This window comes from Streptomyces sp. NBC_01465 (genome assembly GCF_036227325.1).
Lineage (GTDB): Bacteria > Actinomycetota > Actinomycetes > Streptomycetales > Streptomycetaceae > Streptomyces.
In genome coordinates this window covers 4,920,612-4,977,736 of record NZ_CP109467.1, presented here as the reverse complement: position 1 = coordinate 4,977,736, position 57,125 = coordinate 4,920,612, and the positions used below count along the sequence as shown (strand labels likewise).

General features: G+C 70.2%; 49 protein-coding genes (2 of these 49 cut by a window edge). 21 read left to right on the top strand and 28 right to left on the bottom strand.

Annotated features, from left to right (window positions below; genetic code table 11):
* The 3 genes from moaC to galU form a co-directional block, all read right to left on the bottom strand.
* On the bottom strand, positions 1-105 hold the beginning of the coding sequence (gene moaC, locus OG707_RS23575) for a cyclic pyranopterin monophosphate synthase MoaC (protein ID WP_329121457.1). 378 nt of this gene lie to the left of the window's left edge; only the first 105 of its 483 coding nucleotides appear in the window; its start codon is at positions 103-105; its stop codon lies beyond the left edge, outside the window.
* Positions 106-167: 62 nt separating this feature from the next.
* Entirely contained in the window at positions 168-1,451 is a 1,284-nt protein-coding gene (gene glp / locus OG707_RS23570) for a molybdotransferase-like divisome protein Glp (protein WP_329121455.1), read from the bottom strand.
* A gap of 5 nt (positions 1,452-1,456) precedes the next feature.
* Positions 1,457-2,359 (bottom strand): UTP--glucose-1-phosphate uridylyltransferase GalU, encoded by a 903-nt coding sequence (galU, locus tag OG707_RS23565; protein ID WP_329121453.1) that lies wholly within the window; start codon positions 2,357-2,359, stop codon positions 1,457-1,459.
* A 57-nt stretch (positions 2,360-2,416) separates the two neighbouring features.
* Here galU and OG707_RS23560 point away from each other — a divergent pair, with 57 nt between their 5' ends.
* The gene (locus OG707_RS23560; protein WP_329121451.1) at positions 2,417-3,010 is read left to right on the top strand and encodes a 5-formyltetrahydrofolate cyclo-ligase; all 594 of its coding nucleotides are present in this window, start codon (positions 2,417-2,419) and stop codon (positions 3,008-3,010) included.
* On the opposite strand, the gene OG707_RS23555 is transcribed toward OG707_RS23560, so the two are convergent.
* Complete coding sequence (locus tag OG707_RS23555; protein ID WP_329121448.1) at positions 3,000-5,750, bottom strand: penicillin acylase family protein; 2,751 nt, start codon at positions 5,748-5,750, stop codon at positions 3,000-3,002. The two genes, OG707_RS23560 and OG707_RS23555, sit on opposite strands and share 11 nt — an antisense overlap.
* 182 nt (positions 5,751-5,932) lie before the next feature.
* On the opposite strand from OG707_RS23555, the gene OG707_RS23550 reads away from it, so the two are divergent.
* The 6 genes from OG707_RS23550 to mscL all read left to right on the top strand — a co-directional run bounded on the left by OG707_RS23550 (position 5,933) and on the right by mscL (position 11,418).
* A complete protein-coding gene (locus OG707_RS23550; RefSeq protein ID WP_443071493.1) occupies positions 5,933-7,432 on the top strand; it encodes a potassium/proton antiporter in 1,500 nt (499 codons plus the stop codon).
* A 182-nt stretch (positions 7,433-7,614) separates the two neighbouring features.
* Positions 7,615-8,889 (top strand): MFS transporter, encoded by a 1,275-nt coding sequence (locus OG707_RS23545; protein ID WP_329121447.1) that lies wholly within the window; start codon positions 7,615-7,617, stop codon positions 8,887-8,889.
* A gap of 66 nt (positions 8,890-8,955) precedes the next feature.
* Entirely contained in the window at positions 8,956-9,273 is a 318-nt protein-coding gene (locus OG707_RS23540) for an FmdB family zinc ribbon protein (RefSeq protein WP_329121445.1), read from the top strand.
* A gap of 79 nt (positions 9,274-9,352) precedes the next feature.
* Positions 9,353-10,186 (top strand): S-methyl-5'-thioadenosine phosphorylase, encoded by an 834-nt coding sequence (locus OG707_RS23535; RefSeq protein WP_329121443.1) that lies wholly within the window; start codon positions 9,353-9,355, stop codon positions 10,184-10,186.
* Between the two features lie 116 nt (positions 10,187-10,302).
* Positions 10,303-10,803 (top strand): hypothetical protein, encoded by a 501-nt coding sequence (locus tag OG707_RS23530; RefSeq protein ID WP_329127934.1) that lies wholly within the window; start codon positions 10,303-10,305, stop codon positions 10,801-10,803.
* Between the two features lie 135 nt (positions 10,804-10,938).
* Entirely contained in the window at positions 10,939-11,418 is a 480-nt protein-coding gene (gene mscL / locus OG707_RS23525; protein ID WP_329121441.1) for a large conductance mechanosensitive channel protein MscL, read from the top strand.
* A gap of 1 nt (position 11,419) precedes the next feature.
* On the opposite strand, the gene OG707_RS23520 is transcribed toward mscL, so the two are convergent.
* From OG707_RS23520 to pflB, 9 genes are all read right to left on the bottom strand, one after another.
* Positions 11,420-11,620 (bottom strand): hypothetical protein, encoded by a 201-nt coding sequence (locus tag OG707_RS23520; RefSeq protein ID WP_329121440.1) that lies wholly within the window; start codon positions 11,618-11,620, stop codon positions 11,420-11,422.
* A gap of 22 nt (positions 11,621-11,642) precedes the next feature.
* Positions 11,643-13,070, bottom strand: a complete 1,428-nt coding sequence (locus tag OG707_RS23515) for a NarK family nitrate/nitrite MFS transporter (RefSeq protein WP_443071375.1) — start codon at positions 13,068-13,070, stop codon at positions 11,643-11,645.
* Positions 13,067-13,435, bottom strand: coding sequence for a hypothetical protein (locus OG707_RS23510; protein WP_329121436.1), 369 nt, complete (start codon positions 13,433-13,435; stop codon positions 13,067-13,069). Before OG707_RS23510 ends, OG707_RS23515 begins: the two co-directional genes overlap by 4 nt.
* A complete protein-coding gene (locus tag OG707_RS23505; RefSeq protein ID WP_329121434.1) occupies positions 13,432-14,100 on the bottom strand; it encodes a Rieske (2Fe-2S) protein in 669 nt (222 codons plus the stop codon). The genes OG707_RS23510 and OG707_RS23505 overlap by 4 nt, the downstream gene beginning before the upstream one ends.
* Complete coding sequence (locus tag OG707_RS23500) at positions 14,097-14,696, bottom strand: 4Fe-4S dicluster domain-containing protein (RefSeq protein ID WP_329121432.1); 600 nt, start codon at positions 14,694-14,696, stop codon at positions 14,097-14,099. Before OG707_RS23500 ends, OG707_RS23505 begins: the two co-directional genes overlap by 4 nt.
* Positions 14,697-14,704: 8 nt before the next feature.
* Positions 14,705-16,996 (bottom strand): molybdopterin oxidoreductase family protein, encoded by a 2,292-nt coding sequence (locus OG707_RS23495; protein ID WP_443071374.1) that lies wholly within the window; start codon positions 16,994-16,996, stop codon positions 14,705-14,707.
* Positions 16,993-18,126: an MFS transporter gene (locus OG707_RS23490; RefSeq protein WP_443071373.1), complete on the bottom strand. Its 1,134-nt coding sequence runs from the start codon at positions 18,124-18,126 to the stop codon at positions 16,993-16,995. Before OG707_RS23490 ends, OG707_RS23495 begins: the two co-directional genes overlap by 4 nt.
* 66 nt (positions 18,127-18,192) lie before the next feature.
* Positions 18,193-19,023 carry a pyruvate formate-lyase-activating protein gene (pflA, locus tag OG707_RS23485; protein WP_329121431.1) on the bottom strand — a complete coding sequence of 277 codons (831 nt, stop codon included), beginning with the start codon at positions 19,021-19,023 and terminating at the stop codon, positions 18,193-18,195.
* Between the two features lie 97 nt (positions 19,024-19,120).
* Positions 19,121-21,379, bottom strand: coding sequence for a formate C-acetyltransferase (gene pflB, locus OG707_RS23480; RefSeq protein WP_329121430.1), 2,259 nt, complete (start codon positions 21,377-21,379; stop codon positions 19,121-19,123).
* Between the two features lie 182 nt (positions 21,380-21,561).
* On the opposite strand from pflB, the gene OG707_RS23475 reads away from it, so the two are divergent.
* The 4 genes from OG707_RS23475 to OG707_RS23460 all read left to right on the top strand — a co-directional run bounded on the left by OG707_RS23475 (position 21,562) and on the right by OG707_RS23460 (position 25,430).
* A complete protein-coding gene (locus tag OG707_RS23475; RefSeq protein ID WP_443071372.1) occupies positions 21,562-22,734 on the top strand; it encodes a low temperature requirement protein A in 1,173 nt (390 codons plus the stop codon).
* Complete coding sequence (locus OG707_RS23470; RefSeq protein ID WP_329121427.1) at positions 22,731-23,759, top strand: P1 family peptidase; 1,029 nt, start codon at positions 22,731-22,733, stop codon at positions 23,757-23,759. Before OG707_RS23475 ends, OG707_RS23470 begins: the two co-directional genes overlap by 4 nt.
* Positions 23,760-23,911: 152 nt before the next feature.
* On the top strand, positions 23,912-24,637 hold the full coding sequence (locus OG707_RS23465; RefSeq protein ID WP_329121425.1) for a DUF6227 family protein: 726 nt from the start codon (positions 23,912-23,914) through the stop codon (positions 24,635-24,637).
* A gap of 112 nt (positions 24,638-24,749) precedes the next feature.
* Positions 24,750-25,430: a VC0807 family protein gene (locus tag OG707_RS23460; protein ID WP_329121423.1), complete on the top strand. Its 681-nt coding sequence runs from the start codon at positions 24,750-24,752 to the stop codon at positions 25,428-25,430.
* Positions 25,431-25,444: 14 nt separating this feature from the next.
* Here OG707_RS23460 and OG707_RS23455 read toward each other — a convergent pair whose 3' ends face one another.
* The 4 genes from OG707_RS23455 to OG707_RS23440 form a co-directional block, all read right to left on the bottom strand.
* Entirely contained in the window at positions 25,445-27,502 is a 2,058-nt protein-coding gene (locus tag OG707_RS23455; RefSeq protein WP_329121421.1) for a PTS fructose transporter subunit IIABC, read from the bottom strand.
* Positions 27,499-28,452, bottom strand: a complete 954-nt coding sequence (pfkB, locus tag OG707_RS23450; protein ID WP_329121419.1) for a 1-phosphofructokinase — start codon at positions 28,450-28,452, stop codon at positions 27,499-27,501. Before pfkB ends, OG707_RS23455 begins: the two co-directional genes overlap by 4 nt.
* Positions 28,449-29,210, bottom strand: a complete 762-nt coding sequence (locus OG707_RS23445) for a DeoR/GlpR family DNA-binding transcription regulator (RefSeq protein WP_329121417.1) — start codon at positions 29,208-29,210, stop codon at positions 28,449-28,451. Before OG707_RS23445 ends, pfkB begins: the two co-directional genes overlap by 4 nt.
* A gap of 450 nt (positions 29,211-29,660) precedes the next feature.
* The gene (locus tag OG707_RS23440) at positions 29,661-31,175 is read right to left on the bottom strand and encodes an MFS transporter (protein ID WP_329121415.1); all 1,515 of its coding nucleotides are present in this window, start codon (positions 31,173-31,175) and stop codon (positions 29,661-29,663) included.
* A 61-nt stretch (positions 31,176-31,236) separates the two neighbouring features.
* Here OG707_RS23440 and OG707_RS23435 point away from each other — a divergent pair, with 61 nt between their 5' ends.
* Positions 31,237-32,217 (top strand): helix-turn-helix transcriptional regulator, encoded by a 981-nt coding sequence (locus tag OG707_RS23435; protein WP_329121413.1) that lies wholly within the window; start codon positions 31,237-31,239, stop codon positions 32,215-32,217.
* Between the two features lie 61 nt (positions 32,218-32,278).
* Here OG707_RS23435 and OG707_RS23430 read toward each other — a convergent pair whose 3' ends face one another.
* A complete protein-coding gene (locus OG707_RS23430) occupies positions 32,279-33,259 on the bottom strand; it encodes a sigma-70 family RNA polymerase sigma factor (RefSeq protein ID WP_329121411.1) in 981 nt (326 codons plus the stop codon).
* 197 nt (positions 33,260-33,456) lie between these two features.
* Here OG707_RS23430 and OG707_RS23425 point away from each other — a divergent pair, with 197 nt between their 5' ends.
* The 3 genes from OG707_RS23425 (at position 33,457) to OG707_RS23415 (ending at position 35,577) form a co-directional block, all read left to right on the top strand.
* On the top strand, positions 33,457-33,972 hold the full coding sequence (locus OG707_RS23425) for a GNAT family N-acetyltransferase (RefSeq protein ID WP_329121409.1): 516 nt from the start codon (positions 33,457-33,459) through the stop codon (positions 33,970-33,972).
* 62 nt (positions 33,973-34,034) lie between these two features.
* Entirely contained in the window at positions 34,035-35,030 is a 996-nt protein-coding gene (locus OG707_RS23420) for a questin oxidase family protein (RefSeq protein WP_329121407.1), read from the top strand.
* 43 nt (positions 35,031-35,073) lie between these two features.
* On the top strand, positions 35,074-35,577 hold the full coding sequence (locus OG707_RS23415) for a MarR family winged helix-turn-helix transcriptional regulator (protein WP_329121405.1): 504 nt from the start codon (positions 35,074-35,076) through the stop codon (positions 35,575-35,577).
* 37 nt (positions 35,578-35,614) lie between these two features.
* Here the strand turns inward: OG707_RS23415 and OG707_RS23410 are convergent, their stop codons facing one another.
* Together OG707_RS23410 and OG707_RS23405 are read right to left on the bottom strand one after the other, a co-directional pair.
* A complete protein-coding gene (locus OG707_RS23410; protein ID WP_329121403.1) occupies positions 35,615-37,147 on the bottom strand; it encodes an MFS transporter in 1,533 nt (510 codons plus the stop codon).
* Positions 37,148-37,236: 89 nt separating this feature from the next.
* Positions 37,237-37,881 carry a TetR/AcrR family transcriptional regulator gene (locus OG707_RS23405; RefSeq protein WP_329121401.1) on the bottom strand — a complete coding sequence of 215 codons (645 nt, stop codon included), beginning with the start codon at positions 37,879-37,881 and terminating at the stop codon, positions 37,237-37,239.
* Between the two features lie 241 nt (positions 37,882-38,122).
* Between OG707_RS23405 and OG707_RS23400 the strand changes: the two genes are divergently transcribed.
* Positions 38,123-39,406: a M6 family metalloprotease domain-containing protein gene (locus OG707_RS23400; RefSeq protein ID WP_329121399.1), complete on the top strand. Its 1,284-nt coding sequence runs from the start codon at positions 38,123-38,125 to the stop codon at positions 39,404-39,406.
* A gap of 1,391 nt (positions 39,407-40,797) precedes the next feature.
* Here the strand turns inward: OG707_RS23400 and OG707_RS23395 are convergent.
* Complete coding sequence (locus OG707_RS23395) at positions 40,798-40,986, bottom strand: DUF397 domain-containing protein (protein ID WP_329121397.1); 189 nt, start codon at positions 40,984-40,986, stop codon at positions 40,798-40,800.
* A gap of 9 nt (positions 40,987-40,995) precedes the next feature.
* A complete protein-coding gene (locus OG707_RS23390) occupies positions 40,996-41,847 on the bottom strand; it encodes a helix-turn-helix domain-containing protein (protein WP_329121396.1) in 852 nt (283 codons plus the stop codon).
* Positions 41,848-42,098: 251 nt separating this feature from the next.
* On the opposite strand from OG707_RS23390, the gene OG707_RS23385 reads away from it, so the two are divergent.
* Together OG707_RS23385 and OG707_RS23380 are read left to right on the top strand one after the other, a co-directional pair.
* A complete protein-coding gene (locus OG707_RS23385; RefSeq protein ID WP_329121394.1) occupies positions 42,099-42,518 on the top strand; it encodes an ATP-binding protein in 420 nt (139 codons plus the stop codon).
* A gap of 68 nt (positions 42,519-42,586) precedes the next feature.
* Positions 42,587-43,171 carry a Uma2 family endonuclease gene (locus OG707_RS23380; RefSeq protein WP_329121392.1) on the top strand — a complete coding sequence of 195 codons (585 nt, stop codon included), beginning with the start codon at positions 42,587-42,589 and terminating at the stop codon, positions 43,169-43,171.
* A gap of 18 nt (positions 43,172-43,189) precedes the next feature.
* Here OG707_RS23380 and OG707_RS23375 read toward each other — a convergent pair whose 3' ends face one another.
* The 5 genes from OG707_RS23375 to OG707_RS23355 form a co-directional block, all read right to left on the bottom strand.
* A complete protein-coding gene (locus OG707_RS23375; RefSeq protein WP_329121390.1) occupies positions 43,190-43,639 on the bottom strand; it encodes a nucleoside deaminase in 450 nt (149 codons plus the stop codon).
* A 29-nt stretch (positions 43,640-43,668) separates the two neighbouring features.
* Complete coding sequence (locus OG707_RS23370; protein ID WP_329121389.1) at positions 43,669-45,018, bottom strand: purine-cytosine permease family protein; 1,350 nt, start codon at positions 45,016-45,018, stop codon at positions 43,669-43,671.
* 12 nt (positions 45,019-45,030) lie between these two features.
* Positions 45,031-46,728: a class I adenylate-forming enzyme family protein gene (locus OG707_RS23365; RefSeq protein ID WP_329121387.1), complete on the bottom strand. Its 1,698-nt coding sequence runs from the start codon at positions 46,726-46,728 to the stop codon at positions 45,031-45,033.
* A gap of 115 nt (positions 46,729-46,843) precedes the next feature.
* The gene (locus OG707_RS23360; protein ID WP_329121384.1) at positions 46,844-49,762 is read right to left on the bottom strand and encodes an FG-GAP-like repeat-containing protein; all 2,919 of its coding nucleotides are present in this window, start codon (positions 49,760-49,762) and stop codon (positions 46,844-46,846) included.
* Positions 49,762-52,332 carry a S8 family serine peptidase gene (locus OG707_RS23355; protein ID WP_329121382.1) on the bottom strand — a complete coding sequence of 857 codons (2,571 nt, stop codon included), beginning with the start codon at positions 52,330-52,332 and terminating at the stop codon, positions 49,762-49,764. The genes OG707_RS23360 and OG707_RS23355 overlap by 1 nt, the downstream gene beginning before the upstream one ends.
* Positions 52,333-52,581: 249 nt before the next feature.
* Between OG707_RS23355 and OG707_RS23350 the strand changes: the two genes are divergently transcribed.
* From OG707_RS23350 to OG707_RS23340, 3 genes are read left to right on the top strand one after another with little or no spacing between them, the layout of a single operon-like run.
* Positions 52,582-53,241, top strand: a complete 660-nt coding sequence (locus tag OG707_RS23350; protein WP_329121380.1) for a response regulator transcription factor — start codon at positions 52,582-52,584, stop codon at positions 53,239-53,241.
* Positions 53,242-53,877 carry a DUF4255 domain-containing protein gene (locus tag OG707_RS23345; RefSeq protein ID WP_329121378.1) on the top strand — a complete coding sequence of 212 codons (636 nt, stop codon included), beginning with the start codon at positions 53,242-53,244 and terminating at the stop codon, positions 53,875-53,877.
* Positions 53,877-55,877, top strand: a complete 2,001-nt coding sequence (locus OG707_RS23340) for an ATP-binding protein (RefSeq protein ID WP_329121376.1) — start codon at positions 53,877-53,879, stop codon at positions 55,875-55,877. The genes OG707_RS23345 and OG707_RS23340 overlap by 1 nt, the downstream gene beginning before the upstream one ends.
* Positions 55,878-56,034: 157 nt before the next feature.
* On the opposite strand, the gene OG707_RS23335 is transcribed toward OG707_RS23340, so the two are convergent.
* Positions 56,035-57,125, bottom strand: partial view of an RICIN domain-containing protein gene (locus tag OG707_RS23335; RefSeq protein ID WP_329127931.1) — the 3' portion only. It continues 286 nt past the right edge of the window; 1,091 of the gene's 1,377 nt are visible here — the last part of the coding sequence; its start codon lies beyond the right edge, outside the window — the gene reads right to left on this strand; it ends in the stop codon at positions 56,035-56,037.

Below are 57,125 nucleotides of genomic sequence, written 5' to 3'. Positions count from 1 at the left end.
GCTCGCGCGGGCGGTGCGGGCGGTGACGTCCTTGGCCGAGACGTCGACCATGCGGGCCGCGCCCGCCTCGTCGATGTGCGTGAGGCTGCTGCCTTGCGTGCTCATGGTGGTGTGGCGCTCCCGGTCGGGCCTGTGTGGGACGACACCGTACCGCCACCGGGCGCCCCTCAGCCCAGGAGGACCACTTCGAGCTCGGTGCCGTCGACGGCCTCGGTGGTCTCCTCGGGGATGACGATCAGGCAGTCGGCGTGCGCCAGGGCGGCCACGAGATGGGATCCGGCGCCGCCCACCGGGGCGACGGTGGCCGCGTCGGCGTCGTACGTCCCGCGCAGGAACTGGCGGCGGGCCGCCGGCGAGGTGAGGGGCTTGTCCGTGCGGAGGGTGGCGCGGGCCGTGGGGCGGTGGATGTCGGGCATGCCCATCAGGGCGCGGATCGCGGGGCGGACGAACAGCTCGAAAGAGACGTAGGACGACACCGGGTTGCCGGGGAGCGCGAGCAGCGGCGTGTGGTCGGGGCCGATCGCGCCGAAGCCCTGGGGCTTGCCCGGCTGCATGGCGAGCTTGCGGAACTCGACCTCGCCGGAGGCGGTGAGGGCTTCCTTGACGACGTCGTACGCACCGACGCTGACGCCCCCGGTGGTGACCAGGAGGTCGGCGCGGACCAGCTGGTCCTCGATCGTGGCGAGCAGGGTGTCCGCCTCGTCGGCGACGGCGCCGACCCGGTAGGCGATGGCTCCGGCATCGCGGGCGGCCGCGGTGAGGGCGAAGCTGTTGGAGTCGTAGATCTGGCCGGGCTCCAACTCCTCGCCGGGCTGGACGAGTTCACTCCCGGTCGACATCACGACGACGCGCGGGCGCGGGCGGACCGTGACCGTGGCGCGGCCGATCGCGGCGAGGAGGCCGATCTGCGGCGGGCCCAGGACCGTACCGGCTACGAGGGCGAGGTCGCCGGCCTTCACATCGCTGCCGACCGCGCGGACGTGGGCGCGCGCCTCGGCGGGGCGGTGGACGCGGACCTCGCCGCTCGCGCCCTCGGGGGCGTCGGCCGCCGCGCTCATGGTCGTGGCCGCTCCCCCGCCGGTGCCGCCGTCGGTCCACTCGACGGGGACGACGGCCTGCGCGCCGGGCGGCAGCGGGGCGCCGGTCATGATGCGGGCGGCCTGGCCGGGGCCCACCTCCGGCAGTTCGCCGTCGCCCGCGGCGACGTCCCCGATCACGGTCAGTACGGCGGGGAACTCCTCGCTGGCGCCCTCGACATCGGCGGTGCGGACCGCGTACCCGTCCATCGAGCTGTTGTCGAAGGGCGGCAGGTCGACGGGGACCGTGACGTCCTCGACGAGTACGCAGCCCTGGGCGTCCGGGAGTTGGAGTTCGATGGGCTCCAGGGCCCGGACCGTGCCGAGGATGTCCTTGAGGTGCTCGTCGACCGACCAGATCGGGGTGTTGCTCACGGGTGCTACATCTCCTCGGTCACGTAACTGCGAAGCCAGGCCTTGAAGTCGGGGCCCAGGTCTTCACGTTCGCACGCGAGTCGGACAATGGCACGCAGATAGTCACTCCGGTCACCGGTGTCATAGCGGCGGCCCTTGAAGACGACGCCGTGCACCGGGCCGCCGACGGACTCGTCCGCGGAGAGCTTCTGGAGGGCGTCGGTGAGCTGGATCTCGTTGCCGCGGCCGGGCTCGGTCTTGCGCAGTATGGCGAAGACGGCGGGGTCCAGGACGTAGCGGCCGATGATCGCGAGGTTGCTGGGGGCGTCGCCGGTGGCGGGCTTCTCGACGAGGTCGGTGATCTTGACGACGTCGCTGTCGGCCGTGGGCTCGACGGCCGCACAGCCGTAGAGGTGGATCTGGGACGGCTCGACCTCCATGAGGGCGATCACGCTGCCGCCCTCGCGCTCCTGGACCTCGATCATGCGGGCGAGGAGCGGGTCGCGCGGGTCGATCAGGTCGTCGCCGAGGAGGACCGCGAAGGGCTGGTCGCCGACGTGCGGCTCGGCGCACAGGACGGCGTGGCCGAGGCCGCGCGGGTCGCCCTGGCGCACGTAGTGGATGTTCGCGAGGTCGCTGGACTCCTGGACCTTGGCGAGCTTCTCGGCGTCTCCCTTGCGGGTGAGGGCCGACTCCAGCTCGTGGTTGCGGTCGAAGTGGTCCTCGAGCGGGCGCTTGTTCCTGCCGGTGATCATGAGTACGTCGGCGAGACCGGCGGAGACCGCCTCCTCGACGACGTACTGGATCGCGGGCTTGTCGACGACAGGCAGCATTTCCTTGGGCGTGGCCTTCGTGGCCGGGAGGAACCTCGTGCCGAGGCCCGCCGCCGGGATGACAGCCTTGCTGATCCTGGGGTGCGACTGAGTCATGACGAGCACACTATCGGCTGTGTATAGACGGACATTGGTGAGGATTGTGAACCGGCTGTGAATCAGGGCGAGTTCGACAAGACGTCGCTCCGACGTCATCTGCTGGCCGCCCGCACGGCGTTGACCAGCGAGGATGTGGCGAGGGCCGCGGAGGATCTGGCGCTGCGGGCGCTGGGGCTGCCCGAGCTGGCCGACGCGGGAATGATTGCCGCATATGTGGCGATCGGGAAGGAACCGGGCACGCGCGCGCTGCTGGACGCACTGCATAAACGCGGTGTGCGCGTACTTCTTCCCGTGCTCCTGGAGGACAACGACCTCGACTGGGGGACGTACGCAGGGGCAGGTGCGCTCGTACGGGGGCGGCGCGGGCTCCTGGAGCCCGGGGGCGCGCGGCTCGGCCCGGACGCGGTCCTGGAGGCGGACGCCGTCCTGCTGCCGGGGCTCGCCGTGGACGGGCGCGGGATGCGGCTGGGGCGCGGCGGCGGCTCGTACGACCGCGTACTGGAGCGCATCGAGAAGGCGGGCGCCGACCCCGCGCTCGTCGTGCTGCTGTACGCGGACGAGGTGGTCGCCCGGGTCCCGGAGGAACCGCACGACCACCCCGTTCACGCGGTGGTGACCCCTGCCGGGGTGACGCGCTTCACGGCGTGAGCGTCAGCGTGTCGACGGTGCTCTTGTCGACCGCGTCCTTGGAGAAGGACCAGTCGAGCAGCTCGCCGTCGGACCACTTGTCGGTCTGGTCGGTGTAGTGCGCGCTGTAGGCGTGTCCCGAGGCACCCGTCAGGTTGATCCAGCGGGACTTGTCCATGTCCTTGAGGTTGACGACCATCCGCATGGACGGGACCCAGACCACGCCGTAGCCGCCCGCAGCGTTCCAGCCGGTGGCGTCAACCGCCGCCTCGCCGCCGCCCAGGTTCCACGGGCCGCGGTTGAGGACCCGCTGGATCAGGCCGGGGCCCGAGGTGCCGAGGGTCTGGTTGCGCAGCATCAGCTGGTGCAGCCGGCCCCAGGTCCAGGTGTCGATGTCCTTGCCGAGCTTGGCGGTCAGCTCCCAGCGGGCGTCCTTCAGGGCGCGGCCGAGGAGCTTGTCGCGGCCCTTGGAGGGGTCGTCGACACCGCTCTTGGCGGCGTCCCACCAGGAACTGTTCGGCTCCTTGACCAGCTTGCGCATGACCTCGAAGTACCGGTCCCCGCCGTCGGGCTGGGCCGAGTCCGCGTCGCGCTCGCCGCACTCGCGCACCAGGGAGTCCTGGTCGTCGACCGGGCCGGTGTCGCCCGCCGGGTGGACGTTGATGCAGTCGCCCTTGGGACGCAGCTCCTTGGGGAGCTTGTCGCCGATGGAGAGCATCAGGATGTTGCGCCAGACCGCGTTGAAGTACGCGGCCGACGCCGAGTCCGGCTCCTGCGTGTAGTCCCAGCCCTCAAGGAGCTTCTGCGCCTCGCGGACCTGCGGGTCCTTGATGTCGATCTTCAGCAGGTAGGGCGTCAGCAGCTTGGCGATCTCGCTGCTGTTGTCCATCTGCATGGTCTGCATGTCTTCGGTCGAGATCTTCCCGCCGCCCTTGATCTTCGACTGGATCAGGTCGGTGATGCGCTGGCTGCGGGTGCCGTAGCCCCAGTCCTTGGTGAGGAGGTAGGGGTACTTCTTCTCGTCGATGACGGCCTGGTTGGCGGTGACGATGTAGCCGCGCGGCGGGTCGTACTCGTAGGGCAGCGCGCTGAACGGGATCGGGTCCTTCTTCCAGGCGTACTTCGAGTCCCAGCCGGGGGCGGGCATCGTGCCGTCGTAGCCCTCGGGGCGCTGCGGGATGGTGCCCGGGGCCTGGTAGCCGATGTGGTTCTTGGTGTCGGCGTAGATCAGGTTCTGCGAGGGGACCTCGAAGTCCTTGGCGGCGGCGCGGAAGCTGCCCCAGTCCTTCGCCTTGTCCATCTCGAAGACCGCGTCCATGGACTTGCCCGGCTGCAGGGCGGTCCACTTCAGGGCGACCGCGTAGCCGGTGCCTCTGTCGGGTGCGGAGTTGGTGACGGGGGCGTCCTTGCCGACCTTCTCCAGCTCGGTGTCGCGGTCGGAGACCAGCGGGCCGTTGTTGGTCTCGCGGATCACGATCTTCTTCGAGCTGCCGCCGGCGACCTTGATGGTCTCCTCGCGGGTGGTGAAGGGCTTGGTCTCGCCGTCGTAGAGGTAGCCGTCGTCGGTGACCTTCTCCAGGTAGAGGTCGGTGACGTCGGCGCCGAGGTTGGTGAAGCCCCAGGAGATGTCGGCGTTGTGGCCGATGATCACGCCGGGCATTCCGGAGAACGTGTAACCGGCGGTGTCGTACTGGCAGGTCGCCGAGACCGTCCGGCAGTGCAGCCCCATCTGGTACCAGAGGGACGGAAGCTGCGGTGCCAGGTGCGGGTCGTTGGCCAGCAGCGGCATGCCGGTCGTCGTGTACTTGCCGGCGACGACCCACGAGTTCGAGCCGATGCCGCTGCCGCTCGGGCCGAGCAGCGCGGGGATCTCGTCGAGGGTGTCGGAGAGCGCGGAGAGCTGGCTCTGCAGGCCCTGTGTGGCGCCCGATGCCGTGTTCGATCCGGTCGTGGAGCCCTCGGTGCTCGTGCTCTGGTCGAACTTGCCCGTCACCGCGTCGACGCCGCCCTCGGTGACGATCGGGGCGTTGCGGCTGTACGGGTAGGCCGGGTAGAGGTCGTCGATCTGCTTCGTGCTGAGCCGCGTGGTCATCAGCGAGCGGTCGATCTCGTCCTGCATGTTGGAGCGCAGGTCCCAGGCCATCGCCTTGAGCCAGGCCACCGAGTCGACCGGGTCCCACTTCTCGGGGGTGTAGTCGCCGGTGAGGTTCAGGGCGGCGTACTCGACCGAGATGTCCTTGGCGTCCTTGCCCTTCAGGTACGAGTTGACCCCCTCGGAGTACGCCTGGAGGTACTTCTTCGTGGAGGCCGACAGCTTGGTGTCGTACTCCTGCTGCGCGACCTTGCGCCAGCCCAGCGTCCGCAGGAACGAGTCGGTCTTGACCTGGCCGGATCCGAACATCTCCGAGAGGCGGCCCGACGTCATGTGACGGCGTACGTCCATCTCGTAGAAGCGGTCCTGCGCCTGGACGAAGCCCTGGGCGCGGAAGAGGTCGGTGTCGGAGTCCGCGTAGATCTGCGGGATGCCGTAGTCGTCGCGCTTGACCTCGACGTTGCCGGAGAGGCCTTCGAGCTTGATCTCACCGGTCGTCTGCGGGAAGGAGGCGCGGACGGTGTCGACGCTCCAGTACGCGCCGTAGCCGATGCCTGCGATCACCGCCAGGACCAGCACGATCACGATGAGCCGGCCCCGCCCTCTCTTCTTCTTGCGGGACTGCTGGCCGTGATTGCCGGAAGGGGCGGCGGAGGTGTTGGCGGGCATCGCTGTCCTTCGAGGGGCAGGGTGGGCTGTATTGCCGACGGAGCGCAGGAGCAACCATAGGCGCAGCGCTTCACCTGTCTGGACGCGGTATCGGTCCGGATCGGCCGAGCGTCAAGAAATCGTCAAGAATTAGGTAGGGTAACGAAGTACCTGCACTGATCCTGCATGGGTCCGGAGAAAGGATTCAGCCCCTGACTGTCCATCACCTCAACGAACTCCTGCTGGTCTGCTCCCTGGTGTTGCTGATCGCAGTCGCAGCCGTGCGCATCTCCTCCCGCAGCGGCCTCCCCAGCCTGCTCCTCTATCTCGGCATCGGGATGCTGATAGGGCAGGACGGGCTCTTCCACGTCAAGTTCGACAACGTCGAACTCACCCAGGTCATCGGCTACGCGGCGCTGGTCGTGATCCTCGCCGAGGGCGGTCTGGGCACCAAGTGGAAAGAGGTCAGACCGGCGCTGCCGATGGCGGTCGTGATGTCGACCGTCGGCGTCGCGGTGAGCGTGGGCGTCACCGCGGCCGGTGCGCACTACCTGGTCGGGCTCGACTGGCGGCAGGCGCTGATCATCGGGGCGGTCGTCTCCTCGACCGACGCCGCCGCGGTCTTCTCCGTACTGCGGAAGGTGCCGCTGCCGTCGCGGGTGACGGGTGTGCTGGAGGCCGAGTCGGGCTTCAACGACGCCCCTGTGGTGATCCTGGTGGTGGCCTTCTCGGCCGTGGGCCCTGTGGACAGCTGGTACATGCTCGTCGGCGAGATCGCCCTGGAGCTGGCGATCGGCGTGGCCATCGGGCTCGCCGTCGGCTTCCTCGGCGCGTACGGGCTGCGGCACATCGCGCTGCCCGCCTCCGGCCTGTATCCGATCGCCGTGATGGCCATCGCGGTGATGGCGTACGCGGCCGGGGCGATGGCCCACGGCTCGGGCTTCCTCGCCGTCTATCTGGCGTCCATGGTGCTCGGGAACTCCAAGCTGCCGCACTCCCCCGCCAACCGGGGCTTCGCCGAGGGGCTCGGCTGGATCGCGCAGATCGGCATGTTCGTCCTGCTCGGACTGCTGGTGACACCGCACGAGCTGCTGGACGACTTCTGGCCGGCGGTGGTGGTGGGTCTGGTGCTGACGATGGTGGCGCGGCCGCTGGAGGTGTACGCCAGCCTGCTGCCGTTCCGGATTCCCTGGCAGGAGAAGGTCCTGATGTCGTGGGCGGGGCTGCGCGGCGCCGTGCCCATCATCCTGGCCACGATCCCGATGGTGTCCGGCATCGAGGGCAGCGAGAAGGTCTTCAACATCGTCTTCGTGCTGGTCGTCGTCTACACGCTCGTCCAGGGGCCGACGCTGCCCTGGCTGGCGAAGGCGCTGAAGCTCGGCGACTCCGACGCGGCCTCCGACCTGGGCATCGAATCGGCGCCGCTGGAGCGGCTGCGCGGGCATCTGCTCTCGGTGGCGATCCCCGAGAAGTCGAAGATGCACGGCGTGGAGGTCGGCGAACTCCGGCTGCCCGCAGGGGCCGCGGTCACGCTGGTCGTACGCGACGGGACGAGCTTCGTGCCGTCGCCCACCACCGTGCTGCGGCGCGGTGACGAACTTCTCGTCGTCGCCACCGATCCCGTACGGGACCGGGCCGAGGCGCGGCTGCGGGCCATCGGACAGGGCGGAAAGCTGGCGGGCTGGCTCGGCACGGGTCGGTAGAATGGCCGGACACTGATCGACCAACTCTGTCTGAAGCAGAGCTGGCGCGACCGTATGGCGGTCGAGGCGCCCTCCTCGTAGTGACTGGGCAGCCCGGCATCTACCGCGCTTCCGCGCATGAGGACAGCTCTCGGCAGCCCCGCGACCCGGGGTGCGCTACCAGGCAGCAGAAAGGCCAGGCCGTGGCGACCACGGTCACGACCGATGCTGATAAGCGCCCTGGATACGGGCAGCTTCTGCGTACCCCCGGAGCATGGACGTTCCTGCTGCCCGGCTTTGCCGCACGGCAGCCGTTCGCGATGCTCACCATCTCGATCGTCCTGCTGGTGCAGCACACGACCGGTAGTTACGGATCCGCCGGTGCGGTCTCCGCCGTCGCCGGTGTCTCGATGGCACTGTTCGCGCCCTTCACCGGCAAGTTCGCCGACCGCTACGGCCAGCGGGCCGTACTGCTGCCGGGCGTCCTGGTGCACACCGCTTCGGGCATCGCGCTGACGGTGCTCGCGCTGACGCACGCGCCCCTGTGGGCGCTCTTCGCCGCGGCCGTGCCGACCGGCGCCTCCGTACCGCAGATCGGGCCGATGGTCCGGGCGCGGTGGGGCGTGAAGGTCGGCGGGAGCCGGCTGATGCCGACCGCCGCGGCCTTCGAGTCGGTGACGGATGAATTCACCTTTGTGCTGGGCCCGCTCTTCGCGACCGCACTGTGCACGGCCGTGAATCCGGCGGCCGGACTGATCACCGAGGCGTCCCTGACGCTCGTCGGCGGGCTGCTCTTCGCGGCCCAGCGGGGCACTCAGCCCGTGCCTTCGGGGCATCTGGCGGGCGCCGAGCGCCATGGTTCCGCGCTCGCGATCCCGGGCGTGCGGGTGCTGATCGTGGCGTTCCTGGGGATCGGGGCCGTCTTCGGCGGGATGCAGGTCTCGCTGGCCGCGTTCACCGAGTCGATCGGGCACCCTGGCTGGAACGGCCTGATGTACGGGGTCTTCGCCGCGGGCAACATGATCTCCGGACTCGTCTGCGGTGCCGTCGCCTGGAAGGTCGCCCCGCAGCGCCGGCTGCTGGTCGGCTACACGGCGCTCGCCGTCACCGCGTCCGGTCTGTGGATGGCGCACTCGGCGCTGCTGCTGGCCGGGATCGGACTGCTGGTGGGCGTCTGCATCGCGCCCGCGCTGATCACCGGATACACGCTGGTCGACTCGCTGGTCCCGGCCGGCGCGCGTACCGAGGCCTTCACCTGGCTGACCGGAGCGGTCGCGCTGGGGCAGGCCGCGGCGGTCACGCTGGCGGGTCAGCTGGAGGACCGGTTCTGGGACGGGGCAGGATTCCTGGTGCCGATGGGGGGCACGGTGCTGGCGCTGATCACGCTGTTCGTACTGCGTTCGCGGCTGACGCCGAGGGGCGGGGAACGGGTCGTCGCACGTGGCGTGGGTCACCGCGTGCCCGTCTCGGTGGACTGATCCAGCGGAATACGTCACTATTGAGCGTCGTTAGCACTCACTGAGTGAGAGTGCCAGGAGGAGCAAGTGCCGACTTACCAGTACCAGTGCACCGAGTGCGGCGAGGGCCTCGAGGTGGTGCAGAAGTTCACCGATGACGCCCTGACCGTGTGCCCGAACTGCGAGGGACGCCTGAAGAAGGTGTTCTCGGCGGTCGGCATTGTCTTCAAGGGCTCTGGGTTCTACCGCAATGACAGCCGCGGCTCGTCGTCGAGCTCCACGCCTGCGACGTCGTCGTCCTCGGCGTCGAAGCCTGCCGAGTCGAAGCCCGCGGAGTCGAAGCCCGCGGCTGCTGCCAAGCCGGCGAGCTCGACCAGCACGTCCAGCGGTTCCTCCGCTGCCTGATCCACATCCCCGAAGGCCCCATCGTCGTACGCCGACGGTGGGGCCTTCGGCGTTTTTGGGCCCAAGTACTGTGATCCGCATGGCGAACGCAGAGATCGGCGTGATTGGCGGCTCGGGCTTCTACTCCTTCCTGGAGGACGTCACCGAGGTCGAGGTGGACACCCCGTACGGGAAGCCGAGCGACTCGCTCTTCCTCGGGGAGATCGGCGGGCGGAAGGTCGCCTTCCTTCCCCGGCACGGGCGTGGGCACCACCTGCCGCCACACAAGATCAACTACCGGGCCAATCTCTGGGCGCTGCGGTCGGTGGGCGTGAAGCAGGTGCTCGGGCCGTGCGCGGTGGGCGGGCTGCGGGCCGAGTACGGGCCGGGGACGCTGCTCGTACCGGACCAGCTCGTGGACCGCACGAAGTCGCGCACCGGGACCTTCTACGACGGTGAGCCGCTGGCCGACGGATCCGTGCCGAACGTGGTGCATGTGTCGCTGGCCGACCCGTACTGTCCCGAGGGCCGCAGGGCCGCGGTGGCGGCGGCGCGCGGACGGGAGTGGGAGCCGGTGGACGGCGGGACGCTCGTCGTCATCGAGGGGCCGCGCTTCTCGACGCGCGCCGAATCGCAGTGGCATGCCTCGATGGGCTGGTCGGTGGTGGGCATGACCGGGCACCCGGAGGCGATCCTCGCCCGTGAACTGGGGCTCTGCTACACCTCGATGACGCTGGTGACCGACCTGGACGCGGGGGCCGAGACCGGTGAGGGTGTCTCGCACGTCGACGTACTGAAGGTCTTCGCGGCCAATGTGGACCGGCTGCGTCCGGTGCTCTTCGACGCGGTCGCAGGGCTGCAGCCGAGCGAGGGCCGGGACTGCCTGTGCTCGCATGCCCTGGACGGGCTCGACACGGGGATCCAACTCCCCTAGAGGGTGAGCGAGTTGTCCACAACCGGCTGGTAGTCCACAGGGCTCGGCGGGATTCGGGCGGGCGGTGGATCGTGAGGGGTGCCCGATGAACTCCTCACGGTCTGGCGGTGATTGCCATGGGACTGGTGCCGTACGTACCCCCTCCCACCTCAGTGGTTCCCCCCTTCGCTCCCCTGCGGGTGCGCGGCGGACGGCACCGGCTGCGGCGGGCCGTGCACCGCAGGCGCAGGGCGATGGCCGCGGGGCTCGCGATGACGGCGGCGGCGCTGGCGGCCTCGGCGCCGCGTGATCCGGGCCGGCCCCAGTCGCAGGCGCAGCACACGCAGCCGCGGCAGGAGCAGCCGCGCGCCGATGTGGTGTCGGCGCCGGTACGGATCGCGGACGCGGCGACGGTCCGGCTGCTGCGGCCCGGGGACCGGGTCGATGTGATCGCGGCCGGGGGCTCGCGGGACAGCGACGCTCGTGTAGTGGCCACGGGCGCCCGGGTCACACAGGTCCCGGACGCGCGGGCCGGCGGTGACGGCGGGGCGCTGGTCGTCCTGGCGGTGCCGCGGGCGACAGCGGCCGAGCTCGCCGGTGCGGGCGCGACGTCACGGCTGGCGGTAACACTGTGCTGACGCCAACACGGTTGATTCGTACCACCGTTCCCGCGGTTCACTCGATCGATTTCGCAGATTGGACACCGCTCGACAGCCCCGACTTAGGTGGCGCCGGGGGGCCTTCCCCCGATCGCGACTGGGAAGAGGTGCTCTGTGACGAGCGAGGAAAAGACGAGCCTGCTGGAAGGCTTCAAGGCCTTCCTGACGCGGGGGAACGTGGTCGACCTGGCGGTGGCCGTCGTGATCGGTGCCGCGTTCACGTCAGTGATCAACTCGGTCGTCACCAATGTGATCAACCCGGTGGTGGGCGCGTTCGGCACGAGCAATCTGGACGGCTACCGCGCCTGTCTCAAGGGCCCCTGTGTCGCGGATGCGGCCGGCAACGTGAGCGGCGTGTACATCGGCTGGGGCGCGGTCCTCAGCGCCGTCATCTCCTTCATCGCGACGGCCGCCGTCGTGTACTTCCTGATGGTGCTGCCGATGGCCAAGTACCTGGCCAGGAAGGCCAACAAGGAGAAGTCCACGATGAAGGAAGCCGTGCAGGAGACGATCGAGGTCACCGAGCTCGAGGTGCTGAAGGAGATCCGCGACTCGCTGGTCGCCCAGGGCGGACCGGGTCGCGCCACCCCGTAACTCAGAGGTGGTGGGGCGGCTTCTCGTCGAGGAAACGCGCCAGGTCGGCGGCGCTGCTGTCGCCGCCGGACGGGCGCTCGCCCCACCCCTGGTCCGTGTCGTCCGAGGACTGCTGGTCCATCGGATCGTCGAAGTCCAGCCGGGGCTTGGGCCTGGGGCCGGGCTTCGGTTCGGGGGCCGGGGTGGGGGCGGTGGCGCTCATCTCTCCAGGGTACGGCGCCGGGTCAGCTCGGCGCCTCGGCGCCCTTACGGGCGTAGAACCACCAGCAGACCGCCAGGCAGGTGGCGTAGAAGACGATGAAGCACCAGAGCGAACTGGTGATGGCGAAGTTGGCGAACATCGCGGGGATGAAGAAGAAGCCGTAGGCGGCGATGGCGGAGCTGAAGCCGACGACGGCGCCCGCTTCCATCTCCGACTGCTTCAGCGCCTGCGGCTCGCTCTCCGACTCGGCCCGCAGCGGGCCCTTCGTGTGCTGGTCCCGGAAGATCACCGGGATCTGGCGGAAGGTGGATCCGTTGCCGAGTCCGGAGAAGAAGAAGGCGAACAGGAAGCCTCCGTAGAAGACCCAGAAGTTGCCGTCGTCGCCGCCGGAGGGCAGGGCATTGATGACGACGACCAGCGAGACGGCCATGCCCACGAAGGACAGCATGGTGACGCGCGCGCCGCCGATCTTGTCCGAGAGCCAGCCTCCGGCCCAGCGCATGAGGGCGCCGATGAAGGGCCCGACCCAGGCGTAGGTGGTGGCCGAGTAGGCCGAGTCGATCGGGGTGAACGTCGTCTTGATCAGGTTGGGCAGCGCCGAGGCGAAGCCGATGAACGAGCCGAAGGTGCCGACGTAGAGCCAGGTCATCAGCCAGTTGTGCTTGCGCTTGAAGATGATCTTCTGCTGGCTGAAGGGGGCGGCCGCGACCTTCAGGTCGTTCATCAGGAACCAGGCCATCAGGGCGAGGACCACCAGGATCGGCACCCAGAGGAAGGCGCCGTTCTGTAGCCAGACGTCGTCGCCGTTCTTGGCGCTGGTGAGGGGTCCGCCGGCCGGAGCTCCCAGGATGGCCGCGGTGACGACGAGCGGGGCGACGAGCTGGACGACCGAGACGCCGAGGTTGCCCAGGCCGCCGTTGATGCCGTTGGCGTTGCCCTTCTCCTTCTTGGGGAAGAAGAAGCCGACGTTGGCCATGGAGGAGGCGAAGTTCGCGCCGCCGATGCCGCAGACCGCGGCGATCAGCGCCATCTCCCAGTACGGGGTGGAGGTGTCCTGCAGGGCGAAGCCCAGCCAGAGCAGCGGCCCGATCAGGATGAACGTGGAGAACGCGGTGAACTTGCGCTCGCCGAAGATCGGCCCGATGAACGTGTAGAGGATGCGGAAGGTGCCGCCGGTGATGCCGGGGATCGCCGTCAGCCAGAACGCCTGCGAGTCGCTGTAGGTGAAGCCGACGTCGCTGAGCTGGACGACGGTGACCGACCAGACCTGCCAGACGACGAAGGCCAGCATCAGCGCCGGTACGGAGACCCAGAGGTTCCGGTTGGCGACCTTGCGTCCGGTGGAGTTCCAGAAGTTCTCGTCCTCCGGGCGCCAGTCGGTGATCGTCGAGCCGGGGCGGTAGGTGTCCGTGCCGGCGGGTGGGGTGGGTGCTGTGGTGCTCACGTTCATCGGTCCTTCGGGTCGAGGCGCCAGAGTGCGAGGACGACGAGGAAGGAGAGGCAGAGGAAGCCGACGCCCCACCAGGCGGTCCCGGTGTGGCCCTCCATCCAGGAGTCGACGGTCACGGTGAGCGCCCAGAGCTGGCCGACCACGACGGTCATGGCCAGGACGAGGCGGGCGGTCAGCCGGGCGGAGCGTTCCGGCTCCTGGTCGGTTCCTGCGCCCGGGCCCGGGCCCGTGTGCCGGACGCGCGGATCGCCGTAACCGCTGGTCGCGCGGATCTGCGGGTAGCGCTCGGTGACCGGGCGGTTGAGCCTCGGCTCGGCGCTGCCGGGGTGGTAGTCGGGCCGGGGCGGCGGCTGGGTCCCGCTCATCGCGCCTCACCCCGCTCCTGCGGCTGCAGGGCGTTGCCGCGGCAGCCGAGGCGGCCGGCCGTCGCGGAGTCCGACGCCTTGAACTCGCGGCACAGGGCGTCCCTGGTGGACTCCCCCGAGCGGGCGGTGGCGACGGCCCAGACACTGCCGTCGGCCTCCTCGGTCAGGAGGACCCTGGGCAGCGGACGGGGCGGCGGGCCCGCGGTGACCTCGCCGGTGCGGGCGTCGAAGACTCCCTCGTGGCAGGGGCAGTACAGCTCGCCCTCGCTCCCCCGCTCCTTGCGCCACAGGACGGCGCAGGCGAGGTGGGTGCAGATCGCGGAGTAGCCGGCGAGGGTGCCGTCCGTGAGGCGCACCGCCACGGCGCGGTCCTCCTCGCCGGGGTAGCGGAAGGAGACGGATTCGCCGGGCAGCAGGCGGTCGGTGACCTTCTTGGGGTCGGGGACGCCTTCGCTGTCGCCGTGCCGGGGCAGGATTCCGGCGGCCACACCCACGCCTCCGACGGCGAGGCCGCCGGAGACGGTGGCGACGATCCGGAGGTAGTCGCGGCGGGTGGTGAGGGAGTCGGCGCTGATCCGGTCGCGGAGCGCCTCGTGGGCGGCGTCGGGCTGGGGGTGCGGGTCGCCGCCGGGCGGCTGGGCGGGGGGCTGTTCGGTGACGCTCAACGGACGTCGACTCCATTCACCTCGACGACCGGGAGCCCGCCGGGCACCGGCCACTGGACCTTGTCTGCGGGGACGACCATCGCGACGCCGGTTTTGACGACCACGTCGCCGAAGGCGAAGGAGTCGGCGACCTGGACGCCGGGGCGCTCCGCCTGGAGCTCTTCGAGCGTTCCGTAGAAGAGCGCTCCGGTCGGGCAGACCGTGGCGCACATGGGGGCCAGACCGTAGGCCGTGCGGTCGTAGCAGAGGTTGCACTTCATCTGCAGCTTCGCCTGGAGGTCGATCTTGGGGACGCCGAAGGGGCAGGCGTTGACGCAGTTGGAGCAGCCGATGCAGCGCGTGGTGTCGGCCTGCTGCACGACCCCGTCGGCGGTGATGAGGATCGCGTCGGCGGGACAGACCTCGGCGCACGGGGCGACGGGGTCCTCGCAGTGCATACAGACCGTGGGGAGGGAGGCGACGGACTGGCCGGGGTCGGTGTAGTCGAGGTGGATCATCGACTTGCCGCGGTGGGAGTCGCATTCGCGGCAGGCCGAGACGCAGGCCTGGCAGCCGATGCAGCGGCCCGGATCGATGAAGATCGTTTTACCCATCATGGCGGGGCTCAGCTCCTGTCTGCGGTGCCGCGGCCCTGCGGGGACGTCGGCGGCAGGGGGTCGGTGCGCGAGACCTGGGTCTCCGGGTAGGCCTGGTGGCCCGGCGCGGTGGGGGGTGCGGGGACTTCGTCGATCCGGTCGGCGGCCTCGATGCGGCAGGCGCAGACCTTGTACTCGGGGATCTTGGAGCGGGGGTCCAGGGCGTCGATGGTGAGCGCGTTGGCGGCGGTGGGGACCGGCCAGTGGTACGGGATGAAGACGGTGTCGGGGCGGATCGCCTCGGTGACCAGGGCGGGGAAGACCTCGCTGCCGCGACGGGTGACGACCCGGACGGGGTCGCCGGACTTGAAGCCGTGCGAGGGGTGGACCTCGACCCAGGGGCGCGGGGTCTGTTCGACGAGGCCGCCGAGCCTGCGGGTCTGGTTGCCGGAGAGGAAGTGGGCCACGGTGCGGCCCGTGGTGAGGGACATCGGGTGGTCGTCGTCGTACGGGTCCATGGGCGCGTGCCAGTCGACGACCTGCATGTGGATCGTGCCGTCGGGGTGGTACGTGCGGCCGTCCTCGAAGAGGCGGGGGGTGCCGGGGTGGTCGGTGGAAGGGCAGGGCCAGGCGATGCCGCCGGTCTCCTCCAGGCGCTCGTAGGTGATGCCGTAGTAGTCGTTGACCGTGCCCGCGGAGGCGACGCGCAGCTCCTCGAAGACCGATCGGGAGTCGGGGAAGGCGAACTTGTCGCCGGCGCCGAGGCGGCGGGCCAGTTCGCAGATCACCCAGGTGTCGGTGCGCACCCCTGCGGGCGGCTCCTGCGCCTTGTTGTGCTTGACGACGCGGGCCTCGGCGTTCGCCATGACGCCCTCGTCCTCGGCCCAGGTGGTGACGGGGAAGACGACGTGGGCGTTGGCCGCGGTCTCGGAGAGGAAGAAGTCGAACTGGGCGTGGAACTCGGCGGTGTCGTAACCGTCCTTGACCACCGCGTAGTTGGGGAGGGAGACGAACGGGTTGTTGCAGATCCCGATGAGGCCGCGGATCTCGCGGCGCTGCATCTGCCAGATCATCTCCATCATCGAGGTGCCTGCGGTGGGGAGTTCGGACTCCTCGATGCCCCAGATCTCGCAGATCTGGCGGCGGTGCTCCTCGTTGAGGATGGAGCGGCCGCCGGGGAGGAGGTCGGACTTCTGGCCGTGTTCGCGGCCGCCCTGGCCGTTGCCCTGGCCGGTGATCGTGCCGTAGCCGGCGCCCGGTTTGCCGATGTTGCCGGTGGCGGCGCAGAGGTTGATGACGGTGAGGCAGTTCTCGACGCCTTGGGAGTGGTGCTCGATCCCTCGGGCGTGCCAGGCCATCGCTTTGTCGGCCGCCGCGAAAGTGCGGGCCACCTGGACGACCTGCGATGCGGGGATGCCGCAGATCTCGGCGGCGCGCTCGGGGGTGTACTCGGCGACCTTGGCCTTGACCTCGTCCCAGCCGGTGCAGTGGGCGGCGAGGAAGTCCTCGTCGGTGAGGTTCTCCTTGACGATCACGTGGAGGACCGCGTTGAAGAACGCCGCGTCCGTGCCGGGCTTGAGCGCGACGTGGATGTCGGCGGTGCGCGCGATCGCCGTCTCGCGCGGGTCGATGACGATCAGGCTCGCACCCCGGTCGCGGGCGCCCCAGAGGTACTGGGTCATCACCGGGAAGCACTCGCCGACGTTGGAGCCCGCGATGAGCAGGCAGTCGGTGAGGAGGATGTCGGAGAAGGGGTTGCCCGCCCGGTCGATGCCGAAGGCGAGTTTGTTGGCGCCTGCCGCGCTGACCATGCAGAGGCGGCCGTTGTAGTCGACGTGCTTCGACTTGAGGGCGATGCGGGCGAACTTGCCGACCAGGTACGTCTTTTCGGAGAAGAGGCTCGCGCCGCCGAGGAGGCCGAACGCGTCGTTTCCGTACGCTGACTGGATGCGCTTGATCTCCGAGACCGTGAAGTCCAGGGCCTCGTCCCAGGAGACCTCGCGGAACTCCTCGTCGCGGGAGCGGCGCATCAGCGGGGCGGTGAGCCGGTCGGGGTGGTTGACCTGCTGGTAGGCGTTGATGCCCTTGGGGCACAGGCGCATTCGGTTGATGTCGTGGTTGCGCGGCTCCACGCCGAAGACCTTGCCGCCCTTGTCGACGCGCAGATACATCCCGCACTGCACCCCGCAGAAGCAGCAGTGGGTGGGGACGAGGGTCTCGCCGTTCTGGTCGGCGTGCCACTTGTCGGCCGGGATGCCGCCCGCGTCACGGAAGTTGCGCGTTCCGGGAGGCGCGAGGGACGGGTCGAGCGGGATCGTCACTTGAAGCCCTTCTTCACCTGGGTGAGGTAGGCGCTGCCGCGCAGCACCCGCTTGCAGCGCGGGCAGTACTCGGCCCACTGGTCGAAGTCGAGGTCGAGGTCGCGCATGGTGGAGCGGAGGTTCTCGACGTACGGGCCCGTGTCGACCGGCTCCTGGCAGCGGCGGCAGTGGAAGACCTGCTCGTCCTGGCGGGCCGTGTACTTGAAGAGCTGCATCCCGACCGCCGCGGGCCGCTGGACGATGTGGAAGAACTTCCCGAACGGGATGTAGATCAGCGTGAAGACCACCGAGACCATGTGCATGATCGCCAGGAACTCGTAGCCGCCGCCGTGCAGGAAGAGCGACGAGAAGGTCAGGAGCAGGCCCGTCACGGAGACGACGATGAGCGCGATCAGCGGCACCAGGTCGTAGGCGAAGCGCTGTCCTGTCATCGCGCCGCGGTCCTTCATCCGCCGCCACAGGAAGTACGCGGCCCCCGGGATGACCAGCACGGCCGCGATGTCCAGGCCGTGGAACATCAGCCAGCCGATGACGCTGGAGGAGTCGTAGCCGAGCACCTTGAAGCCGAAGATCCGCATCTCGTAGCCCGGGCCCGCGCCGGTGGACGAGGTGAAGGTGAACCAGCCCCAGATGAGCGGGAAGGTGATCGCGGCGGCCAGCAGGCAGCCCCAGAACATCAGCTGGTGGGCCGCCCAGCGGGCGTGCGAGCGCGCGCCGAGGAACTTCTGGAAGCCGAGGTAGGTGGCGATCATCTTCGGCAGGGCGGTGGGGGCCTTGCGGAAGTTCTCCGCCGAGAAGAGGCTGCCCCAGCCCTTGCGGAAGAGGCGGCGGGCGCCGGGGGCCGAGATCCACACCGTGTAGCGGTAGGCGACGCCGAAGGCGAGGAAGACGGAGGCGACGGCGTACGGAAGGAGCGCCGAGTCGAAGTTCTCCAGGAAGCGGCTGCCCAGCACGATCGCCACGACCAGAAGCAGCGAGACCGCCACGCCCACGAGCGTGGCCTTCGTGGCTACGGAACGGGGCGCGGCGGCCTGCGGTGCGGGCGGCCCGGGAGGCAGGGGCGGTGCGGGCGGCACGTCCGGGGCGGACGGAGGCGGTGGTGCGGCGGGGGGTGCTGGCGGCTCGGTCACCCCGCCACTTTAGGAATTACGCCCGTTTTGTGCTGTTTTTAGGGGACAGACGGGTGGCTGGTTCATTCAGATGGCTTGCAGCCCGTGTCCCGCGAAGATCGACTTGGCCGCCGCGACCTGGTCCGGTGTCGGCGACGAGGTGTCGTGGAGCGTGAACTCCTTGCCGAGCGCCTCCCACTTCGACTCGCCCAGCTTGTGGAAGGGCAGCACGTCGACCCGGGAGACATTGCCGAGGGATGCGGCGAAGGCGGCGACGCCGTCGACGTTCTCGGGATCGTCCGTCAGCCCCGGGACCAGGACGAAGCGGACGTGCACTTCCTTGTCCAGGTCGGCCAGGCGGCGGGCGAAGTCCAGGGTCGGCTGCAGATCGCGGCTGGTGACCTTGGTGTACGTGGCGGGGTTCCAGGACTTGATGTCGAGGAGGACCAGGTCCACGTCGCGCAGCATCGCGTCGGTGGCCCGCGCACCCAGGAAGCCCGAGGTGTCGAGGGCGGTGTGCAGGCCCAGCTCGTGCTTGTACCGGTGGAAGAGCTCACCGGCGAAGACCGGCTGGAGCAGCGGTTCGCCGCCGCTGATGGTGGCCCCGCCGCCCGAGGCGCTGATGAAGGTCGTGTACTTGGCGGCTTCGGCGACCATCGCGTCGGCCGTGGTGCGCTTGCCGTTGAGCATCTTCATCGTGTCGGGGTTGTGGCAGTACAGACAGGACAGCGGGCAGCCGGCGAGGAACGTGACAAAACGCGTCCCCGGGCCGTCGAGACCGGTCGACAGGTCCCACGAGTGCACCGACCCGGTGATCGGGCGGCGGGTGGCGGCCCCGGCGGGCGTGACGGCGTCCGATTCGGCCTCGGTGGGCGGGTGGCCCACGGGGATCTCGGATCCCAGCAGTACGGCGGTCATGGCAGGACCTCCTGGCCTCAACGGTATGACCTGATGGACGGCACCGCAGCCCGGGACCGGTGCGAGGAAGCGCGGCCCCGGGCTGCGGAGATTGCGGCTAGAGAGAGCCGTGGAAGGTGCGGTTGATGACGTCCAGCTGCTGTTCGCGGGTGAGGCGTACGAAGTTCACCGCGTACCCCGAGACCCGGATGGTGAGCTGCGGGTAGTTCTCCGGGTGCTCCATGGCGTCCTGGAGGGTCGCCTTGTTCAGGACGTTCACGTTCATGTGGAAGCCCTTGCTCGCCATGAACCCGTCCAGCACGCCCGCCAGGTTCCCGACGCGCTCCTCGGGGCTGCGGCCCAGCGCGTCCGGGGTGATCGTGTTGGTCAGCGAGATGCCGTCCTCGGCGTCGTCGTACGGCAGCTTCGCGACCGACAGGGCGGAGGCGATGTAGCCGTGCTCGTCGCGCCCGTTCATCGGGTTGGCGCCCGGCGCGAACGGGGCGCCGGAGCGGCGGCCGTCGGGGGTGTTGCCGGTCTTCTTGCCGTAGACGACGTTCGAGGTGATCGTCAGCACCGACTGGGTGTGGACCGCGTCGCGGTACGTCGGGTGCTTGCGGATCTTCTGCATGAAGTCGTGGACCAGGCCGCGGGCGATGTCGTCGGCGCGGTCGTCGTTGTTGCCGTAGGCGGGGTACTCGCCGTCGATCTCGTAGTCGACCGCCAGACCCGTCTCGTCGCGTACGACCTTGACCTTCGCGTACTTGATCGCGGAGAGGGAGTCCGCGGCGACCGAGAGGCCGGCCACGCCGCACGCCATGGTGCGCAGGATCTCGCGGTCGTGGAGCGCCATCTCGATGCGCTCGTACGCGTACTTGTCGTGCATGTAGTGGATGACGTTGAGGGAGTGGACGTACGTCTTCGCCAGCCACTCCAGCATCGCGTCGTACTGCGCCGCGACCGTCTCGTAGTCGAGGATCTCGTCGGTGAGCGGCTCGAAGCCCTTCACCACGGTCTTGCCGGACTTCTCGTCGCGGCCGCCGTTGATCGCGTACAGCAGCGCCTTGGCGAGGTTCACGCGGGCGCCGAAGAACTGCATCTGCTTGCCGACGGCCATCGCGGAGACGCAGCACGCGATCGCGGTGTCGTCGCCGTACTTCGGGCGCATCAGCTCGTCCGACTCGAACTGCAGGGCCGAGGTGTCGATGGCGACCTTGGAGGCGAAGTCCTTGAATCCCTTGGGGAGTTCCTTCGACCAGAAGACGGTGAGGTTCGGCTCGGGGGCCGGGCCCAGGTTGTAGAGCGTCTGCAGCGCGCGGAACGTGGTGCGCGAGACGAGCGGGCGGCCGTCGGCGCCGATGCCGGCCATCGACCAGGTGACCCAGGTCGGGTCGCCGGAGTACAGCTCGTTGTACTCGGGGGTGCGCAGGAAGCGGACGATGCGGAGCTTGACGACGAAGTCGTCGATGAACTCCTGCGCCTGCTCCTCGGTGAGGACGCCGTTGTCGATGTCGCGCTGGAGGTAGATGTCGAGGAAGTTGTCGATGCGGCCGATCGACATGGCCGCGCCGTTCTGCTCCTTGACCGCCGCGAGGTAGGCGAAGTACAGCCACTGGACGGCTTCGCGGCCGTTCGTGGCGGGGCGCGAGATGTCGTAGCCGTAACTGGCCGCCATCGCCTTGAGCTCGCCGAGCGCCCTGATCTGCTCGGAGGTCTCCTCGCGGTCGCGGATGACGTCCGCGGTCGCCCACTCCTCGCCGAGGGCGGCCTTGTCGGCCTCCTTCTCGGCGATCAGGCGGTCGATGCCGTAGAGCGCGACCCGGCGGTAGTCGCCGATGATGCGGCCGCGGCCGTACGCGTCGGGGAGGCCCGTGATGATGCCGGACGAGCGGCAGGCGCGGATCTCGGGGGTGTACGCGTCGAAGACCCCCTCGTTGTGGGTCTTGCGGTACTTGGTGAAGATCTCGCGGATCTCGGGGTCGGCCTCGTAGCCGTACGCGTTGAGGGCGCCCTCGACCATGCGCCAGCCGCCGTTGGGCATGATGGCGCGCTTGAGGGCTCCGTCGGTCTGCAGGCCGACGATGAGGTCGAGCTTCTCGTCGATGTAGCCGGGCTTGAATCCGGCGATGGTCGACGGGGTCTTCACGTCGACGTCGTAGATGCCCTTGGCGATCTCGTCGGGGAACATCCCGAGGAGCCTGTTCCAGACGGCGGTGGTGCGCTCGGTGGGGCCTGCGAGGAAGGAGTCGTCACCCTCGTACGGGGTGTAGTTCTGCTGGATGAAGTCACGGACGTCGATGGCGTCCCGCCACAGCCCGCCTTCGAAGCCGTCCCAGGCTTCCCCGTTGGTCCTCGGCTCTGCAGCGGCTGCAGTCATGGCCCGCACGCACCTTCCGGTTCGTCGCATTCGTCGTGCTCTTCTTCTCCTCCATTCCACTCCTGTACGGGAGGTCCCGCAGCCCGCAATGGTCCTCGTTCCGGTACCGAAGGTCCCGCCGGGCTGGCGTTTCAACCGGGACTTAGGGCCCCCGGGCCCCCGTCTCTGATGTCCTTGGCCCCATGCCGCTCACACCGCGCCTGATGACCGCACGCTCACGCGACGAGGTGCACCGCGCCTCGACCCCGCTGGAGCTCTTCTTCGACCTGTGTTTTGTGGTCGCCGTCGCCCAGGCGGGTGGTCGGCTCGTCCATGCGCTGGCCGCCGGGCACACCGGGGAGGGCATCGTCCACTACCTCATGATCTTTTTCGGGATCTGGTGGGCTTGGATGAATTTCACCTGGTTCGCGAGCGCCTACGACATCGACGACACCCTCTACCGGGTCGTCACGCTGGTCCAGATCGCCGGAGTCCTGGTGCTCGCCGCCGGGGTGCCGCGCGCCTTCGACGACTCCGACTACCGCCTTGTGGTCGCCGGGTACCTGGTCATGCGCCTCGCTCTCTGCAGCCAGTGGGTGCGGGCAGGGCTCTCCGAAACCGACCCGGGCGCCCGCAGGACGGCGCTGCGGTACGCGGGCGGGGTGGCGCTCTGCCAGGCGGGCTGGGTGGTGGTGCTGCTCGTCCTGGACGCGGGGCCCTTCGGCTTCGCCGCCATGGCGGTCGCGGAGATGCTGGTGCCGTGGTGGGCCGAGCGCACGTCGAAGTCGCCGTGGCACCCCGGGCACATCGCCGAGCGGTACGGGCTCTTCACGCTGATCGTGCTCGGTGAGACGGTCGCGGCGGCGACGGTTGCCGTACAGGAGGCGATGGACGAGCACGAGGCGCTGGGCGAGCTGCTGCCGATCGCGGGCGGCGGGCTGCTGATCGTCTTCGCCGCCTGGTGGATCTACTTCGCGGTGCCGATCCACGAGTATCTGGCGAACGCGAGGAGCGGATTCCTGTGGGGGTACGGGCACTTCCTCGTCTTCGGGTCGGCGGCCGCGATCGGGGCGGGTCTTGAAGTCGCGGTGGAGCAGGCCGTGGGCAAGGCGGAGATCTCGGTGCGGGCCGCTTCGGCGGCGGTGACGATTCCGGCCGCGGTGTTCCTGCTGACGGTGTGGGCGCTGCACGCGCGGCACTTCAAGCGGACCGTCGCGCAGCAACTGACGCTCCCTGTATCGGCGTTGGCGGTCCTCGCGTCGACGTTCGCCGGAGACCGGGCGGTTCTGGTGGCGGGGCTGGTGGCCGCGGTGACCGTGGCGGTCGGGGTGACGCTGTCCTCGCGGCAGGCTCCGGAAGCAGAATCGGCCGTATGACAACAGCAGACGCAGTCACCGATGTGCCGGGGATCCGGGTCGGCCACGCGCGCGTGCCCGGCGAGCGCGCGCTGAGCGGCACCACCGTCGTGCTCGCCCCCGAGGGCGGCGCGGTCGCCGGTGTGGACGTGCGCGGCGGCGGGCCCGGTACGCGCGAGACGGACGCCCTCGATCCGCGCAACCTCGTCGAGCGGGTGGACGCCGTCGTGCTGACGGGCGGCAGCGCGTACGGGCTCGACGCGGCGTCCGGGGTGATGGCCTGGCTGGAGGAGCAGGGGCGCGGCTTCCCGCTCGGGCCCGGGGTCGTGCCGGTGGTCCCCGGTGCGTGCCTCTTCGACCTGGGGCGCGGCGGCGACTGGCGGGCGCGGCCCGACGCGTCGACGGGGCGGGCGGCCGTGGAAGCCGCCGCCCGTACGGGAGTTGGGGCGGTGGTCGAGGAGGGGAACGTCGGAGCGGGTACGGGAGCCGTCGCGGGCGGCATGAAGGGCGGCGTCGGCACGGCGAGCGTCACCACCGCGTCCGGGGCGGTCGTCGGCGCGCTGGCCGTCGTCAACGCGGTCGGCTCTCCGGTCGATCCGCTGACGGGCGTGCTGTACGGGGAGTACGGCGGCCGGGAGCGGCCCGCGTACCCGGACTCGGAGCTCCACGCGACGGCGCAGAGGCGCCTGGCCGAGGCGCGCGCCGCGAACACGCGCCCCCAGCTCAACACCACGATCGCCGTCGTCGCCACCGACGCCGTACTCACCCGCCCCCAGGCCCAGAAGCTCGCAGGCACCTCGCACGACGGCCTCGCCCGCGCGGTGCGCCCCGTCCATCTGATGCACGACGGCGACACCGTCTTCACCCTCGCCACCTGCACCGGAACAGCGCCCGACCCGCTCGCGCTCAACGAGATCCTGGCGGCGGGCGCGGACGCGCTGGCGCGTGCGGTGGCGAAGGCGGTGCGGGCGGCGCGGACCGTCGAGGGGCAGGGCGGCACGTTCCTCGCGTACCGCGATCTCTACGACCTGCCAGACCTCTCCTGACCTGTACTGACATACAGGGCAAGGGAATTGACGGGGCGTACGGGAACTTCGCGTGCGCCCCCGCTCGTTTCCGGAACCCAGACCCCATTGTCAGACCCAGGAGCTACGTTAAGTCCAACAGTCGTAACAAGCCGCGACGGCCTGGAGTCACCTTGAGCGATCCGTACGAGACAACCGAGGAGCACCTCGCGAAGCTCCTCGGTCGCGCCCTCAACTCCTTCGAACTGCCCGACGCCACCGTCGGGCGCCTCGACTCCGCGCTGGCGCACAGCACTTCGCTGCACTCCTCCCACCACAGCTCCCTGTCCGGGCTGCACCGCGAGACCTACCGCCATTCGTTCCTGCTCGCCGACGGCAGCCATCTCGTCCTCTGGGAGATGGTCCACAACACCGAGCACGAGCTGTACGCGGCGGAAGAAGAGGCCCGCCTCGCCGCCTCGCGCGTGCGCGCCGGCTATCCGCTGGAGGCGGCCTCCCCCGAGGAGGAGCCCGACGCCGCCGACCTGGAGATCCTCAGGTCGCTGATGTCCGCGCCCCCGATGGAGATCCCCCGGGTGTACGTACCGGACAACTCCGCGGACCACGCCCGCCGTGTCCTGCGCCGCGCGGAGAACGCGGACCGGCCGGGCGAGACGACCGCGCGGCTGCTGCGGCGCGCCTTCGCCCACGAGATCATCCAGGCCTTCGGCGCGGGCTGCTTCTTCGAGTCCACGGGCTTCACGCTGTACGAGCACGCGTTCCTGCTGCTCGACGGCAGCGAGATCAGCCTCTGGGAGGTCGAGCACACGGCGACGCCCGACGGCCGCCACATGTGCGAGGTGTACGAGACGGAGGACGCGGCCCGCGACGCGATGGAGCACCGCTCGCGGGTGCGCTGACCTGCCGGGACCGGCTTGGTCAAGATCTTCCCAAGTGGCGGAAGCGTCCCGCGCCCCATGGTTCGCTTCCGCCGACCACGGCGAACTGCCGTTCGGGGGAAGGGAATCGACCATGCGAAGAACCAACGTACTGACGGTCTGGGGACCGACGGTCCTGTTCAGCATCCTGCTGCCCTGGATCACGTACGGAATGCTCACCGACCACGGGGTGCACGAAGTCCCGGCCCTGCTGCTCATCTCCTGCTGGCCCCTGGTGGAGCTGGCCGTCTTCTTCGGGATCCACCGGCGCGTGGACGAGTTCTCCATGCTGATCCTGATCACGCTGGTCCTGGGGGCGCTCAGCGCACTCGCGTACAACAGCGCGAAACTGCTCTTCCTCAAGGACTCCGCGCTGACCGGACTGCTCGGCGTCGCGTTCCTGGTCAGCCTGGCGCTGAAGCGGCCGCTGATCTTCTACTTCGGCCGGAAGTTCGGCACGGACGGGACGGCCGAGGGAGTCGCCGACTGGAACGCCATGTGGGACAAGTACCCCGGCTTCCGCACCACGCAGCGGAGGCTGACGATCGTGTGGGGTGTGGCGTTCCTGCTGGAGGCCGGGGTGAAGGCGGCTCTGGTGTACGTCCTGGACACCGACACGATGGTCGGCGTCTCCAATGTGCTGCCGTTCGTGGTGCTCGGGCTGCTGATGGTGCACACGATCCGTACGGGCCGGAAGGGACGGGCCCGCAGGGCGGCAACGGAGGCGGCGGAGGCGCAGCCCCTGGGGGCCACACCTCCGCCGTCCGAAGCCTGATCACGCCCTGAGGCTCAGGCCGCCACCGGGACCTTGGCCTCGTCCGGGGCCGGGACCTGGTCGGCGGCCGTCTCGGGGGCCGCCTTGCGCATCCCCTTGAGCAGGATGACGAGCGCGGCCGAGACCGCCGTACCGGCGACGATCGCCAGCAGGTAGAGGAACGGGTTCCCGATCAGCGGGACCACGAAGATGCCGCCGTGCGGGGCGCGCAGGGTGCAGCCGAAAGCCATCGACAGGGCGCCGGTGACCGCGCCGCCCGCCATGCAGGCCGGGATCACGCGCAGGGGATCGCCCGCGGCGAAGGGGATCGCGCCCTCCGTGATGAAGGAGGCGCCGAGCACCCAGGCCGCCTTGCCGTTCTCCCGCTCGGTCTTGGTGAAGAGGCGTCCGCGTACGGTCGTGGCCAGCGCCATCGCGAGCGGCGGGACCATTCCGGCGGCCATCGTCGCGGCCATCACCTTGAGCGAACCGTCGGTCGGGTTGGCGAGGCCGCCGACCGCAAAGGCGTACGCGACCTTGTTGAGCGGGCCGCCGAGGTCGAAGCACATCATCAGGCCGAGGATGACGCCGAGGATGATCGCGTTGGCTCCGGAGAGGCCGTTGAGCCAGTCGGTCAGGGCCCCTTGGAGCTTGGCGATGGGTTTGCCGACGACCATGAACATCAGGAAGCCGACGACTGCTGTGGAGATCAGTGGGATCACCACGACCGGCATCACACCGCGCAGGGGCGCCGGGATCCTGACCTTCTGGATGGCCATGACGATCGCGCCCGCCATCAGACCCGCGACCAGACCGCCGAGGAAGCCCGCGTTGATCGCGACGGCGATCGAGCCGCCGACGAAGCCGGGGACCAGACCTGGCCGGTCGGCCATTCCGTACGCGATGTAGCCCGCCAGGACCGGGACCAGGAAGGCGAAGGCGAGGCCGCCGATCTGGAAGAGCAGCGCCGCCCAGCTGGTGGAGTCCGTCCAGATGAAGTGCTCCATCACGGAGGGGGCCTTGTCGACCTTGTAGCCGCCGATGGCGAAGCCGAGAGCTATGAGGAGGCCACCTGCGGCGACGAACGGGACCATGTAACTGATACCGGACATCAGCCACTTGCGGAGCTTGGTGCCGTAGCCGTCGTCGCCTTCGCCTGCCGCTTCGACGGGGCTCGGCTTTCCGGCTTCGGTGATCTCGCCGCGGGCTGCCTTGCCGCGTACCTCGGCGATGAGCTCGGCCGGGCGGTTGATTCCGGCCTTCACGCCGACGTCGACGGTGGGCTTTCCGGCGAACCGTTCCTTCTCACGGACCGGGACGTCGTGCGCGAAGATCACGGCGTCCGCGGCGGCGATGGCGGCGGGGTCGAGGCGGGTGAAGCCGGCTGAGCCCTGGGTTTCCACGGTGAGCTCTACGCCTGCGGCGCGGCCCGCGTTTTCGAGGGACTCGGCTGCCATGTAGGTGTGGGCGATGCCGGTGGGGCAGGAGGTGACGGCCACGATGCGGAACGGTGCGGCGGGGGTGGGTGCGGCCTCCTGTTCGGGGGCTCCGCCCCCGGGCCCCCGCTCCTCAATCGCCGGAGGGGCTTGATTTTGCCCGGCGTGGGCTTGAATTGGCTCGGGTTGAGTTGACTCAGCTTGAGTTGGGTTGTCGCCGCTGATCAGGGCCGCCGCCTGCGTCGCGTCCGGCGCGTTCCTCAGCGCCGTCGTGAACTCCTCGTTCATCAGCTGGCGGGCCAGTGACGACAGGATCGTCAGGTGTGCGTCGTCCGCTCCCGCCGGGGCCGCGATCAGGAAGATCAGGTCCGCCGGGCCGTCCGGGGCGCCGAAGTCGATGCCCTGTGCGCTACGGCCGAAGGCCAGCGTCGGCTCCGTGACATGGGCGCTGCGGCAGTGCGGGATGCCGATGCCGCCGTCCAAGCCCGTCGGCATCTGGGCCTCGCGGGCCGCGACGTCGGCGAGGAAGCCGTCCAGGTCGGTGACCCGGCCGAGAGCGACCATGCGTTCCGCGAGTGAACGGGCCGCCTCCTGCTTGGTGTTGGCGGTCGCGTCCAGGTCGAGGTCGACCAGGGCCGCAGTGATCATCTCGCTCATCGGGGGCTCCCTTGCTCCGTCAGTACGCGGTCGAGCGGAACCTCTGCGGTCAGGGTGACCGCTGCCAGGTCCAGGTCTTGGGGGGCCGGCATCACGCTGCCGGGGAGTTGAACGGCCGCCGCCCCGTGGGCGACCGCCGCGCGCAGGGCGTCGGGGCCCGTGCCGCCGGCCGCCAGGAACCCGGCCAGCGAGGCGTCGCCGGCGCCGACGTTGCTTCGTACGGTCTCCACGGGGGCGCTCGCGAAGTACGTGCCGTCCTCCGCCACCAGCAGCTGGCCGTCCGCACCGAGGCTGGCCAGTACGGCGGCCGCGCCCAACTCCCGTAGCTCCTCCGCCGCCTTGACCGCGTCGCCGACCGTGGCGAGGGGGCGGCCGACGGCCTGGGCGAGTTCGTCGGCGTTGGGCTTGACGACGTCGGGGCGTTCGGGGAGGGCCGCGAGGAGGGAGGGGCCCGAGGTGTCGAGGGCGATACGGACGCCCGCACCGTGGGCCCCGGCCACCAGGGCCGCGTACCACTCGGGCGCGAGGCCCGGGGGGAGGCTGCCGCAGCAGGCGATCCAGTCGGCGGCGGCGGAGTGCGTGCGGATGGTGGAGAGCAGCAACTCGGACTCGGCGGCGGTCAGTTCGGGGCCTGTCGCGTTGATCTTGGTGAGGGTGCCGTCGGGTTCGGCGACGGAGATGTTCGAGCGGGTGTGGCCGGCCACCGGGACCTGGGCCACCTCGATGCCCTCCGCGGCGAGGAGTTCGGCGACGAGCGCGCCGGGGGCGCCGCCCAGCGGGAGGACCGCGACCGTGCGGTGGCCCGCGGCGGCGACGGCACGCGAGACGTTGACGCCCTTGCCGCCCGGGTCCATCCGGTCGGTGGTGGCGCGGAGCACCTCGCCGCGTTCCAGGGCCGGGACCTCGTAGGTGCGGTCCAGGGACGGGTTGGGGGTGACGGTGAGGATCATGCGCGTACGACCTCCGTGCCGGCCGCCTCGATGGCGGCGGCGTCCTGGGGGCTGAGGTGGGTGTCGGTAATGAGCAGGTCGACCTGGGAGAGGTCGCCGAAGCGGGCGAAGTGCTCCTGGCCGTACTTGGCGGAGTCCGCGAGGAGGACGACGCGGCGGGCTGCGGCGAGGACGGCACGCTTCACGGCTGCTTCGGCGAGGTCGGGGGTGGTGAGGCCGTGATCGGGTGAGAAGCCGTTGGCGCCGACGAAGACGACGTCGGCGCGGATCTCGCCGTACGCACGGAGCGCCCAGGCGTCGACCGCGGCGCGGGTGCGGTTGCGGACACGGCCGCCGACCAGGTGGAGGTCGATGCCGGGGTGGTCGGCGAGGCGGGCGGCGACCGGGAGGGCGTGGGTAACGACAGTCAGGTCGCAGTCGAGAGGGAAGACGTTCGCGAGGCGTGCGACCGTCGAGCCCGCGTCGAGGATAACGCTGCCCTCGGAGGGGAGTTCGGCGATCGCGGCCTGCGCGATGCGGTCCTTCTCGTCGGCGGCGGTCGACTCGCGCTCGGCGAGGTCCGGCTCGAAGTCGAGGCGGCCTGCGGGGATGGCGCCGCCGTGGACCCGGCGGAGGAGGCCCGCGCGGTCGAGGGCCTTGAGGTCGCGGCGGACGGTCTCGGCGGTGACCTGGAACTCGTCCGCGAGGGAGAGGACGTCCACGCGGCCGCCCTCGCGGGCGAGGCGCAGGATCTCCTGGTGGCGCTCCGTTGCGTACATGTGGGTTTACGTCCGTTCAGTGCCCGAACCCGTTGATTAATCGCTAGATTACGGGGTCGTGGCGCGGAAGTAAACGCAATCGGGCACGATCGGGCAGGGTCGGGCTTTTTCGGGGCGTTGGTCCCGGGGGGCGTGGGTCGGACGACCGGGTCCGGGGCGGACCTGCGCCCGCTGGCAGATTTCCCCCACCCCGCCCCTTCCCGAGACTGGGGCTCCCGCCCCAGACCCCGGGCCCCGGTAAGCGGGGGCTTCGCCCCCTGCACCCCCGTAAGCGACCTTCGGCCGCTTGTCCTCAATCGCCGGACGGGCTGAGTATGCACGACTGGGCTCGATTTCTGCGGGCTCGTACAACCCGCAGAAAACGAGCCCACATCAAGGCAAATCAAGCCCCTCCGGCGATTGAGGAGCGGGGTCTGGGGCGGAGCCCCAGTGGCCCCGCCCCACCTCCGCTCAGTGCGTGAGCACCGGCTCCTGCGGCATCTCGTCCGCGACCGCCGCCTCCTCCGCCCCCAGCTTCGGCTTCTTCGGGAGTGCGAACATCACCACGAAGATCACCGCGAGCACCGCCACGACCCACCACAGCGAGTCCATGAACGCGTTCGCGAACGTCGGCTCGATCTCCGTCGGCACCAGGTGGTCGCTGATCGAGCCGAAGAAGACCACCGACACCAGGCCGAGACCCAGCGCATTGCCCATCTGCTGCACCGTGTTGATCAGCCCCGACGCCGAACCCGAGTGCCCCTTCGGGACCTCCGAGAGGACCGCGTCCGTCAGCGGGGCCACGATCAGGCCCATGCCCACGCCCATGACCACCAGCGGGAGCGCCATCTGCCAGGGGGCGATCGTCGCGCCGTAGCGGTCGACCTCCCAGATGTAGATCAGCAGGCCCGCGATCATCGTCAGCGCGCCCGCCTGGAGCACCTTCCGGCCGAAGCGCGGGACCAGCAGCTGCACCGACATGCCGGCCGCCGCCGAGACCGCGATCGAGAACGGGATGCCCGTCGTGCCCGCCTTCAGGGCGCTCCAGCCGAGGCCCATCTGCATGTACAGCGTCCAGACCAGGAAGAAGATGCCCAGCGCGATCCCGAAGGTCGTCTGCACCGCGATGCCCGCCGCGAAGCTCTTCACCTTGAACAACGACAGCTCGATGAGCGGCGAGCCGTCGCGGGCCGTCTTCTTCTTCTCGTACGCGACGAGACCCGCGATGACCACGAGGCTGCCCGCCATCATGGCGTAACCCCAGACCGGCCAGCCCAGCTCACGCCCCTGGATGAGCGGGAAGAGCAGCATCAGCAGGGCGACGATCACCAGGACCACGCCCACCAGGTCCAGTTTCAGCGCCTTCGGTGCCTTCGACTCGCTGATGAACTTCCGTCCAAGCAGCAGGCCCGCGATGCCGACCGGCAGGTTGATGAGGAAGATCGGGCGCCATTCCAGACCCGCGATGTTCCACTCGGTCAGCAGGGCGCCGAGCAGGGGGCCCATCACCGCGCCGAGGCCGACGACCGCGCCGAAGAGGCCGAAGACCTTGCCGCGCTCCTCCGCCGGGAACGTCGCGTGCACGATGGAGAGGACCTGCGGCACCATCATCGCGGCCATGCCGCCCTGCAGGATGCGCGAGGCGACCAGCATCTCCGGGTTGGCGGCGAAGCCGCAGAGCGCGGAGGCCAGGGTGAATCCCGATATGCCGAGCAGGAAGAGCTTCTTGCGGCCGTAGATGTCGCCGAGGCGGCCGCCGGTGATGAGCATCGCGGCGAACGCGAGCGCGTAGCCGGCGGTGATCCACTGGATCTGGCTGGACGTGGCGCCGGTGTCCTTCGTGATCGAGGGGATCGCGATGTTCACGATCGTCACGTCGACCAGGTCCATGAAGGCCGCGGTCATCACGATGGCGAGCGCGAACCACCTGCGGCGGTCAGAAGGGGCCGCCACCCCTGCAGGTGTTGCTGCTGGTGTTGAGGTCATGATGTGAAGATAGAGGGTGTGTAGGACAGGGTGTGTCCTAATTCGGCGGCATCCTGGATGCATGACGGACACTCCGGCACGGCTGCTGCAGCTCCTCTCCCTTCTCCAGACCCCTCGCGAATGGCCCGGCGGCGAGCTCGCCGACCGGCTCGAAGTGAGCCGGCGGACGGTACGGCGCGACATCGACCGGCTGCGGGACCTCGGCTATCCCGTCCAGGCGACGATGGGCTCCGAGGGCGGCTATCGGCTGGTCGCCGGGAAGGCCATGCCGCCTCTCGTACTGGACGACGAGGAGGCCGTCGCCATCGCGGTCGGGCTGCGGGCCGGCGCCGGGCACGCGGTCGAGGGGATCGAGGAGGCGTCGGTGCGGGCCCTGGCCAAGCTGGAGCAGGTGCTGCCCTCCCGGCTGCGGCACCGGGTCTCCACGCTCCAGGCCGCGACCATCCCGCTGACCAGCGGAGACGGCGCGACGATCCCGCCCGAGACGCTGACTGTGCTGGCGGGTACGGCGACGGGGCAGGAGCGGCTGCGGTTCGGGTACCGGTCGGGGGACGGGACGGAGACCAAGCGGCTCGTGGAGCCGTACCGCCTGGTGTCGACCGGGCGGCGCTGGTACCTCGTCGCGTACGACATCGACCGCGAGGACTGGCGCACCTTCCGCGTCGACCGGGTCAGCGAGCCCTTCGCGACGGGGGCGCGGTTCGCCCCGCGCGAGCTGCCGGTCGGGAGCGCCGCCGAGTATCTGCGCCGGTCGCTCTCCCGGGCCGGGCGGCAGGAGCAGGAGACCCTCGTGCTCGACATCACCTTCGAGGCGCCCGCCGACTTCGTGGCGGCCCGGCTGCCCCAGGGGCTCACCCCCGAGGTACTGGGCGAGCGGCGCTGCCGGCTGCGGGCCGAGGCGGCCGACTCGCTGGAGTGGCTGGCGGTACGGCTCGCTCTGGTGGACGCCGAGTTCACGGTGCACGAGCCGCCGCAACTGGTGGACCACCTGGCCGAGTTGGGCGCCCGGCTGAGCCGGGCGAGCACAGCAGGAGCCCCCTGACGCTGGGGGGTGTGCGTCAAGGGGCCCCGGTTCAAAGGGACTTCGCCCTGCGGGTGCGGTGTTACGCCGCCGCGTCGAAGCCCGTGTCGCGCGCCATCTTCTTCAGTTCGAGCAGGGCGTGCTTCTCGATCTGGCGGATCCGCTCGCGCGTCAGACCGTGCTCCTTGCCGACCTCGGTCAGCGTGCGCTCGCGGCCGTCCACGATGCCGTACCGCATCTTGATGATCGACGCGGTGCGACCGTCGAGCTTGCCGATCAGGTCGTCGAGCTCCTCGCTCCTGAGCAGCGTCATCACGGACTGCTCGGGAGAGACGGCCGAGGTGTCCTCCAGGAGGTCCCCGAACTGCGTCTCGCCCGCGTCGTCCACCGGCATGTTCAGCGAGACCGGGTCGCGCGCCCAGTCCAGTACGTCGGCGACCCGCTCGGGCTTCGTGTCCAGCTCGGCGGCGATCTCCGTGTGCTCCGGGTCGCGCCCGTGCTCGCGGTTGAACTCGCGCACGACGCGGCGGATGCGGCCCAGCTCCTCCACCAGGTGGACAGGGAGCCGGATCGTCCGCGACTGGTCCGCTATCGAGCGCGTGATGGCCTGGCGGATCCACCAGGTCGCGTACGTGGAGAACTTGAAGCCCTTCGCGTAGTCGAACTTCTCGACCGCGCGCACCAGGCCCGCGTTCCCCTCCTGAATCAGGTCGAGGAGCGGCAGACCGGCCCGCGGATAGCGGCGGGCGACGGCGACGACGAGGCGGAGGTTGGAGCGGATGAAGACGTCCTTGGCGCGCTCGCTCTCGGCGACGAGCGCCTCGAGCTCCTCGCGCGAGGCGCCGCCGCCGTCGCTCTCCACAGTGCCGTCGAGGATCTGCTGGGCGTAGACGCCCGCCTCGATGTCCTGCGAGAGCTCGACCTCCTTGGCGGCGTCGAGGAGGGGCGTACGGGCGATCTCGTCGAGGTACATGCCGACCAGGTCGCGGTCGGCGATCTCCCCGCCTACGGCGCGAACGCTGCTTGCCCGGTCGGTACGACGGGCGACGGCACGGGTTGCCATGCGTGCTCCCTAACGTGAGTAACGTGAGTGGGTCGCGATTCAGTGGCTTGTGCGGTGCGGACACCCTCCCGGGTGCCCTGCATCTGTTGGCTGTATCTCATAAAACAGAACGACTGGAATCCGGACAGAATTCCCAAGACGCGCATGGATTTTCGCGATCATGCAGTACCCTGTCCGGCCACCTACGGGAGCAAGTGATGACAATACGTACAGAAGTGCAGGTCAGGCCGGGTACAGAGGCCGATCTGGAAGCCCTCACGGACCTTTACAACCACTTCATCCGTGAGACCGCGATCACATTCGACACGGATCCCTTCACCCCCGAGCAGCGCCGCCCGTGGTTGGTCTCCCACCCTGAAGACGGCCCGCACCGCCTCCTGGTTGCTCAGGACGCCGAGACCGGCGGGATCCTCGGGTACGCGACCAGCAGCGCCTTCCGCCCCAAGGCCGCCTACGCCACCTCCGTCGAGGCCACCGTCTACTGCGCCCCCGGCGCCGGCGGCCGCGGCATCGGCACTCTCCTCTACAAGGCCCTCTTCGAGGCCCTCGCGGACGAGGACGTGCACCGTGCGTACGCCGGTATCACCATGCCCAACGAGGCCTCGGTCCGCCTCCACACCCGGTTCGGCTTCGAGCCGGTCGGGGTCTACGGAGAGGTCGGCCGCAAGTTCGGCGAGTACCACGACGTGGCCTGGTTCGAGAAGAAGCTCTAGGGCCGGAGACCTAGGGCCGCAGGCCGTTACGCGCACAGGCCGCCGCTCCTAGGGTTCCGCCCATGGACACCACAGGCACCCTCGACGAAGCACTGGAACGGCTCCACACCTCGGGCCCCGAGCGCAACGGCTGGCTGTCCAACCACGGTCCGATGGCCGTCGAGGCCCTGGTGCGCGGCGGCCAGTCGGCCACCGTGCACCGCTGGCTCGACCACTACCGCGCCAAGCTCGAGGACATGCCCGACCCCCTCGCACAGGTCACCGCCGCCAACTGGCGCGAGGCGCTGGGCGATCCGCGCCGGGTCGCGGACTGGACGGCGTACTTCGAGCGCGAGATCGCCGAGCGGCCCTGGCGCGAGGTCCTCGCCGAGTGGTGGCCGCGGCTGCTGCCGGGCATCGCGGCGGGGGCCACGCATCCGGTGATCCGGGTGGGTCATGCCGTACGAACGCTGCTCGACGGCGGCGACACGGCACCCCGCCTCGCCGAGCTCGCGCACGGCCTCGGCTACTGGGCGGCGCGCCATCAGCCGCTGCCCCCGCTCACCTCGCTCCCGGCCGGGTCCACGGCCGCGGCCGCGCTCGACGCCGTACCGCTCGTACGGCAGGAGGGCGGCATCCGCGACCGGCTGGCCCGGCTGACGGCGTTCCCCGCCTGGCCCGACCCGGCGGGCGATCCGGAGGCCCAACTCACCGAGCTGGTAAGGGCGTCCGTCCACCGGTACGCGACCCACGGGCACGGCGAGCCCGTGATGCTCGTCCACGCCGCGACCGCCCCGAACGCGGTCCTGCGCACCCTGCCCGCACTCCCCCGCACCCTGTGGACGCCGAGCCTGGAGGCCGCCTGGGCCGCGAGCGCGGCGGTGACCGCGGCCTACGCGGCGTCCGGACCGGCCCCGTACACCTCGACGCGCCTGACGGGCGAGGAGCTCTTCGAGCGGGCCGCGCAGCACGGCGACGACCACACCATCAAGTTCACCGACACCGCGCTCGACGTGGGCGACGAGATCGCCCGGGACGCGGCGCTGCGATCGATCGAGCTCAACCCGCCCGTCCTGTAGCCCATCCAGATCTGGTTTAAGTTTCAAGAAGTACAGTGGAGCCATGAACGACGCGCAGCAGCCCGAGCCCCGCTGGCTCACCGACGAGGAGCAGCGCACCTGGCGTGCGTACCTCCACGCCACCATGCTCCTGGAAGACCATCTCGACCGTCAGTTGCAGCGCGACGCCGGTATGCCGCACATCTACTACGGACTGCTCGTCCACCTCTCCCAGGCGCCCAGACGCACGCTGCGGATGACCCAGCTCGCCAAGGACGCCAAGATCACCCGCTCCCGTCTCTCGCACGCGATCGCGCGTCTGGAGAAGAACGGCTGGGTGCGCCGCGAGGACTGCGCCTCCGACAAGCGCGGGCAGAACGCGATCCTGACCGATGCGGGGTACGGCGTCCTGGAGCGCACCGCCCCCGGCCATGTCGCCGCCGTGCGCCAGGCGATGTTCGACCGCCTCTCACCCCAGCAGGCCGCCCAGCTCGGCGAGATCATGAAGGTGATGGCTGAGGGGCTGCAGCCGACGGACGTGAACGCGGACCTGCCCTGGCTCCGTTAGTACGGAACCAGGGCAGGCCCAGGAGAACAGCGGTGCGTCAGTGCGCGACGACGGGGATCCTGACCTCGTCCTCGACGCCCTCGCCGTCACCGGACGCGGAGGCCGGACCGGCCTCCGGCTTCCCGGTGTTGATCAGGGTGAACGCGATGCCCGCGGCCACCACCAGGATGCCGACGGCCCACCAGATCGCGCTGCTGAAACCGTTCACCATGCCCTGGAGCTTCAGCAGCTCCGGGTTGGAGGCACCCGCGGCGTGCGAGGCGACGTAGGACGTCGTGGCCGAGGCCGCGATCGTGTTCAGCAGCGCGGTGCCGATGGCGCCGCCCACCTGCTGCGAGGTGTTGACCATCGCGGAGGCGACACCGGCGTCACGCGGCTCGACACCGAACGTGGCGAGCGACATGGCCGGCATGAACGCCGTACCCATACCGAGGCCGAGCAGGACCAGACCCGGCAGGATCACCGCTGCGTACGAGGTGTCCAGGGAGAGCTGCGCGATCAGCAGCATGCCGACGGCAGCGGTCAGGAAGCCCGGACCCATCAGCTTGCGCGGGGCGACGCGGGTCATCAGACGGGCGCCGATCTGGGTGGAGCCGACGATCATGCCCGCGATCATCGGGAGGAAGGCGAAGCCCGTCTTGACCGGCGAGAAGCCCTTCACGACCTGCAGGTAGTAGGTGAGGAAGAGGAACGTGCCGAACATCGCGATGACGGCCAGACCCAGCGAGAGGTAGACCCCGCCGCGGTTGCGGTTGAGGATCACGCGGAGCGGCAACAGCGGGTTCTTGACCTTGGACTCGACGAAGACGAACGAGGCCAGCAGTACGGCCGAGGCGACGAAGAGGCCGACGGTAGTGGCGTCGGACCAGCCGTTGGACTCGGCGCGCGTGAAGCCGTAGACGAGCGAGACCAGACCCAGGGTGGAGAGGACGACGCCGGGGATGTCGAGCGCCGAGCGGTTACGGGTGCCGGCGGGCTCCCGGATCACGAAGTAGGCGCCGAGGGCGGCGACGATCGCGAAGGGGATGTTGGCGTAGAAGGTCCAGCGCCAGTTGAGGTACTCGGTGAGGAATCCGCCGAGGATCAGGCCCACGGCGCCACCGCCACCGGCGATCGCACCGTAGATGCCGAACGCCTTGGCGCGCTCCTTGGCGTCGGTGAACATCACCGCGAGCAGCGACAGCGCGGCCGGGGCGAGCAGTGCGCCGAAGGCACCCTGCAGAGCACGCGAGCCGAGCAGCATGCCCGAGCTGGTGGCGGCGCCGCCGATCGCGGACGCGGCGGCGAAGCCGATGAGGCCGGTCACGAAGGTGCGCTTGCGGCCCCACATGTCGGCGATGCGTCCGCCGAAGAGCAGGAGTCCGCCGAAGGCGAGGGCGTAGGCCGTGATGACCCACTGCTTGTTGCCGTCGCTGATGCCGAGGTCGGCCTGGGCCGAGGGCAGGGCGATGTTCACGATGGTCGCGTCGAGCACGACCATCAGCTGGGCGACGGCTATGAACGCGAGCGCTTTCCAGCGGCTCGGGTCAGGGGCGAGTGCGGATGGTGAAATGTCGGCAGTTTTCGACATGGCTGAAGCCACCTTGGGGTGCGAGAAGCGTAAAAGGGGGATGAAGTGGAGCTTGAAGTACGGGAGTTACGGACGAGTGGACGCCGGGGTTACGACTGTTGACGCAGGTCTTCGAAGGTCGCCGGTGACCCAGGAAGCTCGGACCGCGCCGGGGCCCGGAGCCCGTCGAGGAACAGCTGCAGATGACGGTGGACGAACTGGTCGAAGGTGTCGGCCTTGCAGTTGGAGACGGGCAGCGGCCGGGTCAGCTGGGTGATGGCCACGAACAGGTCCCCGGACGCCACGTCGGTACGCAGCTGCCCTTCCCGCCTGGCCCGCCCCATGAGGCGTTCCACGGCCTCCTCCAGGCGCAGCTTCACGGCCACGAGCTGTGGTTCGTTCTGATCGAAGGCATCGGAGAGCACGGGGCACAGCGCGCCGATCCGCTCGTCGGCGGCGGCGTGCACGAAGCGGCTCAGCGCGGAGAAGGCGTCGGGCTCCTCCGCCTCGGCCGCCTCCACCTGATCCAGATTGCGCTCCATGACGGAGAGGACGACGTGGTGGATCAGTTCACGCCGGTCGGGAAAGTTCCGGTAGAGCGTGGCATTGCCGACGCCGGCCCGGCGGGCGATCTCGTCGAGCGGGACGTCGGGCCCGAACTCCACGAAGATCTCGCGCGCGGCGGCGACGATCCGCTCCCGGTTGCGCAGGGCGTCGGCGCGGGGTGCTCGGACTGCGGTGGCAGAGCTGCTCATGTCCCCGCTCCTTCCTGCTCTTAGTACGTAACCGGGGACGGCTTCCCCGCTTCAGTGACACCCGTGCAAACGGGGAAACGATCCCCACTTATTTCCCGCACCGCTTGTGACCTGCGTCACACCAGAAATAACGGGACAAACCCACGGTCGGCCCACCCAGCGAGCGCCCCCGCCCCACCCGGCACAGGGTGATCGAACGAGCACATCCCCCGTTCCGGTCCCCAGGGCGAAGGCAGGCGACATGCACCGCAGACGCACCCGTGCCGCCGCCGTGGCCGCCATAACGGTCCTCGCACTCGGCGGCATCGCCACCGGCTCCGCGGTCGACCTCACCTCGGGCTCCGAGCCCACCACGGCCGCCGCGGCACCCGTGGCCGCCGCCGACCGCGCGGAGGAGTCGACCGCGCTCGGCCCCTGCCGGATGCCGAACCCGATGGGCGTCCAGATGTCCGAGGGGCTGCCCACCTCCCCCGGCTACACGCGCTCGACCGGCCGGGTCAGGGCCCTCACCCTCATGATCGACTTCCCGGACGCGCCGGGCGACGGCTCCGCGATGAGCCGCTTCGGCGAGTTCTTCCCGCAGACCTCGAACTGGTACCGCACCAGCTCCTACGGCCGCCTCGACTACCGCCCCGAGACCCCGATCCCGGGCTGGCTGCGGATGCCGCACCCGTTCTCCTCGTACGGCATAGAGCGCGGCGCCCCCTACGACCCGGGCTACCGCGACCTCGCCGAGGACATCGTGACCGCGGCCGATCCCCGGGTCGACTTCTCCCAGTACGACCTGATCAACGTCATCGCGACCCCGAACGCCGGTCCCTCGGCCCTGGACACCGTCCTGTCCGTCACCTTCTCCGGCAACGACGAGGCCCCGGTCGCCGACGGCGTCTCGCTCGCCAACATGTCCTTCGTCTACAGCCGCCAGGACGACGGCTCGGGATCCTTCGGGGCGACCGGCTACCGCGTCCTGCCGCACGAGAACGGCCACACCTTCGGCCTCCCCGACCTCTACACCAACGAGGGCGGCGGCTCGGTCGGGCACTGGGACATCATGTCCGAGGACTGGGGCGCCAACAACGACATGCTCGGCTGGCACAAGTGGAAGCTCGGCTGGCTCCAGCCCGCCCAGATCCGCTGCGCGTCGCGCCCCGGCATCCGCGACGTCACACTCACCCCGCTGGCCGTCCCGGGCGGCACCAAACTGGCGATCGTCCCGCTCGCGGGCGAGTCGGGTTACGTCGCCGAGGTGCGCACCCGGGCCGGGAACGACGAGGCGGTCTGCAAGCCGGGCGTGCTGATCTACAAGGTGGACACGGACGTGGACACCGGCCACGGCCCGGTCACCGTCGCCGACAGCTCCCGCGACAGCGGCGGCTGCACGCGGCGGGCCAACGTCCAGGCGGAGTTGTCGGACGCCCCGTACGGCGTCGGCGAGACCTTCAAGGACCGGGCCAACGACATCCGGATCACGGTGACGGGACGGGACTGGGCCGGGAACTACCGGGTACGCATCTCGCGGTCCTGAGGTGGGGGCGCGTGGGCGCGTGGGCGCGTGGGCTCCTACCCGGCTCCGCCGGCCGGGGGCTTCGTGTGGCGGGTCTCCCTGTCAACCGACGCCGGGAGTGTGCGCGCTTCCGGGTCCGGAGTAAAGGGCGCTCCCTTCGGTCGCGTCGCTGCGCGATGGCCCTGCGGGCCACCCTTGACTCCGGCCCCTCCAGCGCTGGGGTTGGCGGCTATCGGTCGGCAGGGAGGCCTGGCCACAGTGGGGAGGGGACCAGGGGTGTGGTTGGCCCGGACCGACGGGCGGGGGTTGGGGGTTGGCCCGGGGCTGCGGGCGGTGAGCCTCCTGCCGGGTGCGGGCTGTGCCCGCAACGGCACCCCGGCCGGGATGCGCCCCGGAGCAGGGTGGGTGCGGGGTGGCCGGTTGGCGCACCACTTGAATGGGGTTGCCGGTCTCGGCTCGGCGTCAACCGGCCGCCGTCGGGCGGGACTTCATGCCCCGCTGGTCACCGCCCGGTGGGGGACGGGGCGAGGGGCTCGGCGGGTGTGCAGGGTGTGCCCCGAGTGGTGTGGCGCGGATGTTCGGCCTCGCCGAACCTCCGCGCCACAGGCCCCCCAGCGCACCCCCGTTCGCCCCGCTTTGGATGGCGCGGCCGTCACTGCGAGATGCGGAGGTCCGGCCCCACCGGACCTCCGCATCTCGCAGCGGCCCAAGCCGCCACCCGCCACCCCTCGCACACCCCATTTGCCCCACTCTGCGCTACCCGGCTTGCACCCTGGGGAGCCAAACATCACTCCCAGCGCACATTCACTCCCCACACCCTCCCGCCGAGCACCCGACTTCCCGTTGCGGCCGGAAGCGGACACCGGGCACACCCATATGTCCGGTATGCCTGTCCGTTTCCCACCACAACCCGACGCAGCACACCCCCAACCACCGGGCAGCGACCAGCGGGGCATGAACACCCGCCAACCGACCGCCCGTTGACGCCGAACCGAGACCCGCAGCCCCATGCAAGTGGTGCGACCTTGGCGCCCGGCGCGGGGAGCGGAGCTCCACCCCGGACGCTGTGACGCCAGCCGCCCCGCCGAAGTGCCCCGCAGTCGAACCGATCACCCCCACCGGTCCGCACGAGCATCGCGGTGTCCACGATGCCGCAACCACCGCGCGGCAGCAGCCAGCCGGACTCGCCCCCAGGGCGAGGCCAACGACGCGCAGCGTCGTTGATCCCTGACCCCAACAACCAACCCACCCGCGCGACCGGCGTCCGACACCCGCCCCCCACCTGTTCGCTGTAGCCAGCCTCAGTGCGCCCGGAGGGCGCGAAACGAAACCCGCAGACGAACTCGCACCCGAAGCCCACCACCCACCCGGCGGGTGCAGCCCGGCTCGCGCCGACCGTCGACGATCGCGACCTACGCGCCGACGGTCCGTATGCGGTCCAGCAGCGCCGCCAGGCTGCGCGGCGTGAGCGTGAGGGTCCTGGTGGGGTCGTCGCTCTCGCGGAGGTGTACCGCGTCGGCGGAGGCGGCGACCTCGACGCACTCATTCCCCTCGGCCCCTCCGGAGAAGGACGACTTCTGCCAGCGCATCACGGTGGTCATGCTCTCGCCTCACAGTTCGTGCACCAGTTTGCGGATGAAGTCCCGCGACGCGGCATGCGTGAGGGACGCGTCCTCAACCTTACGAAAGAGCGTGCGCGCCCTGACGAGTTGGGCCTCCGCATCCACGAACGCACTGCCCTGCGGGGTGTCCCGGTGCACCGTGTCCAGACGTGGCAGCGACCCACCCGCCCACATGAGCGAGCTGTTGGCTCCGCCGAACCCATCAGCCTCGAAGGGCACCACCCTCACCGTGACGTTCGGCCGTTCCATCAGCGTTGAGATCTGAGCCAGTTGAGCTCTTGCGACAGCCCGATCCGCAACCTTGACGCGGAGTGCCGCCTCATGGATCACCGCTTCGTACGCGAAGGGCGCCTCGCGGTCCAGTGCGATGCGGCGGTGCGCTCGGTGGGCGATCCACGAGTCCAGCTCACCCATGGGCAGTTCCGGGGTCATGTACGAGAACACGGCTCGCGCATAGTCCTCCGTCTGGAGAATGCCGGGCACGTGCGCCGTGCCGATCACACGCAAAAAGCGCGCGTGATGCTCCAGCTCGGAAAGGTCAAGGAACGCTGACGGCAGCACTCCCCGGTACTCCTCCCACCAGCCCCGCGTGCGGTCCACAGCCAGTTCAACGAGCGCATCGATCAGCTCGGTGTCGGCGCATGCGTAAAGAGCGGCCAGTCGACGCAGACGCACCTCGCTCACACCCGCGCGACCGGACTCGATCTGGCTCACCTGGATGGAGTTGACACTCATGAGTTCCGCGGCTTCCCGCGCGGTCAGGCCTGCCGCCTCTCGCAGCTTGCGCAGTTCGACACCCAACCGCATCTGTCGGGCGGTGGGCTGGCTCCTCGGCGGCATGGACGCCTCCTTTCCGATCAGTCAAAGCCTGCCGCGTAGAAGGGAGTTGGCGCATTCGAACATCTCCCGAACTCCCGGATTAGGGTTGCGACGGATTAACCCTATCCCCTACCGTCAGTGACGCGACGCACACCCTGCGGAACCTCGGGACCCCGGAAGCGCACCGCACCGCCGTGCCACGGCGGGCGCGACACTGCCACCGCCCGGACCACAGATGAGCCCAACCAACCCTCCCTGACCAGGAGTTCACCATGCCCGAAGATGAGCCGTGGGAGTACACCATCTCCCTCCCCAACGATCCCCGCGCCGTCCCCGTCTGCCGCCGCACCGTCCGACTGCTCCTCGCCCTCTACGGGCTGCCTCAGCTCTCCGAGCTCGCCGAACTGGTGGTGGCCGAGCTTGTTTCCAACGCCGTACGGCACACGAAAGGGCCGGCGTCGCTGCGGTTGCGGTGGGCGGGGCGGGTGCTCCGGATCGGAGTCTGGGACACCGACCCGACGCCTCCCACCCCGCCCGCACCCTCCGCGGCCGCGGACCTCGACACCTGCGGGCGCGGGCTCGCACTGGTGCGGGAGTGCGCGGACGAGTGGGGGTGGTTTCCGCTGGGGACCGTCCGGGCGCCGGGCAGCGCAGGCAAGTTCGTCTGGTGCGAGCTGACTGCGGCCGCTTGAAGCCTGCAGTCGCACAGTCCCCTGAATATTCTGAGGGTCCGAGATCGCGCAGATGCAGGAGGAAGCAGGTGACCGTGACCACTGACCGGCCCCAGATGCTCGTCGCGGAGTTCGAGGAGATCGCCCGGCACGCGGCACGGACCGCAGAGGGCGCGCGGCTGGAGTTCATCAACGGGCACATCGGGGGGAAAGCCGTGCCCGACGGCGACCACGGAAGCATCATCGAATGGCTGACCCGTGTCTGCATGCAGCACCGGCCTGAGCTCTGGCTCGACTCGCACCAGGGACTCGTGATCGAGACCTACCGCGAAGGGCGGGCCCGTCCGGACGGCTCCCTCGCCCCCAGCCACGCATTCGCCGGCGCCGGCGAATGGGCCGACCCCTCCCCCGTCCTCATGGTCGTCGAGGTCACCTCCTACGACTCCGACACCGACCAGCGCGACCGCGTCGAGAAGCCCCGCGCCTACGCCGAGACCGGCATCCCTGTCTATCTGCTGATCGACAGGGGCACCTGCGAGATCAAGGTGCACAGCCGGCCGGACGGCGTCCGGTACGAGCAGGTGGCAACCCTGCCCTTCGGGAAGAGCGTCGCCCTGCCCGACCCGGTCGGCATCACTCTGGACACCGAGCCGCTGAAGAACTGGGTGCACTGAGCGACCGCCCGAACCCCTTCACTCGCCGATGTCCTCGTTCCACAGCTCCGGCTTCGCCGCGATGAAGTCCTTCATCATCGCCACGCACTCCGGGTCGTCGAGCAGCACGATCTCGACCCCGTGCTCGGCCAGCCAGTCGTGTCCGCCGTGGAAGGTCTCCGCCTCGCCGACGATCACGCGGGAGATGCCGAACTGGCGCACCAGACCGCTGCAGTACCAGCAGGGCGACAGCGTGGTCACCATCGTCGTGCCGCGGTACGAGCGCTGGCGGCCGGCGTTGCGGAACGCGGACGTCTCCGCGTGCATCGACGGGTCGCCGTCCTGGACGCGGAGGTTGTGGCCTCGGCCGAGGAGCTCTCCGTCGGCGCCGTAGAGCGCGGCCCCGATCGGGATGCCGCCCTCGGCGAGGCCCGCCTTCGCTTCGGCGACTGCTGTGGCGAGCCACTCGCGTGCCTGGTTCTGGTCCATTTCTTCGCTCTCTCTTTCTCTGGGGTGGCTTAGTTGCTGCGTCGCCGGAGCGCCGCGTAGAGCAGCGCCCCCAGCGCGAATCCGACCGGGCAGGTGAGGTCGCCGACCGCGGGCCACTGCGAGGGCACCCAGCCCACGTAGATCGCCTGGTTGGAGAAGAGCGGGACCGACACCGCGAAGCCCACCAGGAGGGCGATCACCCCGGCTCGGTCGCGGTGGGTGACGTCGGCCATCCGCTGCTGGAGTTCCGCGTGCGGGGTCTGTCCTCGGAGCCAGTGTTCGGTCAGTACGACACCGAGCCAGGGGGCGATCCAGTACGCGATGACCAGCAGGAAGTTCTCGAACGCCGCGCCCGCGTCGGCGAGCGAGGCCCAGCCGGCGATCGTGCCCACCGCGCCGACCAGCGCCACCAGGCTCGCGCGGCCCAGCCAGCGGGGCAGCGGGAGGGCCAGGGCGGAGACGGAGACCGCGGCGGAGTAGACGTTCAGGGTGCTGGCCGCCATGGCGCCCAGGATGATCGCGACCAGCGTGAGGTTCGACAGCCAGCCCGGGAGCTGGGCGGTGAAGGCGTCCGTGGGGGAAGCGCCGGCCGGGGAGGCGACCGTGCCGGAGGCCGCGCCGATGACCGAGACGACCGCCACCGAGACGAAGAGGCCCAGGCCCGAGTAGAGCGCCGTCTTGCGGGGCGGGGTCGTCGCCGGGAGGTAGCGCGAGTAGTCGGAGGCGCAGGGGTTCCAGCCGGCCGTGAAGCCGAAGACCGCGCTGAAGGCGAGCATGAAGCCGCCGAAGCCGCCGTTGCCGGAGCCGGAGCTCACGTCGGCGCCCCGGAAGATCGCGACTCCGGCGATCAGGAAGATCACGGCGAGGACCGGGAAGGCGTACTGCTCGAAGCGGTGCACCAGGTCGTGGCCGACGTACCCGATGACGACTTCCAGGACGACCAGGATGAGGAGGCTCGGCAGCGGGGCGAGTCCGGTGAGCGAGTTCAGCGCGAAGGCGCCGCCGACGCTGTTGACCGCGAACCAGCCGACGCCCGCGACCACCGCGTTGACCCCCGACGGCAGGGCGTTGCCCTTGTAGCCGAAGGAGAGGCGGCCGATCACCATCTGCGGGACGCCGAAGCGGGGGCCGTCCGTGGAGAGGAGGCCGTGCGCGAGCGAGCCGAGGCCCGCGCCGAGCACCAGTGCCGCGACCGCCTGGGGGAAGCTCAGGCCGAACTCGGCGACCGAGAGCACCCCGATGAAGAGCGTCGCGAAACCGACCTGCGGGGAGGCCCAGGTCCACAGCAGCTGCCGGGGGTTGCCGTGCCGCTGGTCGTCGGGGATGGGGTCGGCGCCGTGGGCCTCCACGGCAATAGTGGGCGTGACCTGGTCGTTCATGCCCATATCGTCTCAGGAAGAACGGAAGTGCTCCTGCACAGGGCCGCGCAGCTCGCGCTTGAGGATCTTGCCGGTGGCGTTGCGGGGCAGGTCCTCGGCCCGTACGAGAACGTGCGCGGGCACCTTGAAGGCGGCCAGGGACTTGCCCACGTGGGCGCGGAGGTCGTCGACCGTCGTGGTGGATCCGGGGCGCAGCTGGATCACCGCCGCGACCTCTTCGCCGAGGACCGGGTGGGGTACGCCGAGAACTGCCGCGTCCTGCACGTCCGGGTGGTCGTGGAGGACCGCCTCGACCTCGACGCAGTACACGTTCTCGCCGCCGCGGATCACCATGTCCTTGATCCGGTCGACGATGCTCACGCGGCCCTCGTGGACGGTGGCGAGGTCGCCGGTGCGGAACCAGCCGCCGGGCAGGAAGGCCTGGGCGGTGGCCGTCTCGTCGTTCCAGTAGCCGCGGACCAGGGCCTGGCCGCGCAGGAGCAGCTCTCCGACCTCGCCCTCAGGGACGTCCTCGCCGGCGGGGCCCGCGATCCGGACGTCGGTGGTGGGGGTGGGGCGGCCGACGCTGGTGGGGTAAGTGCGGTACTCCGCGCCGAAGTTGGCCATCACGCCGCCGCTGGTCTCGGTCAGTCCGTAGCCGTTGCGGCCCTCAACACGCTCGCCGAAGCGGGCGGTGAGGCGGGCGATCAGGTCGGGCGGGGCGGCCGCGCCGCCGGTGTTGAGCATGGCGAGGGAGTCCAGGTCGTCGCCGGTGTGCTCGGCGGCGTCGAGGAGCTGGAGCGCGGTGGCGGGGACGCCCGCGTAGTGGTTGACGCCGTGGGTGCGGATCAGGTCGAGGGCCGTCAGCGCGTCCCATTTGCGCATCAGGACGAGGGTGCCGCCCGCCGACATGATCGCGTAGACGCCGGTGAAGGCGGCCACGTGGAAGAAGGGGAAGGTCATCAGGGAGACGGGCGCGGGGCCCTGACCGGGCATGTCGCCGCGCGAGAGGGCGGCGGCCGCCGAGTGGAAGCGGGGGTTCATCATGGCCGCGACCTGGGCGCTGTGGGTGGCCACGGCTCCCTTGGGGCGGCCTGTGGTGCCTGAGGTGTAGATGATCGTGGCGTCGTCGGTGGGCTGCGGCTCGACGTCGGGCGGGCCGAGCGCGGGGTCGGCGGCGGGGAGGTCGGCGTAGCGCTCGACGCGGTCGGCGGGCTCGCCGTCGTAGTGGAAGGCGAGCGTCCAGGGGCGGTCCTGCTGGGCGGCGAGCCAGGGCTCGACGCGCTGCAGGCGCTCGCCGTCGACGAGGAGGAGGCGCGCGCCGCAGTCGGTGAGCGCGTAGGAGAACTCCTCCTCGGTCCACCAGGCGTTGAGCGGTACGGCCACGAGACCCGCCAACTGCGCTGCCCAGAAGGCGATTTGCCACTCGGGGTGGTTGCGCATCGCGACGACGGCGCGGTCGCCGGGGGTGAGGCCGTAGTCGTCGAGGAAGCGGCGGGCCAGCGCGGAGGCCTCGGCGAAGAACTCGCCGTAGGTGCGGGTGCCGGTCTCGGAGATCAGGAAGGGCTGGTCGCCGAAGGCCCAGACCGTCTCGGCGAACTCGCGCAGGGTGCGCGGGCCGGTCGCGTACTCCGGGGAGCCGTCGTCCGTCCGTACGGTCTCGAACGGGGCGCCCGGCGCAGTCAGCGCGGCGTCGACCTGGGACGGGGACGGCAGTTCGGTCTGCGGCACTGGAGACCCTTCCTGATCCTGATTTCTAAGCGCTTGCTCAGTACATCTATCAGGACGCTATGCCGCGTCCCTCCCACCGGTCAAGGCGTGCGACCGGGGGGAGGGACGCGAGCGATCAGGACGGGTCGATCGTCGCCGTGATCGTCTGGCGCATCGCGGAGAACGGCCCGGAGATGCCGCCGCCTTCGAGCGCCGCCGTACGGTCCGCGCCGTACTCGTCGGCGTTGAGCGAGACGATCTCGTCGACACCGTCACCGTTCAGGTCGCCGACGAAGATCCCGTCGCCGCCGATCGCGGAGAGGTCGGCCACGCTCGACGGGTAGTCGTTCCCGGCGGTGAGGATCGACGGGTCGTACGTGCTCGCGCCGCCGAGCTCGCCCGAGACGATGATGCGCCTGCCGCCGGGTCCTGTCGCGAAGGCCGCCGTGTGCGAGTCCGCGATCGTGAACACCCGCGAGTCCTGACCGTTCGGCCCGAACGTGCGCATCGACACCCTGCTGACCAGGGTCAGACCGTCGGGCCCTGTCAGCCAGTTGCCGAGGCCCCACGGGCCGCCGTCCTTCGCCTCGTGCAGAAGCTCGCCGGTGCGTCCGTCCCGGATCTGTACGACGGTGATCAGCGAACCGTACTGGGAGTCGATGCTGTACACGGTGAAAGCGACCGCGTGCCCGTCCGCGTACGGAATGCCGGACGAAGCGAACGTGCCCGCCGGCAGCGGGGCACCCCAGACGCTGCCGTCCGTGCCGGACCCCGGCTTCGGGACGAACGACCACTCGACCGCGCCCGTACGGGAGTTGAGGGCGACGCCGCCGGCCACACCGGGGGTCATGGAACCCGCCGCGTCGCCGGTGTGCTGGGCGTACTGGGCGTAGACGTGGCCGTCGCCGAACGAGACGTCCGCGAAGACCACGTCCCCGGCCGACGCCGGGGCGGCGTACTCCCACAGCTTCTTGCCGGTGCCGCTGTAGACCCGCACCTTGTCGGTGGCGACGACGATCTCGGCCTTGCCGTCGCCGTTGACGTCGGCGGCCTGGACGGTGCGGACGAACTGGCCGCCGCCGTCGATCGTGGTGAGGACCTTGCCCGTACGGGAGTCGAGCACCGCGGCCGCCGAGTCGGCGGCGACGATCGTCTCGTCGCGGCCGTCACCGTTGACGTCGGCCTTCACGAGGACGTGGACCTGGCCGGGGACGGTGGCCGCCCACAGCTGCTTGGGCGTCCCCGACACCATCGAGGGTCCGTCGTAGGCGTAGACACCGTTGGAGGTGCCGCCGACGATCAGGTCCTGCTTCTTGTCGCCGTTGATGTCCGTGGAGACGGACGCGAAGACCGCGGAGCGCAGCGGGACGAGCTTCTCCTGCTTGCCGCTGCCCAGGTTGTACGTGCGGATGTTCTCGTTGGTGTCGACGGTGCGCAGGTGCCAGCTGTCGTCCTTGCGGAACGGCTGCGCCCACATCTGCGAGGTGACGAGGCCGCGCTTCTCCCAGCGGACCTCGCCGTCCTGGCCGGAGAGGACGGCGAGGCGACCGAAGCGGCTCGCGCTGCGGTTGGCTGCCTGCTCGTAGCCGGCGTCGTCCTTGTACGAGGCGACGACCTTGTGGTCGACGACCTGCAGGCCCCAAGCGGCGCCACCGTCATGGGAGTTGGTCTCGTCGCGCTTGATGGTGCGCGACCACAGCTCGCTGCCGTCGTCGCCGTTGAGCGCGCGCACGGAGTTGGAGTTCATGAACAGGCTGTTGTCCAGGGTGGACTCGCTGACCGTGTACTCCGGCTTGGAGCCGCCCTGGATGTCACCGACGACCAGGTCGAGCGGCAGCGCGTTGATGCGCCGGTCGAGGGTGGTGCGGGTGCCGTCGGCGAGGGCGTACGAGGCGATTTCGTAGACCAGGCCCTCGTTCGGGTCCGACTGCTCCAGCGCGACGATGCTGTTGCGGGCGGCGTCGTAGTGCAGCTGACGCGAGTAGAGGCGGTTCGTCGTCTGCCACTTGACGCTGCCGTCCTTGGTGTCGAACACCAGGGTGGTGCCGGACGGTGCGGCCGTGGCGCTCAGCTTGCGCTGGTCCCAGGAGGCGGCCATCAGACCGCTGTTGCCGAGCGGCTCCAGGCTCGCCCAGCCGGCGCCGAGGAAGACTCCGGTGTCGTACGACCAGGTGTCGGACGGGGTGAGCGCTCCGTCCGCGTACGAGAAGCGGATGCCGCTCAGCGTGGCCTTGGAGCTCGCGGGCGCGTTGCGGTTGAACGTCGGCGAGTCGGCGACCACGAGGGTCTTGCCGACCAGCTTGACGTTGTACGCGCCCGTGTAGACCTTCGACCACAGGGTCTTGCCGGTCGCGCCGTCCAGGATCGTCACGAACGTGCCGGTGGGCAGCGTCGATCCGGGCACGCTGAACGGCCGGTACGGGTAGGCGCCGACGTCCGCGGTGAAGACCACGTCGTCCACGCCGTCGCCGGTCAGGTCGCCGGTGGTGTAGCCGTCGTCGGACGCGGGGGTGTAGGCGCCGACCGCGTTGTAGCCCATGACGATGCGCGCCGGGTACGGCTCGGTCTGCCAGGGGCGGGTGTTGGTGACCTTCCAGTCCGCGTAGAGCGAGGTGTTGTCGCGGCGCCACACCTGCTTGCCGTCGGCGGTGTGCCGCTGGACGATGCCCAGCGCGTCGAGGGCGAAGTAGTCGCCCTTCGTGCCGCCGACCGCGGTGGTGGCGGTCATGCCGTAATCGCCCTCGACGGACGACTTCTTGTTGACGGTGTACGGGGCGGTGGCGTCCGCGTCGAGCGACGAACCGCTGCCCGTGGAGGGCGCGGTGGCCGCGTCCTCACGGGTGTTGACGCCCTGCGGGTCGTACGCCTGGCCCTCGGCGTCGCCGTACGGGTCGAGCTGGGCGTGTGCCGACAGGTCGGCGGTCTGGGCGTCGGTGAGCGTCAGCAGACCGTTGTCGTCGTCGGCGAACGCGACGGCGGGTGCGGCGCTCAGCGCCAGTCCGGCGGCCACCAGGGCGGAGGCGAGGCGCAGGCCTCTTCGGTTGATGTTCTTCATCACGCGGCCTTCGGGGAGAAGCGGATCGCGGAGGCGTCCTTGAGGACGGACTGGTTGAAGGAGTACTGGAGGGCGTCCGTGCCGGCCTGGTTCTCGATGCCGATGGTCGCCGAGGAGCCCTTCTGCAGCGCGCTGGTGGTGCCAATTCCCTTGTACTGAAGGGTGATTGCGCCGGTCGCCTCGTCGAAGACGGCCTCGAAGGTGAGGCGTACGGAGGTGTCGGAGACGAGCGCGGCGTTGTTCCAGACGATCGCGAACCTGCGGTTGCCGGTGGCGCCCGTGGTGGTCGTCTGGACGGTCGACTTCTTGTCGATCGTCAGGTCGTCCCAGAACGCGGCGACGACACCGTTGGGCTGCGCGGCGGCGGGCAGAGCGGTGTTGGCGTAGTCGCCGAGGCGCGGCGACAGGAAGTTCACCAGACCGTTGGTGGTGATGTTGGCGCTGGTGTAGGAGACGCCGTAGTACTTCACCGGGAACGGCAGGGCGACGGCCTTGGCGTTCTCGTCACCGCTCAGCGTGACCTTGGTCTGGCCGTTGATCCAGCTGTAGGCGCCGGGGGCGCAGGAGTACGTGCCGGCGGCGTCGGTGCGCGGCGGCAGCGAGGCGGTGACGGACTCGTTGCCGTCGACGGTCAGCGCGCCGGACCAGTTGCCGTTGCACAGTACGGGGGCGGCGGGCGTGGCCGACAGGTGGAAGGAACCCTCGGCGACGGACGGGAAGGTGTACGTGCCGTCGGCGCCGGTGGTGACGGCGTCGAGGGGCGCGTCCGTGAACTTCACCGTGGCGCCCTTGAGGGGCTTGCCCGTGACGTCGAGGACCGTGCCGGAGACGGTGTGGTGCGCGACCGCGGTCAGCGCCGGGTCGAGGGCCTCCGTCTGTCCGGCGGTGATGGTGACGGTGTCGGTGCGGGAGGCGAAGCCGTAGCCGCTGGTGGTGACCGTGTACGTACCGGCCGACAGGTGCAGTTGGTACGCGCCCGTGGTGTCGGTGGTGACCGAGCGCTGGACGTCGGCGTTCCGCGCGGTCAGCGTGACGACCGCCGCCTTGCCGGTGGCCTGGTCGGTCGCGGTGCCGGAGAGGGTGCCGGCCGTGTGCGGGGCGGCGTCGACGGAGGCGAGGATGTTGAGCTTTCCGCTGCCCCAGACGTTGTTCATGGCGGCGGTGCCACCGCAGTGGGTGTCGTCGACGTCCGTGGAACCCTCGTTGAGGATCGCCCGGGTCTCGTCGATCTGCCCGATCAGGGACGGGGCCGCTGCCCAGAGCAGGGCGACGGCGCCCGCGACGTGCGGGGTGGCCATGGACGTGCCCGAGATGGTGTTGTACTTGCCGCCGATCCACGTGGAGCGGACGTCGACGCCCGGCGCGGAGATGTTCGGCTTCATCGAACCGTCGAAGACCGAGGGGCCGAAGCCGGAGAAGGAAGCGATCTTCCCGTTGACGTCGTACGCGCCGACGCCGTAGGAGTCTGCCTGCGAACCGGGCGCGTGGCCGGTGGAGCAGGTCACGCCATCGCCGTCGTTGCCCGAGGCGAAGGCCTCGAAGATCCCGGCGGCGTTCCAGGCCTGGACGATGTCCTGGTAGAAGCTCGTGTCGCCGCCGCCCCAGGAGTTGTTGACGATGTCGGGCGCGAGATCGGGGCGCGGGTTCTGCCCGTCGTGGTCGGTCGGCGCGAGGATCCACTGGCCGGCCGCGAGCAGCTCGGAGTCGTCGCAGTGCCCCGCGGAGTCGCACGCCTTGGCGGCCATCCACTTGGCGCCGGGCGCGATGCCGACACCGCCGGAGCCGACCATTGTGCCCATGGTGTGCGTGCCGTGGCCGTTCTTGTCACAGGGCGCGGCGGTGGTGCACTCGCCGGTGAAGTCGGCGAAGTTGTAGTCGTGACTGAAGGTGCCGTCGCCCAGATTGCCCCGGTAGTTGCCCACCAGCGCCGGGTGGTCGTACTGCACACCCGAGTCGACGCTGGCGATGACGATGCCCTCGCCGCGGTCCTCGTACTGGTCCCAGACCTGGTCGGCCTTGATGTCCTTGACGCCCCACTCGGGGGTGACGGTGGTCGCACCGGAGTCGGCGTCGACCTTGGTGCCCGGCGACGGGACGGCCTCGGTCCTGTCGAGCTGGTGCGTCTGCTCCTTGACGATGCTCTCGACGTCCGAGCGCTTGGCCAGCTCGTCGACGAGCTTCTGGTCACCGGTCACCTTGACGGCGTTGACGATCCAGAACGACTCGTGCCCGACCTTCTTCTTGTCGAGGAAGGAGGCGAGCGACTTCTGCGAGCTGTTCGCCTCGGTGCGCAGGGAGGAGAAGGCGGTCTTCGCCTTGTCCTTGTGCGCGCGCTTGCCCCGGGCTGCCGACAGGTCGGCCTGCTGCTTCAGTACGACGAAGAAGGTCGACTCCTTGCCCTTGGCGACGGCGTCGCGCAGAGCGGAGTCGACCTTGGCGGTGGCGGCCGGGGCGGACCCGTCGCCTCCGGCGGCGACGGCGGACGGCGCCGAGCCGAGCACGGCGAGCGCCGTGAACGCGGACGCCGCCCACGCGACGCCGCGGCGTCTGGGGCTGCTGGACTGATACATGGGCGGGAGCTCCTCCGGGGTCAGGGGCACGACAACCCGGCCGGACTTCCGAAATACGGCGGTGAACCGCAAGCACGACCAGGATGGTGCGCGAAGCTACGAGGAGCGCGTTACTGCGGCATTACTGACGGACCGGAACATGCGGCCCGGGGCCGGTGGGGCGATGCGTTGATCGGCCATCAATCGATCGTTGATCAAGAACTGTCAGCCTGGCGTCTCAAGACGCACCGGGAGGGACAGGTACCGCACATGCACGCGCAACGCGTCACCGTGACCGTGCACGCATCCGATCCGCTGAGCCGGGCCGGGGTCGCCAGCCATCTGCGGCACCAGCCCGCCGTCCAGCTCGTCGAGCAACCGGCCGACGGTGAGCCGGCCGCGGAGGGCTCCGTCGCCGTCGTACTCCTCGACCAGGTCGACGAGGCCTCCGCCGCCGAACTGCGCAAGATCTCGCGCGGTGGCGCGCAGCGCATCGTGCTGATCGCCCGGGAGCTGCGCGAGCCCGAGCTGCTGACCGTGGTCGAGCACGGGGTGCGGGCCATCCTCTGGCGCCAGGACGCCACCGAGCAGCGGCTGCTCAAGGCCGTGCAGAGCGCGGCGCGCGGCGAGGGCGAACTGCCTCCCGATCTCATCAGCCGGCTGCTGGTCCAGGTGGGGCGGCTGCGCCGGACGACTGCCGCGGGCGAGGCGGGCGGTACCGGGGCGGCGTTGCCTCTGTTCGGGATGGCGACCCGCGAAGTCGATGTGGTGCGCCTCATCGCGGAGGGGCTCGACACCCGGCAGATATCGGAGAAGCTCGCCTACTCCGAGCGGACCGTGAAGAACATCCTGCACGCGCTGATGACGCGGCTGCAGCTGACCAATCGCGCGCATGCGGTCGCATACGCGCTGCGCGAGGGATACATCTAAATGATCCACGAGATCGACGAGGCCCTGCGGAAGGTCCTGCGGGGCGGGGCACTGCCCGAGGGGACGGGCGAGGTGGTCTTCGAGGCGCCGACGAGGGACTGGGCGGCGCGCCGCAACACCCCCACGCTCAACGCCTACCTGTACGACATCCGCGAGGACGTGGCCCGGCGCGAGCGCGGTGCCTACGCGGAACGCGACGCCCGGGGCGTGGTGGTGCGCAGGCGGCAGCCGCCGCGCTGGTTCCGGCTCTCGTATCTGCTCACCGCCTGGACGGCCCGGCCCGAGGACGAACACCGGCTGCTGTCGGGCGCGTTGGCGTGTCTGCTGCCGCACGAGTTCCTGCCGCAGGCCACCGTGCCGGCCGCGCTGCGCGAGAGCGAGGCGCTGATTCCGCTGACCGTCGCCGTGCCGCCCGCCGAGTCGCGTTCGCTCGCCGACATCTGGTCGGCGCTGGGCGGGGAGCTCAAGCCCTCGCTGGACGTGGTGATCACGACGCCGTTCCCGGTGACACCGGTGTACGAGGTGGCTCCGCCGGTGACCGAGGGAGCGGTGGTCAAGGTGCTCGACCGGGGCGAGGACCCGTCGTCGGACGTACGGCCCCGGATGCTGCGGCGGACGAGCGGCGGCGGGCAGTAGTGCCGACGCTGCTGGAGCGGCTCGCAGGGCTGCGGGCGGAGGCGGCCGCGCTGGTGGAGGCCCGCAGCGCGGGTGATCCGACGGCCGCCGATCCGCTGCGGGGTCTGTACGTGAGCGAGGAGACCGCGCGGCGGCTGGCCTCGGGGGCCGAGCCTTCGTCGGTCGAGGTGGGGCTGTCGTGGGCCCGGGTCTCGGACGCCGCCGAGGGCGACCGGGTGGCTGCGGTGGCCGGGCGGTTCGGGCTCTCGGAGCTGGATGTGGCGGTGCTGGTGGCCGCGCTGGCACCCGATGTGCACCGGTCCTTCGAGCCGCTGTACGGGTACCTCAACGACGATGTGGGGCGGCGGCGCGCCACGGTCGATCTGGCGCTCACCCTTGCTGGGACGGCTGCGCACGAACCTCGCGCGCGGGGGCGGTTCCATGCCGGGGCGCCGCTCGTGGACGGGGGGCTGCTCGTCGTCGAGGAGCCCGAACGGGCGCTCCCAGGGCGGCAGTTGAGGGTGCCCGAGCGGGTGGTGGCCCATCTGCTGGGCGACGACACCATGGAGGCAGGGCTGGGCGCCGAGGGGGTCGTCCTGGAGCTCGCAGGGCCGGGCGGGCCGGGTGCCGTGGGCGCTGTCGCGGCGCGCGTCGCGGGGCTGGAGAGCGTCCTCGTACATCTCCGGGAGCGCCGGGGCGGGGCCGCCGACGCGGTGGCCCGGGCGCTGCGGCGGGCGGGGCGGGACGTGCTGCGCTACCGGCCGCCGCGCACCGGTGGCGACGCGGAGATCGCGCGGGCGCTGGTACGGGAGGCGCGGTTGCGGGGGGCCGGGACGGCCGTGGTCGTGGAGCCGCTGCCGGAGCAACCCGCAGAGCTGGTACGGGTGTTGGCGGTGTCCGATGTGACCGTGGTGTTCGCGGGGGCCGGCGCCTTCGACCCCGAGTGGGCCCCTGAGGCGGGGATCGTCGGCGTGGACGCGACGGACGCGCCGGAGTCGGCCGACCCGGTCGCGCTGTGGCGGGACGAACTCCCCTTGCTGGCCGGGGATGTCGGCCTTTCGCGCGCCGTCGCGCCGTACCGGCTCGGTGCCGGGCAGGTGCGGCGGGCCGCGCGGGACGCCCTTGCGCTCGCCGCGTTCGAGGGGGTCGAGGTCGGCCCCGTACATCTGCAGCAGAGCGCACGGCAGCTGTCGGCGCCGTCGCTGGACCGTCATGCGCGGCGGGTGCGGCCGGCGGTGGGCTTCGACGATCTGGTGCTGCCGGACGAACCCCTGGCTGTGCTACGGGAGTTGGCGGACCGGGTCCGCCACCGCTCCACCGTCCTCGGCGAGTGGCGGCTGCGGACCGGCGGCGGACGCGGGCAGGGGGTGGTCGCGCTCTTCGCCGGGGCGTCCGGCACGGGGAAGACCCTGGCGGCGGAGGTGATCGCGGGTGAACTCGGCCTGGACATGTATGTGGTGGACCTGTCGGCGGTCGTCGACAAGTACGTGGGCGAGACCGAGAAGAACCTGGAGCGGATCTTCGCGGAGGCGGACCGGACGGACGCGGTGCTGCTCTTCGACGAGGCGGACGCGGTGTTCGGCAAACGGTCGGAGGTCAAGAGCTCGCACGACCGGTACGCGAACCTGGAGAGCGCGTATCTGCTGCAGCGGCTGGAGGCTTTCGAGGGGGTCGCGGTCCTCACGACGAACCTGCGGGCCAACCTGGACGAGGCGTTCACGCGGAGGCTCGACCTGGTGGTCGACTTCCCGTTCCCGGAAGTGGAGCAGCGGCTGGCGCTGTGGCGGTCGTGTCTGGCGGGGGTCCCGCAGGTGGAGGGTCTGGATGTTGAACTGACCTTGTGTGCCAAGGAGTTCGAGCTCGCGGGCGGGGCGATTCGGTCGGCGGCGGTGACTGCGGGGTATCTGGCGGCGGGGCGTGGGGGGTCTGTTGGGGAGGCGGATGTGCGGGCGGGGGCGCGGCGGGAGTACGTGAAGATGGGGCGGCTGGTGGTGGGCGACGCGATGCCTTGGGCGCCGTAACGTGCGTGGCCCGGGGCGGGAGGATTTCCCCCGCCCCGCCCCTTCCCGAAACTCGGGGCGTCGCCCCAAGACCCCACCGGGGCTCCGCCCCGGACCCCGCTCCTCAATCGCCGGAGGGGCTGGATTGTGCCGATGTGGGCCTGCACGTGGCGAAGCCCTACGGAGCCCCACCGATCTTCCACTTCTGGAAGTCCACGACCCCGCCGTTGTCCGTGCACGGCCAGACCAGCACCTGCTTGCCGCCGCTCGCGTCCGTGAGGCACTTGCCGTTTGCCACGTTCACGATGTTCACGAAGCCGTCCTTCTGGACCAGACGCCACCGCTGCTTGCCCGGGAGGCCGCCCGTGCGGAGCTTTTCGATGCCGCCCTTCACGCTCCAGAGTTCGCCCGTCTCGCTTCCGTCCGTCGTCTGCAGGACGCTGCCCGGGGCGTTGCCTGGCGACAGGGCTATCGAGTCGTCGTCGTACGTGTAGAACGTCCACCACTGGTTCTTGTTCTCGTTGTTCTCCACCCACGTGAACGTGTCGACCGCGGTGCCGTCCTCCTTCCTGGCCTGGAAGACGTCCAGGAAGGGCTGGTTGTTCACGTTGCTGCGCAGCGTCTGCGGCTTCGCCACCTTTGCCTTCTCCGCCGGGGCGCCACCACCCCCGCCCTCAGGCTTCTGTGAGGCCCCGCCGCCCGCATCCGGCGTCGGAGTGACCGCCGTCGCGGACGGCGTCGGAGTCGCGCTCGGTGTCGGGGTCGCGCTCGCGGGGAGCAGCGACGGGACCGCCGCCACCTTCTCCGTCGCCTGGGTCTTCACGCCCGGGTCGTGGCGCCACCACAGCGCCGCCAGTACGACGGCGATCGCGACCAGCGCCGACACCAGCGACAGCGCCCAGCGCGGGACGACCGGCGGCTGGATCCAGGTGCCGGTCAGCTCCCCCGGCTGCTCCGAGCCGGGCGCGCCCACCGTGACGAGGAAGGGGTGTTCCTTCACCGCACCGAACCAGTTCACCCGGGCCGGGCGCAGTTCCACCGCCGCGAAACCGGCCCTTCCCGGGTCCGGCTGAACCGCCGTCGGCGTGGTCTCCGCCGTGAACGCGTCGCCGTTCTTCTGACCGGAGAACGCCGCGGTCAGCGGCCTGTTGCCCAGGTTGTCCACGACGACATGACCGCGGGCCCGGAAGCGTCCTCGTACGGTACGGGGCACGAGCTCGGCGTGGACCTGGACGAACGCGCCCACCGTCACCCGGCCCTCGACGACCT

Excerpts from the sequence above, each read along its gene's own strand:
- OG707_RS23355 (WP_329121382.1), bottom strand. The coding sequence starts at position 52,332 with ATGTATCAGTCCAGCAGCCCCAGACGCCGCGGCGTCGCGTGGGCGGCG.
- galU (WP_329121453.1), bottom strand. The coding sequence starts at position 2,359 with ATGACTCAGTCGCACCCCAGGATCAGCAAGGCTGTCATCCCGGCGGCG.
- OG707_RS23390 (WP_329121396.1), bottom strand. The coding sequence starts at position 41,847 with ATGCCGCCGAGGAGCCAGCCCACCGCCCGACAGATGCGGTTGGGTGTC.
- OG707_RS23520 (WP_329121440.1), bottom strand. The coding sequence starts at position 11,620 with ATGAGCGCCACCGCCCCCACCCCGGCCCCCGAACCGAAGCCCGGCCCC.
- OG707_RS23360 (WP_329121384.1), bottom strand. The coding sequence starts at position 49,762 with ATGAAGAACATCAACCGAAGAGGCCTGCGCCTCGCCTCCGCCCTGGTG.
- pfkB (WP_329121419.1), bottom strand. The coding sequence starts at position 28,452 with ATGATCCTCACCGTCACCCCCAACCCGTCCCTGGACCGCACCTACGAG.
- OG707_RS23400 (WP_329121399.1), top strand. The coding sequence starts at position 38,123 with ATGCACCGCAGACGCACCCGTGCCGCCGCCGTGGCCGCCATAACGGTC.
- OG707_RS23460 (WP_329121423.1), top strand. The coding sequence starts at position 24,750 with ATGCGAAGAACCAACGTACTGACGGTCTGGGGACCGACGGTCCTGTTC.
- OG707_RS23515 (WP_443071375.1), bottom strand. The coding sequence starts at position 13,070 with ATGAACGTGAGCACCACAGCACCCACCCCACCCGCCGGCACGGACACC.
- OG707_RS23405 (WP_329121401.1), bottom strand. The coding sequence starts at position 37,881 with ATGAGCAGCTCTGCCACCGCAGTCCGAGCACCCCGCGCCGACGCCCTG.
- OG707_RS23420 (WP_329121407.1), top strand. The coding sequence starts at position 34,035 with ATGGACACCACAGGCACCCTCGACGAAGCACTGGAACGGCTCCACACC.
- OG707_RS23500 (WP_329121432.1), bottom strand. The coding sequence starts at position 14,696 with ATGATGGGTAAAACGATCTTCATCGATCCGGGCCGCTGCATCGGCTGC.
- OG707_RS23470 (WP_329121427.1), top strand. The coding sequence starts at position 22,731 with ATGACAACAGCAGACGCAGTCACCGATGTGCCGGGGATCCGGGTCGGC.
- OG707_RS23385 (WP_329121394.1), top strand. The coding sequence starts at position 42,099 with ATGCCCGAAGATGAGCCGTGGGAGTACACCATCTCCCTCCCCAACGAT.
- OG707_RS23475 (WP_443071372.1), top strand. The coding sequence starts at position 21,562 with ATGCCGCTCACACCGCGCCTGATGACCGCACGCTCACGCGACGAGGTG.
- OG707_RS23435 (WP_329121413.1), top strand. The coding sequence starts at position 31,237 with ATGACGGACACTCCGGCACGGCTGCTGCAGCTCCTCTCCCTTCTCCAG.
- OG707_RS23350 (WP_329121380.1), top strand. The coding sequence starts at position 52,582 with ATGCACGCGCAACGCGTCACCGTGACCGTGCACGCATCCGATCCGCTG.
- OG707_RS23510 (WP_329121436.1), bottom strand. The coding sequence starts at position 13,435 with ATGAGCGGGACCCAGCCGCCGCCCCGGCCCGACTACCACCCCGGCAGC.
- OG707_RS23395 (WP_329121397.1), bottom strand. The coding sequence starts at position 40,986 with ATGACCACCGTGATGCGCTGGCAGAAGTCGTCCTTCTCCGGAGGGGCC.
- OG707_RS23455 (WP_329121421.1), bottom strand. The coding sequence starts at position 27,502 with ATGAGCGAGATGATCACTGCGGCCCTGGTCGACCTCGACCTGGACGCG.
- OG707_RS23370 (WP_329121389.1), bottom strand. The coding sequence starts at position 45,018 with ATGAACGACCAGGTCACGCCCACTATTGCCGTGGAGGCCCACGGCGCC.
- OG707_RS23440 (WP_329121415.1), bottom strand. The coding sequence starts at position 31,175 with ATGACCTCAACACCAGCAGCAACACCTGCAGGGGTGGCGGCCCCTTCT.
- pflA (WP_329121431.1), bottom strand. The coding sequence starts at position 19,023 with ATGACCGCCGTACTGCTGGGATCCGAGATCCCCGTGGGCCACCCGCCC.
- pflB (WP_329121430.1), bottom strand. The coding sequence starts at position 21,379 with ATGACTGCAGCCGCTGCAGAGCCGAGGACCAACGGGGAAGCCTGGGAC.
- OG707_RS23375 (WP_329121390.1), bottom strand. The coding sequence starts at position 43,639 with ATGGACCAGAACCAGGCACGCGAGTGGCTCGCCACAGCAGTCGCCGAA.
- OG707_RS23535 (WP_329121443.1), top strand. The coding sequence starts at position 9,353 with ATGGCGAACGCAGAGATCGGCGTGATTGGCGGCTCGGGCTTCTACTCC.
- OG707_RS23410 (WP_329121403.1), bottom strand. The coding sequence starts at position 37,147 with ATGTCGAAAACTGCCGACATTTCACCATCCGCACTCGCCCCTGACCCG.
- OG707_RS23345 (WP_329121378.1), top strand. The coding sequence starts at position 53,242 with ATGATCCACGAGATCGACGAGGCCCTGCGGAAGGTCCTGCGGGGCGGG.
- OG707_RS23430 (WP_329121411.1), bottom strand. The coding sequence starts at position 33,259 with ATGGCAACCCGTGCCGTCGCCCGTCGTACCGACCGGGCAAGCAGCGTT.
- OG707_RS23415 (WP_329121405.1), top strand. The coding sequence starts at position 35,074 with ATGAACGACGCGCAGCAGCCCGAGCCCCGCTGGCTCACCGACGAGGAG.
- OG707_RS23555 (WP_329121448.1), bottom strand. The coding sequence starts at position 5,750 with ATGCCCGCCAACACCTCCGCCGCCCCTTCCGGCAATCACGGCCAGCAG.
- OG707_RS23425 (WP_329121409.1), top strand. The coding sequence starts at position 33,457 with ATGACAATACGTACAGAAGTGCAGGTCAGGCCGGGTACAGAGGCCGAT.
- OG707_RS23445 (WP_329121417.1), bottom strand. The coding sequence starts at position 29,210 with ATGTACGCAACGGAGCGCCACCAGGAGATCCTGCGCCTCGCCCGCGAG.
- OG707_RS23530 (WP_329127934.1), top strand. The coding sequence starts at position 10,303 with ATGGGACTGGTGCCGTACGTACCCCCTCCCACCTCAGTGGTTCCCCCC.